The organism is Escherichia sp. 94.0001 (genome assembly GCF_013369155.2).
GTDB lineage: Bacteria > Pseudomonadota > Gammaproteobacteria > Enterobacterales > Enterobacteriaceae > Escherichia > Escherichia coli_F.
Map to the genome: position 1 here is coordinate 1 of NZ_JABWMS020000025.1, position 57,671 is coordinate 57,671.

At 51.3% G+C, this 57,671-nt stretch carries 45 protein-coding genes and 1 riboswitch; of the genes, 22 read left to right on the forward strand and 23 right to left on the reverse strand.

Features of this window, described 5'->3' with window-relative positions; genetic code table 11:
* Positions 1-171: 171 nt before the first annotated feature.
* The 7 genes from rraA to priA form a co-directional block, all read right to left on the reverse strand.
* Positions 172-657 (reverse strand): ribonuclease E activity regulator RraA, encoded by a 486-nt coding sequence (gene rraA, locus HEN33_RS13385; RefSeq protein ID WP_000872908.1) that lies wholly within the window; start codon positions 655-657, stop codon positions 172-174.
* A gap of 92 nt (positions 658-749) precedes the next feature.
* The gene (gene menA / locus HEN33_RS13390) at positions 750-1,676 is read right to left on the reverse strand and encodes a 1,4-dihydroxy-2-naphthoate polyprenyltransferase (protein WP_000139496.1); all 927 of its coding nucleotides are present in this window, start codon (positions 1,674-1,676) and stop codon (positions 750-752) included.
* A gap of 66 nt (positions 1,677-1,742) precedes the next feature.
* The gene (hslU, locus tag HEN33_RS13395) at positions 1,743-3,074 is read right to left on the reverse strand and encodes an HslU--HslV peptidase ATPase subunit (protein WP_001293344.1); all 1,332 of its coding nucleotides are present in this window, start codon (positions 3,072-3,074) and stop codon (positions 1,743-1,745) included.
* A 9-nt stretch (positions 3,075-3,083) separates the two neighbouring features.
* A complete protein-coding gene (gene hslV, locus HEN33_RS13400; protein ID WP_000208242.1) occupies positions 3,084-3,614 on the reverse strand; it encodes an ATP-dependent protease subunit HslV in 531 nt (176 codons plus the stop codon).
* Between the two features lie 92 nt (positions 3,615-3,706).
* Positions 3,707-4,654: a cell division protein FtsN gene (gene ftsN, locus HEN33_RS13405; protein WP_001353717.1), complete on the reverse strand. Its 948-nt coding sequence runs from the start codon at positions 4,652-4,654 to the stop codon at positions 3,707-3,709.
* 91 nt (positions 4,655-4,745) lie between these two features.
* A complete protein-coding gene (cytR, locus tag HEN33_RS13410) occupies positions 4,746-5,771 on the reverse strand; it encodes a DNA-binding transcriptional regulator CytR (RefSeq protein WP_000644899.1) in 1,026 nt (341 codons plus the stop codon).
* 155 nt (positions 5,772-5,926) lie between these two features.
* Positions 5,927-8,125, reverse strand: coding sequence for a primosomal protein N' (gene priA, locus HEN33_RS13415; RefSeq protein ID WP_024212003.1), 2,199 nt, complete (start codon positions 8,123-8,125; stop codon positions 5,927-5,929).
* A 202-nt stretch (positions 8,126-8,327) separates the two neighbouring features.
* Between priA and rpmE the strand changes: the two genes are divergently transcribed.
* Positions 8,328-8,540, forward strand: coding sequence for a 50S ribosomal protein L31 (rpmE, locus tag HEN33_RS13420; protein WP_000710769.1), 213 nt, complete (start codon positions 8,328-8,330; stop codon positions 8,538-8,540).
* A gap of 60 nt (positions 8,541-8,600) precedes the next feature.
* Here the strand turns inward: rpmE and HEN33_RS13425 are convergent, their stop codons facing one another.
* Together HEN33_RS13425 and metJ are read right to left on the reverse strand one after the other, a co-directional pair.
* Positions 8,601-9,209, reverse strand: coding sequence for a YiiX family permuted papain-like enzyme (locus HEN33_RS13425; protein ID WP_039021496.1), 609 nt, complete (start codon positions 9,207-9,209; stop codon positions 8,601-8,603).
* A 59-nt stretch (positions 9,210-9,268) separates the two neighbouring features.
* Complete coding sequence (metJ, locus tag HEN33_RS13430) at positions 9,269-9,586, reverse strand: met regulon transcriptional regulator MetJ (RefSeq protein WP_000852812.1); 318 nt, start codon at positions 9,584-9,586, stop codon at positions 9,269-9,271.
* Positions 9,587-9,862: 276 nt separating this feature from the next.
* Here metJ and metB point away from each other — a divergent pair, with 276 nt between their 5' ends.
* Both metB and metL read left to right on the forward strand, forming a co-directional pair.
* Positions 9,863-11,023, forward strand: a complete 1,161-nt coding sequence (gene metB, locus HEN33_RS13435; protein WP_001353720.1) for a cystathionine gamma-synthase — start codon at positions 9,863-9,865, stop codon at positions 11,021-11,023.
* 2 nt (positions 11,024-11,025) lie between these two features.
* Complete coding sequence (metL, locus tag HEN33_RS13440) at positions 11,026-13,458, forward strand: bifunctional aspartate kinase/homoserine dehydrogenase II (RefSeq protein ID WP_000110761.1); 2,433 nt, start codon at positions 11,026-11,028, stop codon at positions 13,456-13,458.
* A 216-nt stretch (positions 13,459-13,674) separates the two neighbouring features.
* On the opposite strand, the gene HEN33_RS13445 is transcribed toward metL, so the two are convergent.
* From HEN33_RS13445 to HEN33_RS13460, 4 genes are all read right to left on the reverse strand, one after another.
* Positions 13,675-14,535, reverse strand: coding sequence for a nucleoside-specific channel-forming protein Tsx (locus tag HEN33_RS13445; protein ID WP_176263054.1), 861 nt, complete (start codon positions 14,533-14,535; stop codon positions 13,675-13,677).
* Positions 14,536-14,612: 77 nt separating this feature from the next.
* Positions 14,613-16,232 carry a bifunctional metallophosphatase/5'-nucleotidase gene (locus tag HEN33_RS13450; protein ID WP_105279105.1) on the reverse strand — a complete coding sequence of 540 codons (1,620 nt, stop codon included), beginning with the start codon at positions 16,230-16,232 and terminating at the stop codon, positions 14,613-14,615.
* Positions 16,233-16,272: 40 nt separating this feature from the next.
* The gene (locus tag HEN33_RS13455) at positions 16,273-17,823 is read right to left on the reverse strand and encodes a bifunctional metallophosphatase/5'-nucleotidase (RefSeq protein WP_001261171.1); all 1,551 of its coding nucleotides are present in this window, start codon (positions 17,821-17,823) and stop codon (positions 16,273-16,275) included.
* Between the two features lie 233 nt (positions 17,824-18,056).
* Entirely contained in the window at positions 18,057-19,184 is a 1,128-nt protein-coding gene (locus HEN33_RS13460) for a hypothetical protein (protein ID WP_032304240.1), read from the reverse strand.
* Positions 19,185-19,316: 132 nt separating this feature from the next.
* Here HEN33_RS13460 and HEN33_RS13465 point away from each other — a divergent pair, with 132 nt between their 5' ends.
* The 4 genes from HEN33_RS13465 to yijE all read left to right on the forward strand — a co-directional run bounded on the left by HEN33_RS13465 (position 19,317) and on the right by yijE (position 25,650).
* Positions 19,317-20,870, forward strand: coding sequence for a bifunctional metallophosphatase/5'-nucleotidase (locus HEN33_RS13465; RefSeq protein WP_176263053.1), 1,554 nt, complete (start codon positions 19,317-19,319; stop codon positions 20,868-20,870).
* 382 nt (positions 20,871-21,252) lie between these two features.
* Positions 21,253-22,143 carry a methylenetetrahydrofolate reductase gene (metF, locus tag HEN33_RS13470; protein ID WP_000007523.1) on the forward strand — a complete coding sequence of 297 codons (891 nt, stop codon included), beginning with the start codon at positions 21,253-21,255 and terminating at the stop codon, positions 22,141-22,143.
* A gap of 327 nt (positions 22,144-22,470) precedes the next feature.
* Positions 22,471-24,651 carry a catalase/peroxidase HPI gene (gene katG, locus HEN33_RS13475; RefSeq protein ID WP_001297636.1) on the forward strand — a complete coding sequence of 727 codons (2,181 nt, stop codon included), beginning with the start codon at positions 22,471-22,473 and terminating at the stop codon, positions 24,649-24,651.
* Between the two features lie 93 nt (positions 24,652-24,744).
* On the forward strand, positions 24,745-25,650 hold the full coding sequence (yijE, locus tag HEN33_RS13480) for a cystine transporter YijE (RefSeq protein WP_176263052.1): 906 nt from the start codon (positions 24,745-24,747) through the stop codon (positions 25,648-25,650).
* 24 nt (positions 25,651-25,674) lie between these two features.
* On the opposite strand, the gene HEN33_RS13485 is transcribed toward yijE, so the two are convergent.
* The 4 genes from HEN33_RS13485 to ptsP form a co-directional block, all read right to left on the reverse strand.
* Entirely contained in the window at positions 25,675-26,292 is a 618-nt protein-coding gene (locus HEN33_RS13485) for a DUF1287 domain-containing protein (protein WP_032185645.1), read from the reverse strand.
* A 272-nt stretch (positions 26,293-26,564) separates the two neighbouring features.
* Positions 26,565-27,668, reverse strand: coding sequence for a bifunctional L-1,2-propanediol dehydrogenase/glycerol dehydrogenase (gene gldA / locus HEN33_RS13490; RefSeq protein WP_176263051.1), 1,104 nt, complete (start codon positions 27,666-27,668; stop codon positions 26,565-26,567).
* Between the two features lie 10 nt (positions 27,669-27,678).
* Entirely contained in the window at positions 27,679-28,341 is a 663-nt protein-coding gene (fsa, locus tag HEN33_RS13495) for a fructose-6-phosphate aldolase (protein WP_000424845.1), read from the reverse strand.
* An 11-nt stretch (positions 28,342-28,352) separates the two neighbouring features.
* Positions 28,353-30,854 (reverse strand): phosphoenolpyruvate--protein phosphotransferase, encoded by a 2,502-nt coding sequence (ptsP, locus tag HEN33_RS13500; protein ID WP_176263050.1) that lies wholly within the window; start codon positions 30,852-30,854, stop codon positions 28,353-28,355.
* A 308-nt stretch (positions 30,855-31,162) separates the two neighbouring features.
* Between ptsP and HEN33_RS13505 the strand changes: the two genes are divergently transcribed.
* The 5 genes from HEN33_RS13505 to HEN33_RS13525 are packed head-to-tail and all read left to right on the forward strand — an operon-like array spanning position 31,163 to position 36,112.
* Positions 31,163-32,242, forward strand: coding sequence for a PTS fructose transporter subunit EIIC (locus tag HEN33_RS13505; RefSeq protein WP_001004468.1), 1,080 nt, complete (start codon positions 31,163-31,165; stop codon positions 32,240-32,242).
* 14 nt (positions 32,243-32,256) lie between these two features.
* The gene (locus HEN33_RS13510; protein WP_000161265.1) at positions 32,257-32,577 is read left to right on the forward strand and encodes a PTS fructose-like transporter subunit IIB; all 321 of its coding nucleotides are present in this window, start codon (positions 32,257-32,259) and stop codon (positions 32,575-32,577) included.
* A 50-nt stretch (positions 32,578-32,627) separates the two neighbouring features.
* Positions 32,628-34,925 (forward strand): formate C-acetyltransferase, encoded by a 2,298-nt coding sequence (locus HEN33_RS13515; RefSeq protein WP_176263049.1) that lies wholly within the window; start codon positions 32,628-32,630, stop codon positions 34,923-34,925.
* A complete protein-coding gene (locus HEN33_RS13520) occupies positions 34,891-35,769 on the forward strand; it encodes a [formate-C-acetyltransferase]-activating enzyme (protein WP_176263048.1) in 879 nt (292 codons plus the stop codon). The genes HEN33_RS13515 and HEN33_RS13520 overlap by 35 nt, the downstream gene beginning before the upstream one ends.
* Position 35,770: 1 nt before the next feature.
* A complete protein-coding gene (locus HEN33_RS13525) occupies positions 35,771-36,112 on the forward strand; it encodes a PTS fructose-like transporter subunit IIB (protein ID WP_000323849.1) in 342 nt (113 codons plus the stop codon).
* Here HEN33_RS13525 and HEN33_RS13530 read toward each other — a convergent pair.
* The 4 genes from HEN33_RS13530 to argE form a co-directional block, all read right to left on the reverse strand.
* Positions 36,099-36,950 (reverse strand): AraC family transcriptional regulator, encoded by an 852-nt coding sequence (locus HEN33_RS13530; protein WP_105284533.1) that lies wholly within the window; start codon positions 36,948-36,950, stop codon positions 36,099-36,101. The two genes, HEN33_RS13525 and HEN33_RS13530, sit on opposite strands and share 14 nt — an antisense overlap.
* 148 nt (positions 36,951-37,098) lie before the next feature.
* Positions 37,099-38,832, reverse strand: coding sequence for a phosphoethanolamine transferase CptA (locus HEN33_RS13535; protein ID WP_000556307.1), 1,734 nt, complete (start codon positions 38,830-38,832; stop codon positions 37,099-37,101).
* Positions 38,833-39,015: 183 nt separating this feature from the next.
* Positions 39,016-41,667: a phosphoenolpyruvate carboxylase gene (gene ppc / locus HEN33_RS13540; protein WP_001005598.1), complete on the reverse strand. Its 2,652-nt coding sequence runs from the start codon at positions 41,665-41,667 to the stop codon at positions 39,016-39,018.
* 351 nt (positions 41,668-42,018) lie between these two features.
* Entirely contained in the window at positions 42,019-43,170 is a 1,152-nt protein-coding gene (gene argE / locus HEN33_RS13545) for an acetylornithine deacetylase (protein WP_001295506.1), read from the reverse strand.
* 153 nt (positions 43,171-43,323) lie between these two features.
* Here argE and argC point away from each other — a divergent pair, with 153 nt between their 5' ends.
* From argC to oxyR, 6 genes are all read left to right on the forward strand, one after another.
* Positions 43,324-44,328, forward strand: coding sequence for an N-acetyl-gamma-glutamyl-phosphate reductase (argC, locus tag HEN33_RS13550; protein ID WP_176263047.1), 1,005 nt, complete (start codon positions 43,324-43,326; stop codon positions 44,326-44,328).
* A 7-nt stretch (positions 44,329-44,335) separates the two neighbouring features.
* On the forward strand, positions 44,336-45,112 hold the full coding sequence (argB, locus tag HEN33_RS13555) for an acetylglutamate kinase (RefSeq protein ID WP_001362445.1): 777 nt from the start codon (positions 44,336-44,338) through the stop codon (positions 45,110-45,112).
* Positions 45,113-45,172: 60 nt separating this feature from the next.
* Positions 45,173-46,546 (forward strand): argininosuccinate lyase, encoded by a 1,374-nt coding sequence (gene argH / locus HEN33_RS13560; protein ID WP_176263046.1) that lies wholly within the window; start codon positions 45,173-45,175, stop codon positions 46,544-46,546.
* Between the two features lie 485 nt (positions 46,547-47,031).
* The gene (gene manD, locus HEN33_RS13565) at positions 47,032-48,246 is read left to right on the forward strand and encodes a D-mannonate dehydratase ManD (RefSeq protein ID WP_000690928.1); all 1,215 of its coding nucleotides are present in this window, start codon (positions 47,032-47,034) and stop codon (positions 48,244-48,246) included.
* A 66-nt stretch (positions 48,247-48,312) separates the two neighbouring features.
* Complete coding sequence (locus tag HEN33_RS13570) at positions 48,313-49,596, forward strand: MFS transporter (protein ID WP_000382176.1); 1,284 nt, start codon at positions 48,313-48,315, stop codon at positions 49,594-49,596.
* Positions 49,597-49,847: 251 nt separating this feature from the next.
* On the forward strand, positions 49,848-50,765 hold the full coding sequence (oxyR, locus tag HEN33_RS13575; protein ID WP_001025939.1) for a DNA-binding transcriptional regulator OxyR: 918 nt from the start codon (positions 49,848-49,850) through the stop codon (positions 50,763-50,765).
* Here oxyR and sthA read toward each other — a convergent pair.
* The gene (sthA, locus tag HEN33_RS13580; protein ID WP_001120810.1) at positions 50,748-52,148 is read right to left on the reverse strand and encodes a Si-specific NAD(P)(+) transhydrogenase; all 1,401 of its coding nucleotides are present in this window, start codon (positions 52,146-52,148) and stop codon (positions 50,748-50,750) included. The genes oxyR and sthA overlap by 18 nt on opposite strands.
* 331 nt (positions 52,149-52,479) lie before the next feature.
* Between sthA and fabR the strand changes: the two genes are divergently transcribed.
* Both fabR and HEN33_RS13590 read left to right on the forward strand, forming a co-directional pair.
* Positions 52,480-53,130, forward strand: a complete 651-nt coding sequence (gene fabR, locus HEN33_RS13585; protein ID WP_001309117.1) for an HTH-type transcriptional repressor FabR — start codon at positions 52,480-52,482, stop codon at positions 53,128-53,130.
* Positions 53,130-53,489, forward strand: coding sequence for a YijD family membrane protein (locus HEN33_RS13590; protein WP_000806411.1), 360 nt, complete (start codon positions 53,130-53,132; stop codon positions 53,487-53,489). Before fabR ends, HEN33_RS13590 begins: the two co-directional genes overlap by 1 nt.
* A gap of 39 nt (positions 53,490-53,528) precedes the next feature.
* On the opposite strand, the gene trmA is transcribed toward HEN33_RS13590, so the two are convergent.
* Positions 53,529-54,629: a tRNA (uridine(54)-C5)-methyltransferase TrmA gene (gene trmA, locus HEN33_RS13595; RefSeq protein WP_000187026.1), complete on the reverse strand. Its 1,101-nt coding sequence runs from the start codon at positions 54,627-54,629 to the stop codon at positions 53,529-53,531.
* Positions 54,630-54,742: 113 nt separating this feature from the next.
* A riboswitch (cobalamin riboswitch) is annotated at positions 54,743-54,932 on the forward strand.
* 65 nt (positions 54,933-54,997) lie between these two features.
* On the opposite strand from trmA, the gene btuB reads away from it, so the two are divergent.
* Positions 54,998-56,842 carry a TonB-dependent vitamin B12 receptor BtuB gene (gene btuB / locus HEN33_RS13600; RefSeq protein WP_176263045.1) on the forward strand — a complete coding sequence of 615 codons (1,845 nt, stop codon included), beginning with the start codon at positions 54,998-55,000 and terminating at the stop codon, positions 56,840-56,842.
* Entirely contained in the window at positions 56,787-57,644 is an 858-nt protein-coding gene (murI, locus tag HEN33_RS13605; protein ID WP_176263044.1) for a glutamate racemase, read from the forward strand. The genes btuB and murI overlap by 56 nt, the downstream gene beginning before the upstream one ends.
* Positions 57,645-57,671 lie beyond the last annotated feature (27 nt).

Consider the following 57,671-nt stretch of genomic DNA (forward strand, 5'->3'; position numbering starts at 1 on the left):
TTTTTAATGCTGCATATTTTTATGAAATGATTTATCGATAATTAATTTATATTGTCAGATGTGAACTATTGATATTTAAAATGAATTAAATAAAAACAAACGATAGTCTTTATGAATATTTTGCATATAAAAAAGGGGAATTTAATTCCCCTTTTAACGCATGGCAGGTACTTATTCAATATCCAGCGGATCTTCTGAAAGAATAATTCCGGTATTGTCGGCATAAAGATGGTCACCGGAGAAGAAGGTGACGCCGCCAAAATTAACGCGGACATCGCTTTCGCCAATGCCTTCGCCAGCGGCACCGACTGGAATTGCTGCCATCGCCTGGATGCCGATATCCAGCTCTTCCAGGTCATCTACCTGACGCACCGCGCCGTAAATGACCAGGCCTTCCCATTCATTTTGTACTGCCAGACGCGCCAGCTCAGCATCGACCAGTGCGCGACGAACAGAACCACCGCCATCAACGACGAGAACACGACCACGGCCATTCTGTTCGAGCAGATCGTACAGCAACCCGTTGTCCTCGAAACATTTTACCGTGATTATTTGTCCGCCAAACGACGCCCGTCCGCCAAAGTTGGAGAACAGCGGTTCCACGACGTTAACATCTTCTTGATAGATGTCACAAAGCTCGGAAGTATCGTATTTCATAGGCTTAACATTCAGTTGCTGCGAGAATTTTCAGTATATCGCGCTATGTGGGCTGTTGGCAAAATCATCAATTGTTAATTGATATTTGTCAGTTATGCTGCCCACTGGCTTAGGAATATCCCTAAAACAAACAGCAGGTTAGTCAGTAACGCTCCCTTGACAGTGCGTTCCAGCATCGGTCGCATCGCCACCGGGTCCATTTCCCGCATCACATAACGGGCTTGCTTCACCAGTAATGGTGCCGCCAGCAGGAACAGCCAGCCCCACAGGCTATGCAGTGAAAAGAGATTAAACAGCGCCAGACACACCAGAGAGCCCATCAGCAGGCAGGCATGATAACGACGCGCGTTCACTTCACCTAAGCGCACCACCAGCGTGTTTTTGCCATTTTCGCGGTCGCTATTGATATCACGCAGGTTATTAATGTTCAGTACTGCCGTTGCCAGCAGGCCGCATGCGGTCGCCGGAAGGATCAACGCCGGAATCAACGTATGAGCCTGTAAATACCAGCTGCCCATGACGCTTAACCAGCCAAAGAAAACCAGTACGGAAATATCACCCAGACCGATATAACCATAAGGACGATTGCCCACGGTGTAGGTGATAGCGGCAATGATCGACAACCCGCCAAGAATCAGGAAGCCGACAAAATCGGCCAGCGTATGGCACGCCACTGCAACCAGTGCCAGCCCGGAGAGACAGATGAGCACGACGGTAATAATGAGCGCCCGTTTCATCTCTTGCTGGGTAATGACCCCTTTTTGCATGCCACGTAGCGGGCCAATGCGGTCAGGTTTATCGCTGCCTTTTACTGCATCGCCGTAATCATTAGCGAGGTTAGAGAGAATTTGAAGCAGTCCGGCGGTAATCAGTGCCAGCAGGGCGACCAGCGGATCGAAGTGACCTTGCCACCATGCCAGCGCCGTCCCGACGATAATTGCAGCAAAGGCGAGGGGGAGGGTTTTAGGTCGTAAACTTTCCAGCCACGCCTGAGTTCGGCTAATTTGTTGTTCAGTCATAATACGCGCCAATAAAAATGGGGCCTTTCAGCCCCATCAAACAATGATGAAAATGATTGAACGCGATTATAGGATAAAACGGCTCAGATCTTCATCTGCCACCAACGCATCCAGATGTTTGCTCACATAATCTGCGTCAATAGTGATGGTTTGACCGCTTAAATCGCTGGCGTCGTAGGAAATCTCTTCCATTAAACGCTCCAGAACAGTATGTAAACGACGAGCACCGATGTTTTCGGTAGATTCGTTCACCTGCCATGCTGCTTCCGCGATGCGCTTAATACCGGAGTCGGTAAACTCAATATTTACGCCCTCAGTTGCCATCAGTGCTTTGTACTGCACGGTGATAGAGGCATTCGGCTCGGTCAGAATACGCTCGAAGTCGCTGGTGGTCAGTGCCTGCAGTTCAACGCGGATTGGCAGACGACCTTGCAGTTCCGGGATCAGGTCAGACGGTTTCGCAATCTGGAACGCGCCAGAAGCGATAAACAGAATGTGGTCAGTTTTGACCATCCCGTGTTTGGTGGAAACGGTGCAACCTTCTACCAGCGGCAGCAGGTCACGCTGAACACCTTCACGAGAAACATCCGGACCGGAAGACTCGCCGCGCTTACAGATTTTGTCGATTTCGTCGATAAACACGATCCCGTGCTGTTCAACGGCGTCGATAGCGTCTTGCTTCAGCTCTTCCGGATTCACCAGTTTCGCCGCTTCTTCTTCAATCAGCAGCTTCATGGCGTCTTTGATTTTCAGCTTACGCGCTTTTTGTTTCTGACCACCCAGGTTCTGGAACATGGACTGCAGCTGGCTGGTCATCTCTTCCATTCCCGGAGGCGCCATAATTTCAACGCCCATCGGTGCTGCGGCAAGATCGATCTCGATTTCTTTGTCATCGAGCTGGCCTTCACGCAGTTTTTTGCGGAATGCCTGACGAGCAGCGGACGGTTCCTGCTGTTGTTCGGTCTGTCCCCAGTTGTTTTTAGCCGGTGGGATCAGCACGTCGAGAATACGTTCTTCTGCCAGTTCTTCAGCGCGATAACGGTTTTTCTCAATAGCCTGGACGCGTACCATTTTCACGGCGGCATCGGTCAGATCGCGGATAATAGAATCCACTTCCTTACCTACATAGCCCACTTCGGTGAATTTGGTCGCTTCAACTTTAATGAACGGCGCATTCGCCAGCTTAGCCAGACGACGAGCGATTTCAGTTTTACCGACACCGGTCGGGCCGATCATCAGGATATTTTTCGGGGTCACTTCATGGCGCAGCTCTTCGTTAAGCTGCATGCGACGCCAGCGGTTACGCAGTGCAATCGCCACGGAACGCTTGGCGTTATCCTGGCCGATGATGTGTTTGTCCAGTTCGCTGACGATTTCGCGTGGGGTCATTTCAGACATGGGAGATCCTTACGCTTTGTAGCTTAATTCTTCGATGGTGTGGAAATGGTTGGTATAGATGCAAATGTCGCCTGCAATATCCAACGCCTTTTCAGCAATTTCACGGGCGCTTAGTTCAGTGTTTTCTAACAGCGCGCGTGCCGCAGCCTGGGCGTAAGGGCCGCCGGAGCCGATAGCAATAAGATCGTTTTCTGGCTGCACCACGTCACCGTTACCGGTGATGATCAGTGAAGCGGTTTCATCCGCGACTGCCAGCAGTGCTTCAAGTTTGCGTAACATGCGATCGGTACGCCAGTCTTTTGCCAGCTCAACGGCGGCTTTGACCAGATGGCCCTGATGCATTTCCAGTTTACGTTCAAACAGTTCGAACAGCGTAAAAGCATCCGCAGTACCGCCCGCAAAGCCCGCGATGACTTTGTCGTTGTACAGACGGCGGACTTTTTTCACGTTACCTTTCATTACGGTATTGCCCAACGTGGCCTGACCATCACCAGCGATGACCACATGGCCGTTACGGCGTACGCTTACTATAGTTGTCACGAGCTGACCCCTTGGTTACGAATACAGAGTACAAACCCCGTACAAAAGTACGGGGCATAATGCAATTATAGATGGGGGGGATTTTGAGGGTTTCAACCCCCGGTAGCGAGTCGAATACAGTTTGTATGACCCGCCATCTTCAGGCGATTCAGGGTGCCGTCGGCATTTTCTTTCCCTTTAATCGGGCCAATCACCACACGATTCCAGCCATTGTTGGTGGTAATTTTCGAGTCAAAGCCTTCGAACGCCAGCTGAGCACGTACCGTCTCTGCCTGTTCCGCGCCTCGGAACGAACCGCACTGTACCATCCAGCGCCGCTCGTCTTTTTTCTCCGCCGTCTGTTTTGGCGCGTCAGCGGCCCGGCTAACAGGCGCGACTTGCTGTGACTTCGGCTGCGCCGCGGCAGTGTGTGCTGGCGTTTGCAGGAGATCCTGGTACGGCTGCTGAGCCGCCTGGCGAGTCTGCTGCGTCTGGCGCGGTGGTTGCTGCGCTTGCGCGGTACGCGGTTGTTGATATGCCTGCTCAGCCTGACGCTGCTGCTGTTGAGCCGCCTGAATCTGACGCTGTTGTGCCTGACGTTGAAGCGTTTGCTGACGCTGTTCCGGCGTCTGTTCATTCCATGGGACTTCAACCAGTTGCGTTGGTTGCTGGCGCATATCAGCCTGCATTTGTTCAAGAAGCTGACGTTGTTCTGGTGTCAGTTGCTCCGGCGTTTTCACTTCACCACCGGCAGAAGGTTCTGTTGGTGCACGCACACCCGGCTGGCGACTTTCCAGCTCTTTAATGTAGCGCCAGCGTTCTTCTGGTTTCGGTGGTAATCCGTTTCCGGTCACTTTCTGGCTTTGCAGCGTCTCGGACTCTTCTTTCTTGTGATGCGTAATGAAGTACAGACCACCGATAAAGGTCACAAGAACGGCGGCAGCAATAGCGACCATTGCGGGAGAAACCGCAGGCAGATTTCGTTGCTTTTTCCGTGAGGTGCTTTTTTTTCGCCGCGAAGGTGCCGGTTGGCTGCGGCGTACATAATCTCGTTGTGCCACTATCGTTTCGCTGTATTTATTCGTTCGTCAGCCCGCCATGTTACTTAAGCGGCGGGCCTTTGACCAGTCACGGCAGTCTTAAAGGTTTACTTTAAGGTAACGCGCGTGTTGATCCCCGGATGATAAGTTCGCAGTCCATTAAACGAGAGCCACTGCCAACGTGTTGCCCCTGCATTTGATCAAGCAATAACAGCATAGCTTCCCGACCGATTTCGTAACGCGGCTGCGCGATGGTTGTCAGCGGCGGATCACAAAATTGCGTCAGGTCGATGTTATCAAAACCGATTATGGACAGATCATCCGGGACTTTCAGCCCCTGGCGTTTTGCCTGAGAAAGTGCGCCGAGCGCCATCACATCACTATGGCAGAAGACAGCAGTAGGCGGTTGCGGAAGAGCAAGCAGCTGTTGCATCGCTTTGCTTCCGGCTTCAAAGGAGAAGTCGCCCCGGGCGATGTATTGCGGATCAACCATAATGCCGCAGCGACGCAGCGCCTGAACGTAGCCTTGCAGGCGGTAGTGACACAGCGGCATCTCTTCGGGACCGGCTATACAGCCAATCCGTTTATGCCCTTGCTCATATAAATAATTTACTGCATCAAATGCGGCGGTCAGATTGTCGATATGAACTGTTGGTAGCTCCAGTTCCGGTGCAAATTCGTTCGCCATCACCATCGGCGGCAGATTACGCTGTTCCTCAATGCTGGCATCAAACGGCAGCCTTGAACCCAGCAGCAACATGCCATCAATTTGCTTGGTGATGATCAAATCGATAAAGGTTTTTTCCTGCTGATTTTGATGCGCACAGTCGCCAATCAGCACCAGATATCCGTGATTTGCCGCCGTAACTTCGATACCGCGAATAATTTCGCTAAAGAAGGGATCGCAGATATCCGGGACAATCACCAGAATGGTACGGGATTCATTACGCTTGACGTTGCGCCCCATAGGCTGCGGCAAATAACCTACTTCCCGGGCCGCTTTTTCAACCCGATTACGGGTGGCCTGGGAGACTTTATCGGGATTCATTAATGCTCGGGAGACGGTCGCTGTAGAGACTTTTGCCTTCAGGGCAACGTCTTTCATGGTCGCGGCAGTTTCCTGCTTCTTCGCTTTCACACTCACTCCTCGCCCGGCACGGCAGGCGTACTACTTCCATGTTTACTTCACATCGGCAACATTTTTAGCAGATAGCGCGTGAAAACGGTTACAGAATTTTCATGAAAAGTGTGATGAATATTGAATTTTTCGATCCGCCTCGCATCGTTTGCGCATTAGCCCTCGATGGGATCGACATCCAGCACCCATTTCACCTTACGGGAATCCGGTATTGTATTGATGAGCGCCAGCGTACCACTAATGATGTGTTGCAAGCGCACGCGGGAAGGGTGCTGCAACAATATCTGCCAGCGCCAGCGGCCACCACGCTTAGGGGCCAGTGCCGGAACCGGACCGAGAACCCACAGTTTGTCGTCTGCAAGCGGGCTGGCGAGGATCAGATTACGCAACTGTTGCAGGAACAGCGGCGCGTGCTGATTGTTATGATCTTCCGCACGCACAATCACATGGCTGGTCCACGGCGGCAGTTGCATCATGCGTCGTTCAGCCAGCGCCTGTTCGGCAAAGGCGTCGTAGCCTTTATAGAGCAATGTTTGCAACAGAGGATGTTCCGGATGGTGCGTTTGCAGCACCACTTCACCCTGTTTACCCGCACGCCCGGCACGACCGGCGACCTGGGTGTAAAGCTGGGCGAAACGCTCCGCTGAACGAAAATCCGCAGAAAACAGCGCGCCGTCTACGTCCAGTAATGCCACCAGCGTCACATCCGGAAAGTGGTGACCTTTCGCCAGCATTTGCGTGCCGATCAAAATCCTCGCACCGCCGCGATGTACTTCCGCCAGTTGTTGTTCAAGCGCCCCTTTGCGGCTGGTGGTATCGCGGTCGATACGAGAAATGGGCACACCAGGGAACATTGGCGCGAGCGTCTGTTCAAGCTGTTCGGTGCCCAGCCCCACGGGTACCAGGTGCGTGGAGCCGCAGGAAGGGCACTGGCGCGGCACCGGGCGTTGGCTGTCACAGTGGTGACAGCGCAAATGCTGTTGCGCCTGATGCAGCGTGTAGTAGTGATCGCAACGTGGGCATTCGGCAATCCAGCCGCAGTCGTGGCACAGCAAGGCAGGCGCAAAGCCACGGCGGTTAAGAAAGAGGATAACCTGGTTGTCGGCCTGTAAATGCTGGCGCATACGGGTGATTAACGCCGGAGCCAGACCAGCCTGCACCTTCTGACCTTTTAAATCCAGCACGTGTTGAATTGCCGGACGCGCATTCCCTGCCCGACGGGTCAGGCGTAGCAGGCGGTATTTTTTCTGCTGGACGTTGCATAACGTTTCCAGCGCGGGCGTTGCGGAGCCTAGAATAATCGGGATTTGCTCGCTGTGCGCACGATACACCGCCAGGTCGCGGGCATGATAGCGCCAGCCTTCCTGCTGCTTGTAGGAACTGTCGTGCTCTTCATCAATGACAATCACACCGAGATTTTTAAACGGCGTAAACAGCGCGGAGCGGGTGCCGATCACAATCGCCGCCTCACCATTTTTCGCTTTCAACCACGCCGAAAGACGCTCGCTGTCGTTCAGGCCGGAATGCAGAACTTCCACTGGCGCATTAAACCGCTCACGAAAACGGGCAATAGTTTGCGGTGTCAGGCCGATTTCCGGCACCATCACCAGCGCCTGTTTGCCCTGAGCGAGCACGTTTTCCAGCACGCTTAAATAGACTTCCGTTTTACCGGAACCGGTAACACCCGCCAGCAGCCAGGCAGAAAAAGTATCTGCCGCGCTATGAATTGCGCCAACGGCGGTGGCCTGTTCGGTATTCAATCGCAACCGTTCACCAGAAACGGCATAGTTCGTGCGCCAGTCGCTAAACTCTGGTGTTTCACTTGCTAAATCACACAGACCTTTTTTGCGCAGCGCCTGCAACGCGGCATCATTAAATTCGAGCGTGGCAACCTGATCACGCCAGATTTTGCCTTGCCGTAACGCTGCCAGCGCCTGTTGTTGCTTGGGTGAGCGTTTCAGGCTGTTCAGATCCACCGCCTGACCTTGTTCAGTGGCAAACCAGTACCACATAGGCGCGTTCGCCGCAGGCCGCCCCTGGCGTAGTAAAATCGGCAAGGCATGAAACAGCACATCGCCAATCGGATGATGATAGTAATCCGCGGCCCATAGCAGTAATCGCCAGACGGAGTGAGTAAATACCGGCTCAACGTCCAGCACTTCTACTACCGCTTTCAGCTCGTTAAGCGGCAGCTCGCTGACGTCGCTAACTGACACCACAACCCCGATACGCTCCTGCTGTTTGCCAAACGGCACGCGCACGCGACACCCGGCTTTAACCGTCATGCCTTCTGGCAGCAGATAGTCAAAGGTACGAGGAAGCGGAACGGGCAAGGCAACGTGGGCAACGGGCATAGCATCATCCTGACTTGAAATTCGGTGGGTTAGTATACACATTGCCGTAGAAGAGTGCGGATCAGTTTGCATACGCTGGTTAATTTCTGTATGATTTCGCGCCTTCGTACGAAATGATCGTATTGAAGCTATACTTTTAACATCGCGTGGTGTCTGGCGTTAGGGCTGGAAGAGCGACGCGGCCTTAAACCGAGGTTTTCCCATGAAAAAAGATATTCACCCGAAATACGAAGAAATTACTGCTAGCTGCTCTTGCGGTAACGTAATGAAAATCCGCTCCACCGTTGGTCATGACCTGAACCTCGACGTGTGCAGCAAGTGCCACCCGTTCTTCACTGGCAAACAGCGTGATGTTGCTACCGGTGGCCGTGTTGACCGCTTCAACAAGCGTTTCAACATCCCGGGCAGCAAATAAGACCGGATTTCCGAAAAAAGCGCCGCACGGCGCTTTTTTTGTGCCTGAATTTTGGTCGTATTACCACGAAAACAGCGGCCATTCTTTGGCGACTGTGGTGAGTTGTGGCGCATCGAAAACGGCTTGTGGCGAGACCACCGTTTCCTCAAGCGGAATATTTTTCCCGTAACGTTCTTTGAGCTTCGCCTGAACCAGCGGGTTGCTGAGATCGAACTCTTTCAGTTTTTGCTGTTCACCCACGCGCATTCCCAGTGCGTTCTGGTAAACCTTCCACACTACTTCCGAACAGTACTGGCGATCATCACTCCACGAGAAGCTGAAATCGTACGGTTTGCCGAGATAACGTTTTGCCGTTTGCGCCAGTTTTTGCTGTTGTTCAACACTCAGTCCGCCTTCAACGCGGCGAACAACGTATTTGCCCTTTTCACCATGGGCGATCCACTGCTTGAGCGGGGTGTATTTCACCGGGCCGACCGCTTCAAAAACGTAGGGCTTTTTGTTACGCATCACCAGCATACCGGTGTGGCTGTAATCGGAATGGGTCGCCAGTTGGATTGCTTTACTTTGCGATGAGCGAGAGATCTGAAAGATGATGTCGCCAGTTTCCGGCTGCCAGGCAAGGGCAGGCACAGAAACCAGCATGCTGAGGATCAGTAGCCTGTATTTCATAGTTAAACGTCCATGTATGAAAAAAGCGGCTGGTTAACTCCGCGCCGCTCTTTTCCGCTTTAGTATTCCCACGTTTCCGGGTTAATCCCCATCTCACGCATGATCTCTTTTGCCGCTTCCGGGATTTCGTCGCTGCGCTCTTTACGCAGGTCGGCATCATCCGGCAGAGGTTGCCCGGTAAAGGCATGCAGAAACGCTTCGCACAGCAGCTCGCTGTTGGTAGCGTGACGCAGGTTGTTCACCTGACGACGCGTGCGTTCATCGGTGAGGATTTTTAACACCTTAAGAGGAATGGAAACCGTAATCTTTTTGACTTGTTCACTCTTCTTGCCGTGCTCAGCGTATGGGCTGATATATTCGCCGCTCCATTCAGCCATGAGATACTTAATCCTCTTCGTCAATAAATTGAGACCAGACCACACAATTTATGTGGGTACTGACCGTAAACCCGCATAGTTTACCGTACAGGCGTTACCGTGACATCGTGTAATGCACCTGTCGGCGTGATAATGCATATAATTTTAACGGCTATTTGGGATTTGCTCAATCTATACGCAAAGAAGTTTAGATGTCCAGATGTATTGACGTCCATTAACACAATGTTTACTCTGGTGCCTGACATTTCACCGACCAAGCCCAGGGAACTTCATCACATGACGCGTAAACAGGCCACCATCGCAGTGCGTAGCGGGTTAAATGACGACGAACAGTATGGTTGCGTTGTCCCTCCCATCCATCTTTCCAGCACCTATAACTTTACCGGATTTAATGAACCGCGCGCGCATGATTACTCGCGTCGCGGCAACCCAACGCGCGATGTGGTTCAGCGTGCGCTGGCTGAACTGGAAGGCGGTGCTGGTGCAGTGCTGACTAATACCGGCATGTCTGCCATCCACCTGGTAACGACCGTCTTTTTGAAACCTGGCGATTTGCTGGTTGCACCGCACGACTGCTACGGCGGCAGCTATCGCCTGTTCGACAGCCTGGCGAAACGCGGCTGTTATCGCGTGCTGTTTGTTGATCAAGGAGATGAGCAGGCATTGCAGGCGGCACTGGCGGAAAAACCTAAACTGGTGCTGGTAGAAAGCCCAAGTAATCCATTGTTACGCGTCGTGGATATTGCGAAAATCTGCCATCTGGCAAGGGAAGTCGGGGCGGTGAGCGTGGTGGATAACACCTTCTTAAGCCCGGCATTACAAAATCCACTGGCATTAGGTGCCGATCTGGTGTTGCATTCATGCACGAAATATCTGAACGGTCACTCAGATGTAGTGGCTGGCGTGGTGATTGCTAAAGACCCGGACGTTGTCACCGAACTGGCCTGGTGGGCAAACAATATTGGTGTGACGGGCGGCGCGTTTGACAGCTATCTGCTGCTACGCGGGTTGCGAACGCTGGTGCCGCGTATGGAGCTGGCGCAGCGCAACGCGCAGGCGATTGTGAAATATCTGCAAACCCAGCCGTTGGTGAAAAAACTGTATCACCCGTCGCTGCCGGAAAATCAGGGGCATGAAATTGCCGCGCGCCAGCAAAAAGGCTTTGGCGCAATGTTGAGTTTTGAACTGGATGGCGATGAGCAGACGCTGCGTCGTTTCCTGGGCGGGTTGTCGTTGTTTACGCTGGCGGAATCATTAGGGGGAGTGGAAAGTTTAATCTCTCACGCCGCAACCATGACACATGCAGGCATGGCACCAGAAGCGCGTGCTGCCGCCGGGATCTCCGAGACGCTGCTGCGTATCTCCACCGGTATTGAAGATGGCGAAGATTTAATTGCCGACCTGGAAAATGGCTTCCGGGCTGCAAACAAGGGGTAAAAATGAGTGTGATTGCGCAGGCAGGGGCGAAAGGTCGTCAACTGCATAAATTTGGTGGCAGTAGTCTGGCTGATGTGAAGTGTTATTTGCGTGTCGCGGGCATTATGGCGGAGTACTCTCAGCCTGACGATATGATGGTGGTTTCCGCCGCCGGTAGCACCACTAACCAGTTGATTAACTGGTTGAAACTAAGCCAGACCGATCGTCTCTCTGCGCATCAGGTTCAACAAACGCTACGTCGTTATCAGTGCGATCTGATTAGCGGCCTGCTACCCGCCGAAGAAGCCGATAGCCTCATTAGTGCCTTTATCAGCGATCTTGAGCGCCTGGCGGCGTTGCTCGACAGCGGTATTAACGATGCGGTGTATGCGGAAGTGGTGGGCCACGGTGAAGTGTGGTCGGCGCGCCTGATGTCTGCGGTACTTAATCAACAAGGGCTGCCAGCGGCCTGGCTTGATGCCCGCGAGTTTTTACGCGCTGAACGCGCCGCGCAGCCGCAGGTTGATGAAGGGCTTTCTTACCCGTTGCTGCAACAGCTACTGGTACAACATCCGGGCAAACGTCTGGTGGTGACCGGGTTTATCAGCCGTAACAACGCCGGTGAAACGGTGCTGCTGGGGCGTAACGGTTCCGACTATTCCGCGACACAAATCGGTGCGCTGGCGGGGGTTTCCCGCGTAACCATCTGGAGCGATGTCGCCGGGGTATATAGTGCCGACCCGCGTAAAGTGAAAGATGCCTGTCTGCTGCCATTGCTGCGTCTTGATGAAGCCAGCGAACTGGCGCGTCTTGCCGCGCCAGTGTTGCACGCGCGTACTTTACAGCCAGTTTCTGGCAGTGAAATCGACCTGCAGCTGCGCTGTAGCTATACACCGGATCAAGGTTCCACGCGCATTGAACGCGTGCTGGCTTCCGGTACTGGCGCGCGTATTGTCACCAGCCACGATGATGTCTGTTTGATTGAGTTTCAGGTGCCCGCCAGTCAGGATTTCAAACTGGCGCATAAAGAGATTGACCAAATCCTGAAACGCGCGCAGGTGCGTCCACTGGCGGTTGGCGTGCATAACGATCGCCAGTTGCTGCAATTTTGCTACACCTCGGAAGTGGCCGACAGTGCGCTGAAAATCCTCGACGAAGCAGGATTACCCGGCGAACTGCGTCTGCGCCAGGGGCTGGCGCTGGTGGCGATGGTTGGGGCGGGCGTCACCCGTAACCCGCTGCATTGCCACCGCTTCTGGCAGCAGCTGAAAGGCCAGCCGGTCGAGTTTACCTGGCAGTCCGATGACGGCATCAGCCTGGTGGCAGTACTGCGTACCGGACCTACCGAAAGCCTGATTCAGGGCCTGCATCAGTCCGTCTTCCGCGCAGAAAAACGCATTGGCCTGGTGCTGTTCGGTAAGGGCAATATCGGTTCCCGCTGGCTGGAACTGTTCGCCCGTGAGCAGAGCACGCTCTCGGCGCGCACCGGCTTTGAATTTGTGCTGGCAGGCGTGGTAGATAGCCGCCGCAGCCTGTTGAGCTATGACGGGCTGGACGCCAGCCGCGCGCTAGCCTTCTTTAATGATGAAGCCGTCGAGCAGGATGAAGAGTCGCTATTCCTGTGGATGCGTGCCCATCCGTATGATGATTTAGTGGTGCTGGACGTTACCGCCAGTCAGCAACTGGCCGATCAATACCTCGATTTCGCCAGCCACGGTTTCCACGTCATCAGTGCCAACAAACTGGCGGGAGCGAGCGACAGCAATAAATATCGCCAGATCCACGACGCGTTCGAAAAAACCGGGCGTCACTGGCTATACAACGCCACCGTCGGCGCAGGTTTGCCGATCAACCATACCGTGCGCGATCTGATCGACAGCGGCGACACTATTTTGTCGATCAGCGGGATCTTCTCCGGCACACTCTCCTGGCTGTTCCTGCAATTCGACGGTAGCGTGCCGTTTACCGAGCTGGTGGATCAGGCGTGGCAGCAGGGCTTAACTGAACCTGACCCGCGTGATGACCTCTCCGGCAAAGACGTGATGCGCAAGCTGGTGATTCTGGCGCGTGAAGCGGGTTACAACATTGAACCGGACCAGGTGCGTGTTGAATCACTGGTGCCAACCCATTGCGAAGGTGGAAGCATCGACCATTTCTTTGAAAATGGCGATGAACTTAATGAGCAGATGGTACAACGGTTGGAAGCGGCCCGTGAAATGGGGCTGGTGTTGCGCTACGTGGCGCGTTTCGATGCCAACGGCAAAGCGCGAGTAGGCGTGGAAGCGGTGCGAGAAGACCATCCGCTGGCATCACTACTACCGTGCGATAACGTCTTTGCCATCGAAAGCCGCTGGTATCGCGACAACCCGCTGGTGATCCGTGGGCCAGGCGCAGGGCGCGACGTCACCGCCGGGGCGATTCAGTCGGATATTAACCGTCTGGCGCAGTTGTTGTAGTGATTATTGAACAAAAGCTGGCAGTTGCCAGCTTTTGTTGTCACCTCTAAACCACCTCCTGCGGAGGTGGTGATTGATTGTCATTTTGCCTTTGGTCAGTGCCCCGGTAATAAGGGGGCTTTTGTGTTGAGCGATGAATTCACAGTGTGAATGGTGAAGTTATTTATGACAATTACAAAATGGCATTAAGTAAAAATATCTAAAACATCACCTGATTTAAAATTGATAACCAATAGTAGTATAGGTTCCCCATCCTGTGTTTTTTAATTCAAATGGACCATCTCCGAAGTTAACTTTCTCCCCAGCATTCCATTGTCCACCGTTGTGAAAATAACGTAGTGTAAATGCAAATTTCCAGTGTTCATATAGCAGGGAAAGGATATGGCTTGAAGCAATAGCATTACTGGTTCGTTTATTATTGTGTGATTTGTCCGCAAGATCGGAGCCAAAATCAAAGTTAGTAAAACTATTGTATACCAATCGCCCTCCGAATAAATGGGTAAGAGGAATGCTATATTTTATTTTGAATCGATATCCGTCCCATTCATTTTCATTAGCGGCACCATAGTTTTGCCACTGATACTTGGCGTATATATTGGCAGAAAGCTTAATTGGTAGACCCGTGTCGATATCTGTACCAAGCCCCATATACCATGTACTTTGCCGGGATGACTGGTTGTCACCCATATCATAGACATAGTTGTTTGCAATGAACCATTCTTTAAAAGGGCCGAACGCAAGATTTAATCCGGTCAATTTGTCAATGGAAAACCGAGGTTCTATTTCCGTAAATAGTGGTGAGCCCTCATCCCAGATCCCAACATCATAGTGACTGCCGACGCCAAAGAATTTTGGTAGATCAACATAACCATAAAAATCAAACCAGTCTTTTCTTCCTGCTACAGTATATTCAGGGTAGAGGTCGTTAGTCAGCCTTGGGCCAAAGCGAGAGTCTGTGCGACCAATGACATTCAAGCTTTGATGTAACCAGCCTTCCTCACTTTTAATTTCCTGAACGTTTCCAATGCAAGGTATTAATAGAATCGATAAAGCTATCCCGTGCTTTTTTATACACATAAATATATCTCATTATCTATTGTTGATTTAGAGAAAATAATGCCATTCAGTGAATGAATGGCATTATAATTTTTTTATTATTTGCTAACGTCCACCCGCATTTCATTTACCTGTGCAGGCGTAATCTTGTGGCCTTTCTTCAAATAATCGATCACGACATCGGACATGTTATTTCCGGCGCGGACCTGAACATTTTTCCCTTCTTTGAATGCCAGAAAACCATCGCCCCCCAGTGCAAGGAAAGTCGTTGTTGCAACATGGTAAATATTCGTATCAACGATCTCTTCACCATTAATTTTAAAAGATACTATGCGCTGACCTACTGGTTTCTGCGGGGTATAGCGCATTTCTGCGCCTTTTGACATTTGCAGGATGCCATTGGTAAGCGATGCCCCGTGTTCCAGTAGGTTACGCAGATCCTTACCGCTGAGATCCATTTCAGTAAGTTCATTCTTGAAGGGGAATGTACTGGTAATGTCGCCAAAGGTAATCGTGCCTGCATTTATATCCGCACGTAAGCTGCCGGAGTTTATCAATGCAATCTGTGCAGTCGGAGCAGCGACAAGCATTGCATCGGTAAACAGGTTGCCTAGTTGCGATGACTCACCATAGGCGCGAGTTAATGCAATCGATGATTCACCTACTGGTTGGCGTACAATATCCGCCAGTTTTTTATTCCAGCCATTGATAACTTTTTGTGTCGTTGGATCGGGTATCCATTCATCGGCATAAACTGTTTTCAGCTCAAAGCTCTTCATTTTATGGGTACGAGCTGTAGGGTTGACATCAAGGACTAATTTACCAATATCGATACCGCCACTATCAGTTGAAAGGATTAAGGTGTTGCCGACTTTGATTGGTTCTGGCGTCCCGACGTGGGCATGCCCGGTAATCAGAATATCCAATCCTTTCACCTTGCTAGCGGTTTGAATATCTTTATCAAGAGCGCGTCTAACATCTGTATTGCCAATGCTGGACTGACGCGCCGGAACGCCTTCATGAACCAGCGCCACAGTGAGGTCAACCTTATCACGTAACTCGTCGATATAATGCTGCAAATACTTCACTTCATCACGTGCTTCAATCCCCTGATTCTTAAGGGTCTCGGAAGATTTATCAAAGCGGTTATTATTGTCATTATCGAGTCCCTGGAGAGAGAGCTCCGAGACCGTATCATTAAATGCAAATACGCCGTGTAGCCCAATAATACCAATCTTGATGCCATCTTTTTCCAGGATGGTGTAGGGCTTGTTCCAGAAGGGTTTCTCACTCTCTTTATGATAAACATTGCCCAATAAAACAGGAAAATTCGCTTTGCTTAATTGTCGCAGGGCATTATCCCAGCCATGGTCAAACTCATGATTACCGATTGATACTGCGTCAAAAGGCATGGTATTCATAATGTCAATTATTGCTTCGCCCTTTGTCAGACTGCTGATATAAGGGCCGGTGAAATAGTCTCCAGCATCAAAATAAAAGGTGGCTTTATTTTTCGCTTTCTCTTGTTTTACTAAAGTAGATATATTGGCAAAGCCGCCAATGTCGCGTTTTCCGTCTGCGATATACGGCACTTTATAAGAATCCACATGAGCGTGAAGATCATTTGTATAAATAATCGTGACATCCTGCGCCATGACTGAGACCGAAAAAATAGTCAGCAATGTTGCGGAAAGTAAAGTACGCTGCACTGTTTTCATTCGCATTCCTTGTTAAATAAATAGACTGATAAATGATATTTTATTTGGCGACGTCCATGACTCGTTTAGTTAAGTCTGGGGTGACAGGTTTATGATTTTTGAAATAATCGATGATTGATTCCGCCGAGGTTGTTCCCGGTATCGTCTTCACATTTTTTCCATTCAAAAATGCTTCAAAACCGTCACCACCACTGGCACAAAAGGAGTGCGTGGCAATACGATATGTTTGATTATCTTCCACGGGTTTGCCGTTAATGGTGAAAGAGATTAACCGTTGGTTGAGTGGTTTTTTGCTGTCATAGACAACCGCAACGCTTTTTGAAACCTGTAACACACCGTTAGTTAGATTGGTTGCATGCGTCATCAACGATTTGAGATCGCGGCCCGTCAAATCCATCTCGATGAGGTCATTATTAAAGGGGAATGTGCTAATAACATCTCCCAGTGTGATATCACCTTTAGGAAAATCAGCTCGCATCCCACCGCTATTTTGAAATCCGGCAATGGCATCAGGTGTTTTTTCCATCATTGCATCTAGAATAAGGTTACCGGTAGAAGAAGAACTGCCATACTCACGTGTTAAAACTACGGGAGAATGGCCGACAACTTCCTGTGTTATTTTGTTAAGTTTTACGCTCCATTTATCGATAGTATTTTGAACGATGGTGTCAGGTTTAAATTGATCTGCAAAGATGGTGATTAACTCACCATTATAACTATCAATTTTCTTTGTTTTCGGATTGTAATCAAGCACAAGTTTTCCGATGTCGGTGCCGTATGCATCGGTAGATACAATTAATGTGTTATTAACTTTTATTGGTTGCGGTGTTCCGACATGTGCGTGACCGGTAATTAAGACATCAACACCATTCACTTTTTTAGCTGTCTCAATATCTGCCTGTAGTAGCCGCTCCACATCTTTACTACCAAAGCTTGATTGACGCGCCGGAACACCTTCGTGAATTAGCAAAACGGTAATGTCGACTTTACCTTTTAATTCTGCAAGTGCTTTATTTAAATATTTAATTTCGTCTCTGGCTTCTACGCCTTCACGTGCTTTTGCCGCGACTGTATCATAGAAAGCGAATGCACCATGCAATCCAATCACACCAATCTTTAAACCATCTTTTTCGATAATGGTCCACGGATGATCCCAAACTGGTTTATTTGTATCGGTGTAGTAAATATTTCCCAGCAGAATGGGGAATTTTGCTTTTGATAACTGAGATACCATATTGGGCACGCCGTGATCGAACTCGTGATTACCAACGGACACCGCATCAAAGGGCATGGTGTTCATGATATCAATAATAGCTTCACCTTTGGTCAGGGTACTGATATACGGACCGGTAAAATAGTCGCCTGCATCAAAGAAAAAGACATCTTTGTTTTTTTTCTTCGCTTCATTAACGATGCCTGCAATATTAGCCATACCACCTACAAGTCTGTTCTTATCAACAGCGGGAATTTTTGCCGGATTGACATGTGCGTGAATATCATTCGTATAATAAATAGTAACGTCCTGAGCTAGTATACTGTGAGAAAACATCACGCTGAATATGACTGATAAAGTCGTAAATACAGTTCTCATCATCCCTCCTTGATAGGGGTTGTTACATTGATTGAATTATTTAAATAAAAGGAACACCGTGTCTTATTTTTATGTAAGCATAGGTCAGGAAAGTATTATGTGATCTTAGTAACAAATAATGTTATTAATTAAACATTGACTGTGATTATATTTTTTCAGTCATACATTCATATATTTAATTAAATGAGAAATAGTGATCCCATTAATTTATGGTCGTTTGTCGAGTGTATTGACTAACAAGATGGAGTGAGCGATTCATTGTATTTTAACGCCAGTGAGGTCAGCATTTTCGTTACGCGACCTGCGGATAATAACGCGCTTTGGGTAAAGTCGTGTTGGTCTGTCAGCCATGTGATAAAGCAACGACTGGTTGCCAGAGAAACATTTGCGCCCCTTTCTAAGGAGACTCCTGTGAGCAGGCAGACCATCTTGCTGTTATTCCCCTGCCCCCAGCGTTGCCACTGATTTTGCCACCAACCATGGTATGTCGTTCCCTGAAAATGCCAGGGAATATCAGCGTTACGGTCGCTGATTTCTTCTTCTACGAACCAAAGTTCGCCTTGTTGTTGGCGGAACTGATCTGCCCAGGCTGTAATAATTGCGCCTCTCAGAAAACATTCGTGTGAAATGATATGCGTTTTGACATGTGGAAAGCGGATTTTCAGTATTCTGAAATGCCCGTGTGCCGTGATAACCGGGCGTAGTATGGCTCCCTTGCCATTGCGCTTGAGCACAGCACTGCCATACTGAATTTCATCGAACTGGCTCCGGCGCAAGAATTGCGCTTCACGCATATCTACCCTCTGCACAATATCGCTATGGTGCTCAGTTGGTTCTGTATTGCCTCTGTAACTGTACCGCAGACTGTCTCCTGTCTGATGTTGCGTATAATTCGTGGAGAGATGAAGGATGTTGCCACGAGTGGCGTCAAGACTGACTAAAACATAGAGCTTTTGTAGTGCGCTGGCTCCTTGAAAGGGCATGAACAGTTGAACGGTTTCAATGGACTGGGGATACGTAATTTCTCTTGCTGGCTGCTGTTTCGGAGTCCAGACTTTTTTGCATGAACGGCATTGAACGCGTTGTGTTCCATGCGGGTTGTGGCCATAAAAAATCTTTTCTTTACAATAGCATGATGGACAAAAATGCCCTGTTTCTATGGCACACGCAGTCATGTGAACTGACAACCAGTCACGAAATTGTTGTTCATCAAACAAAGGGGGGTAACTTCCGCATGCCTGGCAGTGCAGTGCCGGAAAACCCAGTTTATAGTCTGGCCAACTGTAATCTTCCGATGAGGCCAATCCCAAATTTCGACAACCGAACGTTTTACAGACATTAATCGCAAACAGATTTGACATATATCACCAACGATTTCATAAGGTCGTTGATTTTGTCCTACAGTTATTGCCTCTGGATGTGAGTATTCTCACATAAAAAAGCCTTTCAGAACGTAATGTAGCAATCCTTTATCTCACTGGAAGGGATTGTTTATGAAAATTAAAATGCTTGCTGCGGGTATCGCATTAACACTGCCGTTCTGGGCCTGCGCCAAAGATGTCACCATTATTTATACTAACGACCTCCATGCACATGTAGAGCCCTATAAAGTACCGTGGATCGCTGACGGTAAACGGGATATTGGCGGCTGGGCAAATATCACTACGCTGGTTAAACAAGAGAAAGCTAAAAACAAAGCGACCTGGTTTTTTGATGCGGGTGACTATTTTACCGGGCCGTATATCAGCAGCCTGACTAAAGGCAAGGCGATTATCGATATTATGAATACCATGCCGTTCGATGCGGCCACTATAGGTAATCATGAATTTGATCACGGCTGGGACAATACGTTATTACAGTTGAGTCAGGCAAAATTCCCGATTGTGCAGGGTAATGTTTTTTATCAGAACAGCAGTAAATCATTCTGGGATAAGCCATATACCATTATTGAAAAAGACGGCGTGAAAATTGGTGTTATAGGTTTGCACGGTGTATTTGCCTTTAATGATACGGTATCTGCGGCAACGCGAGTGGGTATTGAGGCGCGTGATGAAATTAAATGGCTACAACGTTATATCGATGAACTCAAAGGCAAGGTTGATTTGACCGTTGCGCTGATTCACGAAGGTGTTCCGGCCCGCCAGTCCAGTATGGGAGGCACAGATGTGCGTCGCGCACTGGATAAAGATATTCAGACGGCAAGTCAGGTGAAAGGGCTGGATATTTTGATCACCGGGCATGCACATGTGGGTACGCCGGAACCGATTAAAGTCGGCAATACGCTCATCCTCTCCACTGACAGCGGTGGGATTGATGTCGGTAAACTGGTACTGGACTACAAAGAGAAGCCGCATGATTTTACGGTGAAAAACTTCGAGCTTAAAACCATTTACGCCGATGAGTGGAAGCCCGATGCGCAAACAAAACAGGTGATTGATAGTTGGAATAAAAAGCTGGATGAAGTGGTGCAACAAACGGTGGCGCAATCGGCAGTTGAATTAAAACGTGCCTATGGTGAATCGGCTTCCCTCGGGAACCTGGCGGCGGACGCTTTGCTGGCAGCGGCGGGTAAAAATACCCAGTTGGCGTTAACCAACTCTGGCGGGATTCGCAATGAGATCCCGGCGGGTGCAATTACGATGGGTGGCGTCATCAGTACCTTCCCGTTCCCCAACGAACTGGTGACGATGGAACTCACGGGTAAACAATTACGCAGTTTGATGGAACACGGCGCAAGTTTAAGTAATGGCGTTTTACAGGTATCGAAAGGCCTGGAAATGAAGTACGACAGCAGCAAGCCGGTTGGTCAGCGGGTTATCTCACTGACTTTGAATGGCAAACCGATTGAAGATGCGACGGTTTACCACATTGCCACTCAGAGTTTCCTTGCTGATGGTGGAGATGGTTTTACCGCGTTTACCGAGGGTAAAGCGCGCAATACGACGGGCGGTTATTACGTTTATCACGCGGTGGTTGATTACTTTAAAGCGGGTAACACCATCACGGATGAACAGATCAACGGTATGCGCGTGAAAGATATTAAATAAAAGTACGCACTGAGTTGACTCTACTGTTTGTTACCCGTTGATTTCGCAGATTCTGTATTCGGCCTACACGAGAGCGCAGGCCGAATCAGATGCTTTAGCATCACCATCTGGTGGCAGGGCGTTGTTTTTCGAATGAGAACAGGTGCCGTTGTGTTGCCTGTATATCAGTCAAAACGAGTGAGGTTGATTGCGCTATAAAGAAATCTCTTTATTACCTCTCATTAAGATGAGTTTTTTTCATCTTCCCTGATTTTTCCTCACCATCATTGGTCATTTTTCGGTTGACGCCCTTCAGCTTTTCCTTCATCTTTACATCTGGACGTCTAAACGGATAGATGTGCACAACACAACATATAACGACAAGCGATTGATGAGGTAAGGTATGAGCTTTTTTCACGCCAGCCAGCGGGATGCCCTGAATCAGAGTCTGGCAGAAGTCCAGGGGCAGATTAACGTTTCGTTCGAGTTTTTCCCGCCGCGTACCAGTGAAATGGAGCAGACCCTGTGGAACTCCATCGATCGCCTTAGCAGCCTGAAACCGAAGTTTGTATCGGTGACCTATGGCGCGAACTCCGGCGAGCGCGACCGTACGCACAGCATTATCAAAGGCATCAAAGATCGCACTGGTCTGGAAGCAGCACCACATCTGACCTGTATTGATGCGACACCCGACGAGTTGCGCACCATTGCACGCGACTACTGGAACAACGGTATTCGCCATATCGTGGCGCTGCGTGGCGACCTGCCGCCGGGAAGTGGTAAGCCAGAAATGTATGCCTCTGACCTGGTGACGCTGTTAAAAGAAGTGGCAGATTTCGATATCTCCGTGGCAGCGTATCCGGAAGTACATCCGGAAGCGAAAAGCGCTCAGGCGGATTTGCTCAACCTGAAACGCAAAGTCGATGCCGGAGCCAACCGCGCCATTACTCAGTTCTTCTTTGATGTCGAAAGCTACCTGCGTTTTCGTGACCGCTGCGTCTCGGCAGGCATTGATGTGGAAATCATTCCGGGCATTTTGCCGGTATCTAACTTTAAACAGGCGAAGAAATTTGCCGATATGACCAACGTACGTATTCCGGCGTGGATGGCGCAAATGTTTGACGGGCTGGATGACGATGCCGAAACCCGCAAACTGGTGGGCGCAAATATCGCGATGGATATGGTGAAGATTTTAAGCCGTGAAGGAGTGAAAGATTTCCACTTCTATACGCTTAACCGCGCTGAAATGAGTTATGCAATTTGCCATACGCTGGGTGTTCGTCCTGGTTTATAAATAGTGCACCTTTTGTGAAAATCACACTGTGATCACAAATTTTAAACAGAGCACAAAATGCTGCCTCGAAATGCGAGTGAGAAAATAAGGTAGTCAGCCTTGTTTTCTCCCTCATTTCTTGAAGAATACGAAGCTAAAACCTTTTTTATAAAGCATTTGTCCGATATCGGACATAATCAAAAAAGCTTAATTACGATCAATTTGATCTACATCTCTTTAACCAACAATATGTAAGATCTCAACTATCGCATCCGTGGATTAATTCAATTATAACTTCTCTCTAACGCTGTGTATCGTAACGGTAACACTGTAGAGGGGAGCACATTGATGAGCACGTCAGACGATATCCATAACACGACAGCCACTGGCAAATGCCCGTTTCATCAGGGCGGTCACGACCAGAGCGCGGGGGCGGGCACAACCACTCGCGACTGGTGGCCAAATCAACTCCGTGTTGACCTGTTAAACCAACATTCTAATCGTTCTAACCCGCTGGGTGAGGACTTTGACTACCGCAAAGAATTCAGCAAATTAGATTACTACGGCCTGAAAAAAGATCTGAAAGCCCTGCTGACAGAATCTCAACCGTGGTGGCCCGCCGACTGGGGCAGCTACGCCGGTCTGTTTATTCGTATGGCCTGGCACGGCGCGGGTACTTACCGTTCAATCGACGGTCGCGGCGGCGCGGGTCGTGGTCAGCAACGTTTTGCACCGCTGAACTCCTGGCCGGATAACGTAAGCCTCGATAAAGCGCGTCGCCTGTTGTGGCCAATCAAACAGAAATATGGTCAGAAAATCTCCTGGGCCGACCTGTTTATCCTCGCGGGTAACGTGGCGCTGGAAAACTCAGGCTTCCGTACCTTCGGTTTTGGTGCCGGTCGTGAAGACGTCTGGGAACCGGATCTGGACGTTAACTGGGGTGATGAAAAAGCCTGGCTGACTCACCGTCATCCGGAAGCGCTGGCGAAAGCACCGCTGGGCGCAACCGAGATGGGCCTGATTTACGTTAACCCGGAAGGCCCGGATCACAGCGGCGAACCGCTTTCTGCGGCAGCAGCCATCCGCGCGACCTTCGGCAACATGGGCATGAACGACGAAGAAACCGTGGCGCTGATTGCGGGTGGTCATACGTTGGGTAAAACCCACGGTGCCGGTCCGACTTCTAACGTAGGTCCTGATCCAGAAGCTGCACCGATTGAAGAACAAGGTTTAGGCTGGGCGAGCACTTACGGCAGCGGCGTTGGCGCAGATGCCATCACCTCTGGTCTGGAAGTGGTCTGGACTCAGACACCGACCCAGTGGAGCAACTATTTCTTCGAGAACCTGTTCAAATATGAGTGGGTACAGACCCGCAGCCCGGCTGGCGCAATCCAGTTCGAAGCGGTAGACGCACCGGAAATTATCCCGGATCCGTTTGATCCGTCGAAGAAACGTAAACCGACAATGCTGGTCACCGACCTGACGCTACGTTTTGATCCTGAGTTCGAGAAGATCTCTCGTCGCTTCCTCAACGATCCGCAGGCGTTCAACGAAGCCTTTGCCCGTGCCTGGTTCAAACTGACGCACAGGGATATGGGGCCGAAATCTCGTTACATCGGACCGGAAGTACCGAAAGAAGATCTGATCTGGCAAGATCCGCTGCCGCAGCCGATCTACAACCCGACCGAGCAGGATATTATCGATCTGAAATTCGCGATTGCGGATTCTGGTCTGTCTGTCAGCGAACTGGTGTCGGTGGCCTGGGCGTCTGCTTCAACCTTCCGTGGTGGCGACAAACGCGGTGGTGCCAACGGTGCACGTCTGGCATTAATGCCGCAGCGCGACTGGGATGTGAACGCCGCAGCCGTTCGTGCTCTGCCAGTTCTGGAGAAAATTCAGAAAGAGTCTGGCAAAGCTTCGCTGGCGGATATCATCGTGCTGGCTGGTGTGGTTGGCGTCGAGAAAGCCGCAAGCGCCGCAGGTTTGAGCATTCATGTCCCGTTTGCGCCGGGTCGCGTTGATGCGCGTCAGGATCAAACTGACATTGAAATGTTTGAGCTGTTGGAGCCGATTGCTGACGGTTTCCGTAACTACCGCGCTCGTCTGGATGTTTCCACTACTGAGTCACTGCTGATTGATAAAGCACAGCAACTGACGCTGACCGCGCCGGAAATGACCGCGCTGGTGGGCGGGATGCGCGTACTGGGTGCCAACTTCGATGGCAGCAAAAATGGCGTCTTCACTGACCGCGTTGGTGTATTGAGCAATGACTTCTTCGTGAACTTGCTGGATATGCGTTACGAGTGGAAAGCGACCGACGAATCGAAAGAGCTGTTCGAAGGCCGTGACCGTGAAACCGGCGAAGTGAAATACACGGCCAGCCGTGCGGATCTGGTCTTTGGTTCTAACTCAGTCCTGCGTGCGGTGGCGGAAGTTTACGCCAGCAGCGATGCCCACGAGAAATTTGTTAAAGACTTCGTGGCGGCATGGGTGAAAGTGATGAACCTCGACCGTTTCGACCTGCTGTAATCTGACCTTCTTCAGCGACTGTCTGTCTGGCAGTCGCTGAAGTTTCTTTACCAGCGTATAGTGTCCACAGGAAAACTACACACTGGATCTCTCATGTCTGCCGCAGGAAAGAGCAACCCACTGGCAATCAGTGGCCTGGTTGTGCTCACACTTATCTGGAGTTATAGCTGGATTTTCATGAAGCAAGTCACCAGCTACATCGGTGCCTTCGACTTTACCGCTTTACGCTGCATTTTCGGCGCTCTCGTTTTATTCATCGTCCTTTTATTACGCGGTCGCGGCATGCGCCCGACGCCCTTTAAATACACCTTAGCCATTGCCCTGTTACAAACCTGCGGGATGGTTGGCCTGGCGCAGTGGGCGCTGGTGAGCGGCGGAGCGGGGAAGGTGGCGATCCTGAGCTATACCATGCCGTTCTGGGTGGTGATTTTCGCCGCGTTGTTTCTCGGTGAACGCCTGCGACGCGGGCAATATTTCGCGATTCTGATTGCCGCTTTCGGCTTATTTTTGGTGTTGCAGCCGTGGCAACTCGATTTCTCTTCGATGAAAAGCGCCATGCTGGCGATCCTCTCTGGTGTCAGTTGGGGGGCGAGTGCCATTGTCGCTAAACGCCTTTACGCCCGTCATCCGCGCGTAGATTTATTGTCGTTAACATCCTGGCAGATGTTGTATGCGGCGCTGATGATGAGTGCGGTCGCTTTACTGGTGCCGCAACGTGAAATTGACTGGCAGCCCACCGTATTCTGGGCGCTGGCCTACAGTGCGATTCTGGCGACGGCGCTGGCCTGGAGCTTATGGCTGTTTGTGCTGAAAAACTTGCCCGCCAGTATTGCCAGCTTAAGTACACTGGCGGTTCCCGTTTGCGGCGTACTCTTTTCCTGGTGGTTGCTCGGTGAGAATCCCGGCGCGGTTGAAGGCAGCGGTATTGTGCTGATTGTGCTGGCACTGGCGCTGGTGAGCCGTAAGAAAAAAGAAGCCGTCAGCGTAAAAAGGATCTGAATTTTTTACAGGTGGGGCGAGCGCTTATTTAGCAAAATACCGATAATGCCCCACCATCCGCCAGCTAAACAGCACGTCTTCTTCCTGCGCGCCTGCGCCAATGTTATGTATCACCAGCGGCGTACCGTCGCGGGCAAAGCCATCTGACACCACTCCGATATGCGCCAGCCCATTATCTAATCGCCAGGAGACAATATCGCCCGCTTGGTAGTCACTGGCGTTTTTGCTGGTGGGGCGTGTTTTATCGTGGCGGGTAAACCAGGTTTCCAGATTAGGCACCCGACGGTGATCGATGTTGCTGTCCGGGCGCTTTAACTTCCACTTTTGCGGATAATCGGCAAAATTCTTCGCCATATCTTCGTGAACCAGTTTTTGCAAATCGACCTTCTGGCTGCGCAGGGCGCGGATCACCACATCGGAACATACGCCGCGTTCTTGCGGGACATCACCGCCAGGATAAGTAAGCTGCACATACGCCGGATCGTAAAATAGCGTGCTGCCAATTTGCTGTCTGGCACCGTCTGCGATGGCAAGATTGGTGTTGGCCTGGATTTGTACCACGGTTGGTGGAACAGCGGGAGATTTTAAGGAGTAACTGGTAAATACCGTCAGAAGACTGAACAACGCCAGTGAAGCTTTCATCTGTTTCGTCCGTGAAAAAATATTCACAGATTCGACCTTCCGGGCTAACGATTGTTCTGTGGAGAAAATGTCCAGAAGCGGATATAAAACTCCCGAACAACGTGGGAGTATCAGATTAATGGCACAGAGTGCCGGATGCGGCGTGAACGCCTTATCAGACATAAAAAGCACGTAAATTCAATGCATTGCATATATTTCGTAGGCCTGATAAGCGTAGCGCATCAGGCAATTTTGCGTTCAAACTCCCGGACAAGCCGGGAGTTTGGCATAGATTATTCCCACTCTTCCAGGAAACGCTGACCGTACTGGTCGGCTACCAGCAGTGCGGCGTAAACCTGATCTGGCGTCGCGCCGCCAGGCATGTTGTGGATGGTTTCACCTTCTGCACATGCCGCTTCTGCCACAATCCGCATTTTCGCCGGGACATCTTCTTTAATATCCAGTTGAGCGAGGGTTATTGGCAAACCTACCGCATGGCTAAGTGCAGCTACGGTTTCGATTTCTTCCACCGGCGCATTTTCCAGAACCAGCTGCGTCAGCGTACCAAATGCCACTTTTTCACCATGATAATAGTGATGGGCATCAGGGATTGCAGTCAGGCCGTTATGCACCGCGTGCGCCGCAGCCAGCCCACCGCTTTCAAAGCCAACGCCGCTCAAATAGGTGTTCGCTTCAATCACGCGTTCCAGTGCTGGAGTTACTACATGCTGTTCGGCGGCAAGCATCGCTTTTTCGCCTTCTTCCAGCAGCGTGTTGTAGCACAGTTCAGCCAGCGCCAGCGCTGCCTGAGTACACTTACCGCCCGCCATTGTGGTCGCACCGCTACGAGAGCAAGCACGCGCTTCAAACCAGGTCGCCAGCGCATCGCCGATACCCGCCGCTAACAGACGTGCAGGTGCGCCCGCGACGATTTTGGTGTCGACAATGACCATATTCGGGTTATTTGGCAACAGCAGATAGCGGTCAAACTCACCATCATCGGTGTAGATAACAGACAGCGCGCTGCATGGTGCGTCGGTAGAGGCAATAGTCGGTGCGATCGCTACCGGAACATCCATGAAATGTGCCAGCGCTTTGGCAGTATCGAGGGTTTTTCCGCCACCGATACCGAGAATTGCGCCACACTGCGCAGTCTCCGCGATGCCACGCAGACGGTCGATCTCATTTTGCGAACATTCACCGCCAAACGGCGCAATTTCTACTACCAGTCCAGCATCTTTAAAGCTTTTCTCGACAGTGGATTGAGCAAAACCTAAAACAAATTTGTCACCCACCACTAACCAGCGTTCTGCCAGCGGCTTCAGGTACTCGCCCAGACGATTAATGACATCTGCGCCCTGGATGTATTTACCCGGTGATTGAATAATGCGGTCCATAATTGCTCCTTTAGAGATGAGTAGTGCCAAATGCGGCATTCCAGTCGTGCTCAAACTTCTCTATAGCCGACTCTACCGCAGGAGTGTTGAGCATTTGTTGCGCTACATCTAAGGGTAGGGTGATGGACTCACATCCTGCCAGCAAACAATCCAGCGCCTGACGCGGTGTTTTAAAGCTGGCAGCCAGCACCATGCTTTCTGGCGCGTGCATTTCCAACAGCGCTTGCAGCTCCTGAACCGTACGAATGCCGTCACCGCCCTGGGCGTCGACGCGGTTAACATACGGAGCAACATATTTTGCCCCTGCCAGCGCGGCTAATAACCCTTGTGCGGCGCTATATACAGCGGTGCCAAGTGTAGTAATACCCTCTTTTTTCAGCATTTTAATGGCGGCAAGACCTTCGGAAGTTACCGGGATTTTCACCACAATGCCCGGAATGGCGTCGCGCAGGCGCTTCGCTTCTTCCACCATACCCTGTGCGTCACGACTCATGGTCTGAGCAAACAGAATACCCTCATCACCAATCGCTTTTTGCAAACGCGGCAGCACTTCCCAGATGGACTCCTTGCTGGCAGCGATAATGCTCGGGTTAGTTGTTACCCCGGCAATCGGGAATATGCGTGCCAGACGTTCGACTTCTGCGACGTTAGCGGTGTCCAGATACAGTTCCATGATGTTTCCTTTTACAGTTCCAGTTCATGTTGCAGCAGGCTGGCGATAGCGTCGGCAGAGGCGGCGTTAACCAGCGCGTTACGGAATTCTTCGTGCATGATGCGGCGAGCGAGGCGCGAGAAAATGCGCATATGCTGATCGCCGGCAGCGTGTTTGTTAAGGGTTAACATAATGATGAATTGTGCTTCATCATCGCCCCAGCGCACTGGCGCTTGCAGACGCGCCACGCTGATGGTGGACTGCTCAATGTGTTCTGATTTGCTGTGTGGAATGGCAAAACTAAAGCCCAGACCGGTAGAGAAAACGGCCTCGCGCGCCCACAAGTCGGCTTCCAGTTTACGCGGATAGCGGCAGCGGCCCGCCAGCAGCAGGTTATCGGTCATGCCTTTGAGCACTTCTTCTTTGCTGCGCCAGTCGCTTTCCAGCGTGATGCACTCGGCGGTGACCAGCGGTGCGTCCTGTTGCGTCATGCGGAATTGTGCCAGCAGGTGTTCCACTTCCAGCGAAGTACGGCAGGCCATTGCCTGGTTGAGTAACTGGCGGCATTCGCGGCTATCAAGTTGCGCCATCCGCGCTTTCGCCGCCGGAATTGACGGTGCACTCATGCTCAACTCATCCAGCCCTAAACCGACCAGCAACGGCAGCACGGAACCTTTCGCCCCCAGTTCACCGCACAGACCAATCCATTTGCCCTGGCGATGCACTGCCTGCACGGCGTAATCAAGCGCTCGTAAGAATGCCGGATTCAGGCTGTTGTAGTGACGAGTTACCTTAGCGTTATCGCGATCCACTGCCAGCAGATATTGCGTCAGGTCATTACTACCAATACTAAAGAAATCAATCTCCTCACAGCATTGATCGATGATGAACATTACTGACGGCACTTCAAGCATGATACCGAGCTGGATCTTCTCATCAAACGGAATGTGTTCGTTACGCAGCTGCTGTTTAGCTTCCGCCAGTTTTTCTTTCACCCATAAGATCTCTTCCATTGAAGAGATCATCGGGATCATGATTTTCAGGCTGCCATGAGCGGAGGCGCGCAGGATCGATCGTAGCTGCGTGGTAAACAACGAGGCGTACTCTTCATAAATACGTACGGCGCGATAACCGAGGAACGGGTTTGCCTCTGCGGGAATATTCAGATAATCAACGGGTTTGTCACCGCCAATATCCATAGTGCGCACAATAATGCTGCGTCCGTTGGCGGACTCCAGCGCCTGACAAAAAATGTTGTACAGCTCGCTTTCGCCCGGTGCACTGGTGCGATCCATATAGAGCATTTCAGTGCGGAACAAACCAACGCCTTCCGCACCATTGCCGAATGCGGCCTGCGCTTCGACGGAGTGAGCGATGTTAGCGGCAATTTCAATGCGGATACCGTCAGCGGTACGGGCTTGTTGGGTCAGCCAGACACGCTGTTGCTCACGAAGGGCGTTCTGTACGCGGGCTTCTTGCTGATAATAACGGGCTACGGCTTCTCCAGGCTCAACCACAATCGCCCCAGCGTTGCCGTCGATATAAATCGTTTGATGCTGCCACGGAGTAAGGGCATCAATATCCACACCAACCAGCGTCGGAATGTTGAACGAACGGGCAAGGATCACCGTGTGTGAGGTGGTGCCGCCGCTTTTGAGCAACAATCCTTTGAGGTGATTTTTATCCAGTTCGAGGAACTGGCTAGGGGTCAGTTCATCCGCCATACAAATGGCGGGCTGCGTTAGCTTGCCCGGTGCCGGAAAGCGTTTCTCGCCGTAGATTTGCTGGAGTAACTGGAAGCAGACATCGCGCACATCCAGCGCGCGTTCTTGCAGGTAGCTGCTGCTGGAACGGGAAAACTCTTCGCAAAAGTGATTCGCACTGGCGACAATCGCTTCGGCGCAGCTTAATCCAGCGCTGACGCCTGCCAGTAAATGTTCGCGCAGGGAAGTATCGCCAGCCAGGGAGCGGTGCGCTTCCAGAATCGCGCTGGTAGCACCGTCGCTATCCAGCAGACGAAACTCAATATTTTTCAGTACCAGTGTCAGGCCGTTTTCCAGCGCGGATTGCTCGGCGTCAACGCCGTTGGTTGCGGGAAGATTACCCAGCGCATTGAGATCTAAAGAAGAGATCGGCGTCAGAATGCCGCCTGCGCTACCGCTGCACACGGTGCGGGCGCGGATAATTCGCGGATTCAGGTTGGTCAGTGAAACCGGCAGCGGCTCCAGTTCGTCAGATTTTACTTCCGCCAGCGGTGCGTCGCAGTGGGGGAATTCATCGCGCAGCCATTGGCTTAAACGCTGGTGCGCTTCCTGCTCGTCGGCCCCGGAAATCAGTAACTGGCAGTTATCACCCACCAGCGTATCGGTGCCAATCAGTGCAAGGGCGCTTTTGGCGTTGCCCTTGCGGTCAGTGCGCAGGTTATGCCACTCAATTTGTGATGAAAAAGTATTACACAGCGTTTCAACGTGGCTTGCCGGACGCGCATGTACGCCGTTAGGTAGCTCACAAATAAATTCCACAATCAGGGCCATTGCCTCTCTCCCGGTACGGTTTTCTGTTTACAGGATAAGAGCGCACGGCAACGGCCTGCCATGTGACAAATCTGCCAAAAGCTGGACAAATGTAATGTAACCGTCAATTTGCGACGCGTCTCACAAGACGCCGTTCTGCGGCATGCTTCCGGGTTATCGCAAGTTATGAGGCGGATCGCATTTTTGTACTGATATTACAAAAGTCCAGTAAATGGCCTTTTTATCCACTGTTTGCTCCGCCTGCGATTGCCTATTGTTTCCTCCATCAAAAATATGGACATGGGCTTTCACAAGCCCGGGAGCAGCTTATGAATGAGTTGGTGCAGATCCTGAAAAATACCCGCCAGCATTTAATGACGGGCGTTTCACACATGATTCCCTTTGTGGTATCGGGCGGTATTTTGCTGGCGGTTTCCGTCATGTTGTATGGCAAAGGCGCAGTGCCGGACGCCGTAGCCGATCCGAATCTGAAAAAACTGTTTGATATCGGCGTTGCAGGTTTGACGCTGATGGTGCCTTTCCTCGCCGCTTACATCGGTTATTCCATTGCAGAACGCTCTGCGCTGGCTCCGTGCGCTATCGGTGCCTGGGTTGGTAACAGCTTTGGTGCGGGCTTCTTTGGCGCGCTGATCGCCGGGATTATCGGCGGCATCGTGGTGCATTACCTGAAGAAAATTCCGGTGCATAAAGTTCTGCGCTCGGTGATGCCAATCTTCATCATTCCGATCGTCGGCACACTGATTACCGCTGGTGTCATGATGTGGGGACTGGGCGAGCCGGTGGGTGCGTTGACCAACAGCCTGACTCAGTGGCTACAGGGGATGCAGCAGGGCAGCATTGTTATGCTGGCGGTGATCATGGGTCTGATGCTGGCGTTCGATATGGGTGGTCCGGTTAACAAAGTGGCCTATGCCTTCATGCTGATTTGCGTTGCTCAGGGGGTTTATACCGTGGTGGCTATTGCCGCTGTTGGGATTTGTGTTCCACCGTTGGGCATGGGGCTGGCGACGCTGATTGGTCGTAAAAATTTCTCTGCAGAAGAGCGCGAAACCGGCAAAGCGGCGCTGGTGATGGGGTGCGTTGGGGTTACCGAAGGGGCGATTCCTTTCGCCGCTGCCGATCCGCTGCGTGTCATTCCGTCCATCATGGTCGGTTCAGTTTGTGGTGCAGTAACTGCGGCGCTGGTCGGTGCGCAGTGCTATGCAGGCTGGGGTGGTCTGATTGTGCTGCCGGTGGTTGAAGGCAAGCTGGGTTATATCGCCGCAGTGGCTGTCGGAGCAGTGGTGACGGCAGTCTGCGTGAACGTGCTGAAAAGTCTGGCGCGTAAAAATGGGCCTTCGACTGATGAGAAGGAAGACGACCTGGATCTGGATTTTGAAATTAATTAATTGAGGAACGAGCCATGACGAAAATTATTGCAGTAACCGCATGTCCATCTGGTGTTGCCCATACTTATATGGCGGCAGAGGCGCTTGAAAGCGCTGCGAAAGCGAAAGGTTGGGAAGTGAAAGTAGAAACTCAGGGCTCGATTGGTCTGGAAAATGAACTGACTGCGGAAGACGTGGCGAGCGCCGATATGGTGATTCTGACCAAAGATATCGGCATCAAGTTTGAAGAGCGTTTTGCTGGCAAGACCATTGTGCGCGTCAACATCAGCGACGCGGTAAAACGCGCTGACGCCATTATGAGCAAAATTGAAGCTCACCTGGCACAAACCGCTTAAGTCCTTATCCCGCTCGCAAGGGCGGGTTCGCTTCCCCACAGGAGTTCCTCATGACGAATCGTATCTCTCGCCTTAAAACTGCACTGTTTGCTAATACCCGTGAAATCTCGCTGGAGCGGGCGCTGCTTTATACCGCCAGCCATCGGCAAACCGAAGGCGAACCAGTGATATTGCGCCGGGCGAAAGCAACAGCGTATATCCTTGAACATGTTGAAATTTCGATTCGTGATGAAGAACTGATTGCTGGTAACCGTACCGTAAAACCGCGCGCCGGGATTATGTCGCCGGAAATGGACCCTTACTGGCTGCTGAAAGAGCTGGATCAATTTCCGACGCGACCGCAGGACCGCTTCGCCATTAGTGAAGAAGATAAACGTATCTACCGCGAAGAGCTGTTCCCATACTGGGAAAAACGTTCGATGAAAGATTTCATCAACGGGCAGATGACGGATGAAGTAAAAGTCGCGACCAGCACGCAGATTTTCAGTATCAACCAGACAGATAAAGGCCAGGGGCACATCATTATTGATTACCCGCGCCTGCTGAATCACGGGCTGGGTGAGCTGGTGGCGCAGATGCAGCAACATTGCCAGCAACAGCCGGAGAATCACTTTTATCAGGCTGCGCTGTTATTGCTCGAAGCCTCGCAGAAACACATTTTGCGTTACGCCGAACTGGCGGAAACGATGGCGGCAAACTGCACTGATGCCCAGCGTCGCGAAGAACTGCTGACTATCGCGGAGATCTCCCGCCATAACGCCGAACATAAGCCGCAGACGTTCTGGCAAGCGTGCCAGTTGTTCTGGTACATGAACATCATTCTGCAATACGAATCCAACGCCAGCTCGCTGTCTTTAGGGCGCTTCGACCAGTATATGTTGCCTTTCTATCAGGCATCATTAACCCAGGGCGAAGATCCGGCGTTCCTGAAAGAACTGCTCGAATCTTTATGGGTGAAATGCAATGACATCGTGCTGTTGCGCTCCACCAGCAGCGCGCGTTATTTCGCAGGTTTCCCAACCGGCTATACCGCCCTGCTCGGTGGGTTAACCGAGAACGGACGTAGCGCAGTGAACGTGCTTTCGTTCCTCTGTCTCGATGCTTATCAAAGCGTGCAATTGCCGCAACCGAACCTCGGCGTGCGCACTAACGCCTTGATCGACACGCCTTTCCTGATGAAAACCGCAGAAACCATCCGCCTCGGCACGGGGATTCCGCAAATCTTTAACGATGAAGTGGTGGTGCCAGCGTTCCTCAACCGTGGCGTTTCGCTGGAAGATGCGCGCGACTATTCCGTAGTGGGCTGCGTGGAATTATCTATTCCTGGCAGAACCTACGGCTTGCATGACATCGCGATGTTTAACCTGCTGAAAGTGATGGAAATCTGCTTGCATGAAAATGAAGGCAATGCTGCGCTGAGTTATGAAGGTTTGCTGGAACAGATCCGCGTCAAGATCAGCCACTACATCACCCTGATGGTTGAAGGCAGCAATATTTGTGATATCGGCCATCGTGACTGGGCTCCTGTACCGCTGCTCTCATCGTTTATCAGCGATTGTCTGGAAAAAGGCCGCGATATTACCGATGGCGGCGCGCGTTATAACTTCTCCGGCGTACAGGGGATCGGTATCGCCAACCTGAGCGATTCTCTCCATGCGTTGAAAGGGATGGTTTTTGAGCAACAGCGTTTAAGTTTTGACGAATTGCTGTCGGTATTAAAAGCTAACTTCGCAACGCCAGAAGGCGAAAAAATCCGCGCTCGCTTAATTAACCGCTTTGAGAAATACGGTAACGATATCGACGAGGTGGATAACATTAGCGCCGAACTCCTGCGTCATTACTGCAAAGAAGTGGAAAAATACCAGAACCCGCGCGGCGGCTACTTCACGCCGGGATCGTATACCGTTTCTGCTCACGTCCCGTTGGGATCGGTGGTTGGTGCGACGCCAGACGGCCGTTTTGCCGGGGAACAACTGGCAGACGGTGGTTTGTCTCCCATGCTGGGCCAGGATGCACAAGGACCAACGGCGGTACTGAAATCAGTCAGCAAGCTCGATAACACGCTGCTTTCTAACGGTACGTTGCTGAACGTGAAATTCACTCCGGCGACCCTGGAAGGTGAAGCGGGATTACGCAAACTGGCCGACTTCTTACGGGCATTTACCCAGCTTAAGTTGCAGCATATTCAGTTTAACGTGGTGAACGCTGACACGTTGCGGGAAGCCCAACAGCGCCCACAGGACTATGCCGGGCTGGTGGTGCGCGTAGCCGGATACAGCGCCTTCTTTGTCGAATTGTCGAAGGAGATCCAGGATGACATCATCCGCCGGACAGCGCATCAGCTGTAACGTTGTGGAAACGCGCCGCGATGATGTGGCGCGCATTTTCAACATTCAGCGTTATTCACTGAATGACGGCGAGGGCATTCGTACGGTGGTCTTTTTTAAAGGCTGCCCGCATCTTTGCCCGTGGTGTGCTAATCCGGAGTCGATCTCCGGCAAAATCCAGACGGTACGCAGAGAGGCGAAATGTCTGCACTGTGCGAAATGTTTGCGTGATGCGGATGAATGCCCTTCCGGTGCGTTTGAACGGATTGGTCGCGATATCAGCCTTGACGCGCTGGAGCGGGAAGTGATGAAAGATGACATTTTCTTTCGCGCGTCCGGCGGTGGCGTCACGCTTTCTGGCGGCGAAGTGCTAATGCAGGCGGAGTTTGCTACCCGTTTTTTACAGCGACTTCGTCTGTGGGGCGTGTCATGCGCCATCGAAACTGCCGGAGACGCGCCAGCCAGCAAGCTGTTACCGCTGGCGAAATTGTGCGATGAAGTGTTGTTCGATTTAAAAATAATGGATGCAACTCAGGCGCGGGATGTGGTGAAGATGAACCTGCCGCGTGTGCTGGAGAACCTGCGTTTGCTGGTGAGCGAAGGTGTTAATGTGATCCCGCGCTTGCCACTGATCCCAGGTTTCACGCTCAGTCGGGAGAATATGCAGCAGGCGCTGGACGTACTGATCCCGCTGAATATCAGGCAGATCCATCTGTTACCGTTTCATCAGTACGGCGAACCAAAATACCGTCTGCTGGGGAAAACATGGTCGATGAAAGAGGTGCCAGCGCCGTCGTCAGCCGATGTGGCAACGATGCGCGAAATGGCAGAACGGGCCGGATTTCAGGTTACCGTGGGAGGTTAAAATGGCATACCTGGTGGCAGTAACCGCCTGCGTCAGTGGCGTGGCGCATACTTATATGGCGGCGGAACGGCTGGAAAAGTTGTGCCAGTTAGAGAAGTGGGGCGTCAGCATTGAAACTCAGGGTGCTTTGGGAACGGAGAATCGTTTAGCGGACGAGGATATCCGCCGGGCGGATGTTGCGCTGTTGATTACGGATATTGAACTTGCCGGTGCTGAGCGATTTGAACATTGCCGCTACGTGCAATGCAGCATCTACGCGTTCCTGCGTGAGCCACAGCGGGTGATGAGCGCAGTGCGCAAAGTGCTTTCTGCGCCGCAGCAAACCCATCTTATTCTGGAGTAGTCGATTTTTCTGTCAGTTGGCTATGGTATTGCCGACGATATTCCGACGGCGAGCGTTCGGTGTTTTTACGAAACAGACGGCAGAAGTAGTTGCTGTCAACAAAGCCGCAGGCATGCGCCACTTCTTTTACCTTCAGGTCATAGCCTTTCAATAACGTCTTAGCGTGTTCCAGTCGCGTGTGATTCAGGTATTCGTTAAATCCAATGGCCCCCGTTTTTTGAAACAGGTGCGAGAGGTAATTTGGCGAAATATAGAACGCCTGTGCGACAGATTCGCGGGTAAGCGCGGTGGCATAGTGTTCGTCGATATAATCGCGAATAGCTTCAAATAGTGCCTGGCTACGTGAGGCGGTCTGGATTTGGCTGCCGAGCAAATCGCGGCAGTGGCTAAGCAGGCTAGCGACGATAAGTCTGGCCGTTTGCTGCTCCTGCGACTGCATTTGCATTTCATTGAGCGTTTGTAGCAGAAAAGAACCAATGCGCGGGCCGCGTCGGGCGACGTGTTGCTTCGCCAGATTTTGATACTGTTTGCCATCCCATTGCACGACGCTGAAACCGAGTTGCTGTTTGCCAAACAGCACGCTAAAGGTAGTGGCGGGGGCTTGCCATTGTGGAAAATTCCAGCCACCAGCGGGAACGTACAGCACATCGCCGGGAACTAACGTTGCTCCAGCGCCGGTATCAACAAATTCACCTTCCAGCACAATTTCCAGCCGTGGAAAATCGACCTGATACGCAAGATCGGGCACCGGGCCGTTGCTGCTGGCAAAGTAAATCTGGCGCAGGGACAGCGGGCCGTTGATCAGGCGGGAGAGCAGATAGCTGACGTCGTGATACATGTTATTCCCTTAGGTACATAGACGGGAAAACAGTAACTGGCATTATGAAAAAAGGCCACCTGAAAAGTGTGGCCTGATGGGAGTGCGATGTAAACATTGTGCCAGTATCGCATCCGGCAAATAGCGCCAGACGCGATACAAAGGTCATTTACTGATTACCCACCTGATCGCCATACGGCAGAGTGTCGTAATCGATCAGCGCGTTTTTCTTGTACGGGTTACCAATCCAGCGGGTAGTTTCTTTGAACTGTGGATTCACCACTGAACGGGTTGGATCGTAACCGTCGTAAGATAAGCCCGCCAAATCTGACCAGGTGTGGATCAGTTCCGCCAGGCTGTATTTACGATCAACATCCTGCGAGAAATCACGCGGATGAGTCGCTTGCCATTTTTCTGACGTCCACAGCAGGAACGGAATGGTGTACATATGACGCGTCGGGTTGTCCTCATTACGCCCCTGAGTTTTGTGCGGCGGCGTGTCGTAAACCTCTTCACCGTGGTCAGAGAAGTAAACCAGGAAACCGTTCGGGTCTGCTGCTTTAAAGTCTTTAATCAGGCTGGCAACCACATGATCGTTATACAGGTTAGCGTTATCATAATCGTTATATGACTCCAGCTCTTCTGCGCTTAGTCCCGGCGGAACATGATCGGTATTGCCATCAAACTTGCCCTGATTTTCCGGGTAGCGGTATTTGTATTTGATATGCGTACCCAGCAGATGAACGATGATCAGTTTCTTCGGCGCAGGGTCATTCAGTACTTCCTGGAACGGCTTCAGCACGTTGGTGTCGTATTCACGCGCACTCTGCGTACGTTGCTGGTTCATGTAGTACTGCTTGTCGGTCTGGCGCGAAAATACCGTCAGCATGGTATTGCGGGCGGTCATCGTCTGCTGGTTGGTGATCCAGAAGGTTTTATAACCCGCCTGTTTCATCATGTTCATCAGCGACGGCTGCGTCAGATACAGATCCGGGTTCTTTTCATTGGCAAAAGTCAGCGCCTGTTGCAGGATTTCAATGGTGTACGGACGAGACGTCACCACGTTATTAAACACGGTCAGATTCGGATCGGTTTTATGCAGTGCATCCAGCTCCGGCGTGGTTTCACGCGGATAACCGTACAGACTCATGCGTCCACGCTGGGTCGACTCGCCAATCACCAGCACTAAGGTGCGCGGTTCGTTACCCGATTCATCTTTGAAATTAGCCAGCGGCGGCAAGGCATTATTTTCATTCAGTAGCTTTGTTAGCGAGTTTAGTTGCTGACGATACTGATAATAGCCGGTCAGGAATTGCCACGGTGCGGCAGGCTCCATACGCGATGCCAGGTTATCCAACGTTTTCTCAAACGGCTTGTTTTTGATAAACGTATTCATGGCGATCGGATGCAGAATCAAGCCATAAAGCAGGGCAAAAGAGACAACATAACGCCACGGCTTTGGAATATAGACCGGGCGCAGGCGTGTCCACAGCAGAACTGCCACCGCCGTATAGGCCAGCGCGATAAGCACAATTTTCAGGCTGAAATACTGGCTTAAATACTCGCTGGCTTCGTTGGTGTTGGTTTCGAACATCACAAACAGAACGCTCTGCGAGAACTCCTGACCGTAGATGACGTAGTAGCACAGCGCCGCCAGAGAGGCCGCCCATAGCACCACGCCGATTACTGCGGCAATAATTTTAATCCGCTTCGGAAAGAGGAATACCGGGATCAACCACAGCGAACTGAATAACAGCGAGTCGCGAATGCCGTTAGTGCCACTATAACCACTGATGTAAATAATGGCCTGTAGCAGAGTAGAGAAAAACCAAAAGTAGAGCAGTGCCCAACCCAGGGCTTTCCAGCTAAAAAGAGGTTTAGCCTGGACTTCTGTGGAATGCATAGTAAGAACCTGTCTTGAAAAAATATCGCCGAATGTAACGACAATTCCTTAAGGATATCTGAAGGGATATCCAGAATTTGAATAAAATGCAGACAGAAATATATTGAAAACGAGGGTGTTAGAACAGAAGTATTTCAGAAAACCCTCGCGCAAAAGCACGAGGGTTTGCAGGAGGGGGGAAGATTAGCCGGTATTACGCATACCTGCCGCAATCCCGGCAATAGTAACCATTAACGCTTGCTCGACGCGAGGATCCGGTTCCTGGCCTTCTTTTTCTGCCTGGCGGGAGCGGTGCAGCAACTCGGCCTGCAATACGTTCAGTGGGTCGGTGTAAATATTTCGCAGCTGAATAGACTCCGCAATCCACGGCAGATCGGCCATCAGGTGAGAATCGTTGGCAATCGCCAGCACCACTTTGATGTCTTCTTCTTGCAGATTACGTAACTCTTTACCTAACGGCCACAATGCTTTGTCTACCAGACGTTGATCATAGTATTCCGCCAGCCACAGGTCTGCTTTGGCGAAGACCATCTCCAGCATGCCGAGACGCGTCGAGAAGAATGGCCAGTCGCGGCACATGGCTTCCAGTTCGCTCTGCTTACCATCTTCGACCACTTTTTGCAGCGCCGTACCTGCACCCAGCCAGGCGGGGAGCATCAGGCGGTTTTGTGTCCAGGCAAAAATCCACGGAATGGCGCGCAGTGACTCGACGCCGCCGGTCGGGCGACGTTTCGCCGGACGTGAACCCAACGGCAGTTTGCCCAGCTCTTGTTCCGGCGTAGCGGAGCGGAAGTACGGCACAAAATCTTTGTTTTCACGTACGTAGCCACGGTAGAGATCGCAGGAGATGACTGACAGTTCATCCATAATGCGACGCCAGCTCTCTTTCGGCTCCGGCGGTGGCAGCAGGTTGGCTTCCAGAATTGCCCCGGTGTACAGCGACAGGCTGCTAACGGTGATTTCTGGCAGACCATATTTAAAGCGGATCATCTCGCCCTGTTCGGTCACGCGAAGGCCGCCTTTCAGGCTTCCTGGCGGTTGTGACAGCAGCGCCGCATGGGCAGGTGCGCCGCCGCGACCAATGGAACCGCCGCGGCCGTGGAACAGCGTCAGTTCAATACCCGCTTTTTCGCAGGTTTTGATTAATGCATCCTGTGCCTGATATTGCGCCCAGGAAGCCGCCATCACCCCCGCATCTTTTGCTGAGTCGGAATAGCCAATCATCACCATCTGTTTGCCCTGAATCAGGCCGCGATACCAGTCGATATTGAGCAACTGGGTCATGACATCGTTGGCGTTGTTCAGGTCATCAAGGGTTTCAAACAGCGGTGCAACCGGCATCGCAAATCCAATACCCGCTTCTTTCAGCAGCAGGTGTACAGCCAGTACGTCGGACGGCGTTTTTGCCATCGAGATCACGTAGGCGGCAATGGAACCTTGCGGTGCTTCAGCAATTACCTGACAGGTATCAAGTACTTCGCGCGTTTCGGCGCTCGGTTGCCAGTTACGCGGCAGAAGAGGGCGTTTGGAGTTCAGTTCGCGGATCAGGAACGCCTGTTTGTCGGCCTCTGACCAGCTTTCATAGTCGCCGATGCCGAGGTAGCGGGTCAGTTCGCCCAGCGCTTCGGTATGACGGGTGCTCTCCTGACGGATATCAATACGGACCAGCGGTACACCGAAACATTTCACGCGGCGCAGGGTGTCGAGCAGATCGCCGTTGGCAATAATACCCATGCCACACGCCTGAAGGGACTGGTAGCAAGCGTAGAGCGGCTCCCACAGTTCTTCGTTCTGCGTCAGCAGACCCTCTGGTTTTGGTACTTCTTCACCTTTCAGGCGCGCTTCCAGCCATGCCTGTGTCGCCATCAAGCGGGAACGCAGGTTTTTCATCAGATAGCGATACGGTTCTGCGGCACCTTCTTCGCCGACCAGCGCCAGCAGTTCCGGAGTTGCTTCAACCATCGACAGTTCAGAAACCAGAACTTGAATATCTTTCAGGAACAGATCGGTGGCTTTCCAGCGGCTGAGCAGCAGGACGTGGCGGGTGATATCGGCAGTGACGTTCGGGTTTCCGTCGCGGTCGCCGCCCATCCACGAGGTAAAACGCACCGGAACAAATTCGACGGGTAGTTTGTAGCCGAGGTTCTCTTCCAGTTGTTCGTTCAGTTCGCGCAGGTAATTCGGTACGCCTTGCCACAGGCTGTTTTCTACTACGGCAAAGCCCCATTTGGCCTCATCTACCGGGCTTGGGCGCAGCTTACGGATTTCATCGGTATGCCATGACTGGGCGATCAACTGGCGCAGGCGGCGCATCAGCTGGTTATGTTCGTAGTCGGCGATATCTTTGTTGTCGAGCTGTTTTAAGCAGGCGTTCACTTCCACCATTTTGTGGATCAGCGTACGACGGGTAATTTCGGTTGGGTGAGCCGTGAGGACCAGTTCCAGCGACAGCGATTCCACTGCTTTTTTTATGGTGTCTTCGCTCAGTTCCGGCTGGTTTTTCAGTTTACGCAGGGTGCGGGCGATCACTTCCGGGTTGCTGGCAGCTTCGCCTTTCGGCGAAATGCTGTGGTATTGCTCAGCGGTGTTGGCCAGGTTCAGGAACTGACTAAACGCACGCGCAACGGGCAGCAGCTCGTCGTTCGACAAATTTTGTAAAGTGGTGAGCAACTCCTGGCGGTTAGCATCATTGCCAGCGCGTGAAGATTTGGACAACTTACGGATAGTTTCTACGCGTTCAAGAATGTGTTCTCCCAACGCATCCTTGATGGTTTCCCCCAGCACTTTGCCGAGCATACTGACATTACTACGCAATGCGGAATATTGTTCGTTCATATTACCCCAGACACCCCATCTTATCGTTTGATAGCCCTGTATCCTTCACGTCGCATTGGCGCGAATATGCTCGGGCTTTGCTTTTCGTCGTCTTTTATAAAGCCACGTAAAAGCGATGACGTCAAATGCTGCGAAATCGCTTCAGCAAACGAATAAATAGCAGGAATTTACGCCATTAAATTCACGACGCTTTAAATAAGCGTAACTTATGGAAATGTTAAAAAATCGCCTCGAGTAACACCAAAGGTGTAGGTCGGATAAGATGCGCAAGCATCGCATCCGACATTATTGCGGCGCTGGAGTTTGGCAACAGTGCCGGATGCGGCGCGAGCGCCTTATCCGGACTACGTTTTAATGCCAGCAGAAATGGTGAATCACCTGGGTGATCAGTTCGCGGGTGGGCTTGATAAACCGCGTCTCCAGATATTCATCAGGCTGATGAGCCTGATTAATTGAGCCAGGTCCCAGCACCAGCGTCGGGCATAACGTCTGAATAAACGGCGCTTCGGTACAGTAGTTCACTACTTCGGTCTTTGCTCCGAGCAATTTCTCAACCACTTCAACCAGTTGATGATTCGGTGGGCATTCATAGCCAGGGATCGGTGGATGCAGCTCGTCGACCGTCAGACGACCCGGCCAGCGTTCGCTCACCGGAGCCAATGCATCGTTGAGCAAACCATTAAGTTCATTGAGTGTCATGCCTGGCAGCGGACGAATATCCATATGCAACTCACAGCAAGCGCAAATACGGTTAGATGCATCGCCACCGTGAATATGCCCGAGGTTGAGCGTAGGGTATGGCACGGTAAATGCTTCGTAGTGATAACGTTCTTTCAGGTTATCGCGCAATTGCAAAATATGCCCGATGGCGTCGTGCATCAATTCGATCGCGTTAACTCCGCGTGCTGGATCGCTGGAGTGCCCCGACTGGCCCTGAATACGGATGGCGTTCGAGATATGGCCTTTATGCGCGCGTACCGGTTGCAGCGACGTCGGTTCGCCAATGATGGCGCAATCCGGGCGCAGGGCGGTAGTTTCGGCAAAATAACGCGCTCCTGCCATACTGGTCTCTTCATCGGCAGTTGCGAGAATGTAGAGTGGTTTTTTCAGTTTCGTGACGTCGACATCGCGTAGTGCATCGAGGATAAACGCAAAAAAGCCTTTCATGTCGGCGGTGCCTAAGCCGTAAAGCTTGCCGTCATGCTCTGTCAGCGTAAACGGATCGCGCGTCCAGCGGCCGTCATCAAATGGCACCGTATCGGTATGCCCCGCCAGCAGCAAACCGCCAGCTCCCTGTCCGCAACTGGCTAGCATATTAAATTTGTTGCGAGTTCCCGGCACGGGCTGCACTTCCACATTGAAGCCCAAATCTTTAAACCAGTCCGCCAGCAGAGTGATTAAATCTGCATTGCTTTGATCGAGTGCCTCTTCCGTGGCGCTTATTGAAGGTGTGGCAATCAGAGCACGGTAAATCTCGATAAATGGCGGTAATTTGTTTTTCATTGTTGACACACCTCTGGTCATGATAGTATCAATATTCATGCAGTATTTGTGAATAAAAATACACTAACGTTGAGCGTAATAAAACCCACCCGCCGTAAGGTGAATGTTTTACGTTTAACCAGGCAACCAGACATAAGAAGGTGAATAGCCCCGATGTTGAATACGCTGATTGTGGGTGCCAGCGGTTACGCTGGCGCAGAGCTAGTGACCTATGTAAATCGCCATCCGCATATGAACATAACCGCTTTGACTGTTTCAGCGCAAAGCAATGATGCGGGAAAGTTAATCTCCGATTTGCATCCGCAGCTAAAAGGCATCGTTGATCTGCCGTTGCAGCCGATGTCGGATATCAGTGAGTTTAGCCCAGGGGTGGACGTGGTGTTTCTTGCTACTGCCCATGAAGTTAGTCACGATTTAGCGCCACAATTTCTTGAAGCGGGCTGTGTGGTGTTCGACCTTTCCGGCGCGTTTCGTGTTAACGACGCCACCTTCTATGAAAAATATTACGGCTTTAGCCATCAATACCCGGAACTGTTGGAACAGGCAGCTTACGGTCTGGCGGAGTGGTGCGGTCATAAATTAAAAGAAGCGAACTTAATTGCGGTGCCTGGCTGTTATCCGACGGCGGCGCAATTGGCGCTGAAACCGTTGATTGATGCCGATCTTCTTGACCTCAATCAGTGGCCGGTTATCAACGCCACCAGTGGTGTGAGCGGAGCAGGACGTAAGGCCGCGATTTCAAATAGTTTTTGTGAAGTTAGCCTGCAACCGTATGGTGTCTTTACTCATCGCCATCAACCAGAGATCGCCACACACCTCGGTGCTGACGTTATTTTTACCCCGCATCTGGGCAATTTCCCGCGCGGCATTCTCGAAACCATTACCTGCCGCCTGAAACCGGGTGTGACCCAGGCGCAAGTCGCGCAAGCGTTACAGCAGGCGTATGCCCATAAACCGCTGGTGCGGCTGTATGACAAAGGCGTTCCGGCGCTGAAAAATGTCGTCGGGCTGCCGTTCTGCGATATCGGTTTTGCCGTTCAGGGGGAACATCTGATTATTGTGGCGACCGAAGACAACTTATTGAAAGGCGCGGCAGCACAAGCGGTACAGTGCGCCAATATTCGTTTCGGCTATGCGGAAACGCAGTCTCTTATTTAGGGGTGCAATGATGAATCCATTAATTATCAAACTGGGCGGCGTACTGCTGGATAGTGAAGAGGCGCTGGAACGTCTGTTTAGCGCCCTGGTGAATTATCGCGAGTCACATCAGCGTCCGCTGGTGATTGTCCACGGCGGCGGCTGCGTGGTGGATGAGCTGATGAAAGGACTGAATCTGCCGGTGAAAAAGAAAAACGGCCTGCGGGTGACGCCTGCGGATCAGATAGACATTATCACCGGAGCGCTGGCGGGAACGGCAAATAAAACCCTGCTGGCATGGGCGAAGAAACATCAGATTGCAGCCGTAGGTTTGTTTCTCGGTGACGGCGACAGCGTAAAAGTGACCCAGCTCGATGAAGAGTTAGGCCATGTTGGACTGGCGCAGCCAGGTTCGCCTAAGCTTATCAACACGTTGCTGGAAAACGGTTATCTACCAGTGGTCAGCTCCATTGGCGTAACGGACGAAGGGCAACTGATGAACGTCAATGCTGACCAGGCGGCGACGGCGCTGGCGGCAACGCTGGGCGCGGATCTGATTTTGCTCTCTGATGTCAGCGGTATTCTCGACGGCAAAGGGCAACGTATTGCCGAAATGACCGCAGCGAAAGCAGAACAACTGATTGAGCAGGGCATTATTACTGACGGCATGATAGTGAAAGTGAACGCGGCGCTGGACGCTGCGCGCACGCTGGGTCGCCCGGTAGATATTGCCTCCTGGCGTCATGCGGAACAGCTTCCGGCACTGTTTAACGGTATGCCGATGGGTACGCGGATTTTAGCTTAAGTTTTGTTGGCCGGAGACGTAGCTTTCTGGCATTGAATTTCAAAATAAGGAAACAGAGTTATGGCACTTTGGGGCGGGCGTTTTACCCAGGCAGCAGATCAACGGTTTAAACAATTCAACGACTCACTGCGCTTTGATTACCGTCTGGCGGAGCAGGATATTGTTGGCTCTGTGGCCTGGTCCAAAGCGCTGGTAACGGTAGGCGTGTTAACCGCAGAAGAACAGGTGCAACTGGAAGAGGCGCTCAATGTGCTGCTGGAAGATGTTCGCGCCAGGCCACAACAAATTCTTGAAAGCGACGCCGAAGATATCCATAGCTGGGTGGAAGGCAAACTGATCGACAAAGTGGGCCAGTTAGGCAAAAAATTGCATACCGGGCGTAGCCGTAATGATCAGGTAGCGACTGACCTGAAACTGTGGTGCAAAGATACCGTTAGCGAGTTGCTGACGGCTAACCGGCAGCTGCAATCGGCGCTGGTGGAAACCGCACAAAACAATCAGGACGCGGTAATGCCAGGTTACACTCACCTGCAACGCGCCCAGCCGGTGACGTTCGCGCACTGGTGCCTGGCGTATGTTGAGATGTTGGCGCGTGATGAAAGCCGTTTGCAGGATGCGCTTAAGCGTCTGGATGTCAGCCCGTTAGGCTGTGGCGCACTGGCGGGAACGGCCTATGAAATCGACCGTGAACAGTTAGCAGGCTGGCTGGGCTTTGCCTCGGCGACCCGTAACAGTCTCGACAGCGTTTCTGACCGCGACCACGTGCTGGAACTGCTTTCTGCCGCCGCTATCGGTATGGTGCATTTGTCGCGTTTTGCCGAAGATCTGATTTTCTTTAACACCGGCGAAGCGGGTTTTGTGGAGCTTTCTGATCGTGTTACTTCCGGTTCATCATTAATGCCGCAGAAGAAAAACCCGGATGCGCTGGAGTTGATTCGCGGTAAATGCGGTCGTGTTCAGGGCGCGTTGACCGGCATGATGATGACGCTGAAAGGTCTGCCGTTGGCCTATAACAAAGATATGCAGGAAGACAAAGAAGGTCTGTTCGACGCGCTCGATACCTGGCTGGACTGCCTGCATATGGCGGCGCTGGTGCTGGACGGGATTCAGGTGAAACGCCCACGTTGCCAGGAAGCGGCGCAGCAGGGGTATGCGAACGCCACTGAACTGGCGGATTACCTGGTGGCGAAAGGTGTGCCGTTCCGCGAGGCGCACCATATTGTTGGTGAAGCGGTGGTGGAAGCCATTCGTCAGGGCAAACCGCTGGAAGATCTGCCGCTCGTCGAGTTGCAGCAATTCAGCGAGGTGATTGGCGAAGATGTCTATCCGATTCTGTCGCTGCAATCGTGCCTCGACAAGCGTGCAGCAAAAGGCGGCGTCTCCCCGCAGCAGGTGGCGCAGGCGATTGCTTTTGCGCAGGCGCGATTGGAGTAATTGGTTTATATTGCTCCCCTGAAAATGGGGAGCTTACCACGCCTATAAAGTAGCGACACTACGTAGGCGGACTGCCTCAGGCAGAAATTTGTCAGCATTCTGGTGACCTTAAATTTAACGCCCAACCAGAACTATTATTTGTCATATTCCTTTTTATTCTTGCGTCTTCTTTACCTTCACTCTCCCCATGAAAATCATATTTTCAATACATCAATCAATACATATTTTAATTAATTGAATATAATTCATTTCTATTGCTGCGCTCATTTTTAATGATTAATGGAGTTTGTTATGTGATTATTTAACGTGTTGTTTTAACGATGATGGTTAATTATTCAGGTGGTTGTTGAGGGTGTTTTTTCTCCTCGGCGGAAATTTTTATTTTTAATGTGATCACGGTTGAATAATCGCTCTTTCTCTCTTGTATGGTAGTAGGCGTAAAATTAAGTTTGAAGCGTCTATTTACAACACAGGAGATTGCAATAATGAAAATTATTGCTGCAGATGTTTTTGTTACTTGCCCAGGACGTAATTTCGTTACGCTTAAAATAACCACTGCAAGCGGACTTTGTGGATTGGGAGATGCCACATTAAATGGTCGCGAATTGTCGGTCGCTTCTTATCTGAAAGATCATCTTTGTCCACAATTAATTGGCCGCGATGCCAGCCGTATCGAAGATATTTGGCAATTCTTTTATAAAGGTGCTTACTGGCGACGTGGCCCCGTCACGATGTCGGCCATTTCTGCCATTGATATGGCGTTGTGGGATATCAAAGCCAAAGCGGCAAATATGCCATTGTATCAACTGCTTGGTGGGGCTTCTCGTGAAGGCGTGATGGTTTATTGCCACACCACCGGGCGCACGATTGATGAAGTCCTTGAAGACTATGCAAAGCACCAGCAGATGGGCTTTAAGGCGATTCGTGTGCAGTGCGGTGTACCGGGTATGCAAACCACTTATGGCCTGGCGAAGGGCAAAGGACTGGCGTATGAACCGGCAACCAAAGGCCTGTGGCCGGAAGAGCAGTTGTGGTCTTCAGAAAAGTATCTCGATTTTACACCGAAGTTATTTGAAGCGGTGCGTAATAAGTTCGGTTTTAACGAACATCTGTTGCATGACATGCACCATCGCCTGACTCCTATCGAAGCGGCGCGCTTTGGGAAGAGCATTGAGGATTACCGCCTGTTCTGGATGGAAGATCCGACGCCTGCCGAGAACCAGGAATGTTTTCGTCTGATTCGCCAGCATACCGTGACGCCGATTGCGGTCGGTGAAGTGTTTAACAGTATCTGGGACTGCAAGCAGTTAATCGAAGAGCAGCTGATTGACTATATTCGCACGACGATTACCCATGCAGGCGGCATTACCGGGATGCGACGGATTGCCGATTTTGCATCGCTTTATCAGGTACGTACCGGTTCGCATGGCCCTTCAGATTTATCGCCTGTTTGTCATGCGGCGGCGCTGCATTTTGACCTCTGGGTGCCAAACTTTGGCGTTCAGGAGTACATGGGCTATTCCGAACAAATGCTTGAAGTCTTCCCGCACAGCTGGCGCTTCGATGAAGGTTATATGCACCCAGGCGATGAACCGGGGCTGGGTATTTCTTTCGATGAGAAACTGGCGGCGAAATATCCGTATGACCCGGCGTATCTCCCCGTCGCACGACTGGAAGATGGCACATTGTGGAACTGGTAATAACGGTTCGCTTAATTATTTTCTGAATAGTCATCAAATCGATTAATTCCGCTCAAGGAGCTAAAAATGGACGTTGATGTGTCAACCAGTGTTGCGGGTAATAAACCGCAACGGATTCGTCGTATTCAGACAGTAACGCTGGTTTTATTATTTATGGCGGGGATCGTTAATTTCCTCGACCGTTCGTCATTGAGCGTGGCAGGCGAAGCGATTCGTGGCGAGTTAGGATTATCGGCGACAGAATTTGGCGTTTTGCTTTCTGCATTTTCTCTGTCTTATGGTTTTTCACAACTCCCTTCCGGTATTTTGCTAGACCGCTTTGGCCCACGAATAGTTTTAGGCGCAGGCTTAATATTCTGGTCATTAATGCAGGCATTAACAGGAATGGTTAATTCTTTTAGCCACTTTATTTTAATGCGTATCGGTCTGGGTATTGGCGAAGCGCCATTTATGCCTGCGGGAGTAAAGTCGATCACCGACTGGTATGCGCAAAAAGAACGCGGCACGGCGCTGGGGATTTTTAACTCATCTACCGTTATCGGTCAGGCTATTGCGCCTCCTGCTCTTGTATTGATGCAGCTGGCATGGGGCTGGCGGGCAATGTTCGTCATCATCGGCGTGGCGGGGATTCTGGTTGGGATCTGTTGGTACGCGTGGTATCGCAACCGGGCGCAGTTTGTCCTGACCGACGAAGAACGGACCTATCTCTCCGCGCCGGTTAAACCGCGTCCACAATTACAATTTAGCGAGTGGCTGGCGCTGTTTAAGCATCGGACAACCTGGGGGATGATTTTAGGTTTCTCTGGCGTCAATTATACCGGTTGGCTCTACATCGCGTGGTTACCCGGTTATTTACAAGCCGAGCAAGGCTTCAGTCTGGCGAAAACCGGTTGGGTGGCGGCGATTCCTTTCCTCGCGGCGGCGGTCGGGATGTGGGTTAACGGTATTGTTGTCGATCGGCTGGCGAAAAAAGGCTACGACCTGGCGAAGACGCGTAAAACGGCTATTGTCTGCGGTTTGATGATGTCGGCATTAGGCACGTTGCTGGTCGTGCAATCCTCCTCGCCAGCCCAGGCTGTAGCGTTTATCTCAATGGCGCTGTTCTGCGTGCATTTCGCGGGAACATCTGCATGGGGACTGGTGCAGGTGATGGTGTCAGAAACAAAAGTGGCTTCCATCGCCGGGATTCAAAACTTTGGCAGTTTTGTTTTTGCTTCCTTTGCTCCGATCGTAACCGGTTGGGTAGTGGATACCACGCACTCGTTTAATCTGGCGCTGGTTATCGCGGCCTGTGTGACGTTCACCGGGGCGCTGTGTTACTTCTTTATTGTCAAAGATCGGATTGAGTAACTGTTACTATCAGGCTCTCTTGCTGTGGGCCTGTAGAATAAAAAAAAGCGGATCCTGGGGATCCGCAAAAGTTCACGTTGGCTTTAGTTATTCGAGTTGAGAAACTCTCGAAACGGGCATTGACTTCAAGGGTTAAAAGAGGTGCCGCTCCGTTTCTGTGAGCAATTATCAGTCAGAATGCTTGATAGGGATAATCGTTCGTTGCTATGCTACCTATCGCCATGAACTATCGTGGCGATGGAGGATGGATAATGAATATTCGTGATCTTGAGTACCTGGTGGCATTGGCTGAACACCGCCATTTTCGGCGTGCGGCAGACTCCTGCCACGTTAGCCAGCCGACGCTTAGCGGGCAAATTCGTAAGCTGGAAGATGAGCTGGGCGTGATGTTGCTGGAGCGGACCAGCCGTAAAGTGTTATTCACCCAGGCGGGAATGCTGCTGGTGGATCAGGCGCGTACCGTGCTGCGTGAGGTGAAAGTCCTTAAAGAGATGGCAAGCCAGCAGGGTGAGACAATGTCCGGGCCGCTGCATATTGGTTTGATTCCCACGGTTGGGCCTTACCTGTTACCGCATATTATCCCGATGCTGCACCAGACCTTTCCAAAGCTGGAAATGTATCTGCATGAAGCACAGACCCACCAGTTACTGGCGCAACTGGACAGCGGCAAACTCGATTGCGTGATCCTCGCGCTGGTGAAAGAGAGCGAAGCATTCATTGAAGTGCCGTTGTTTGATGAACCAATGCTGCTGGCTATCTATGAAGATCACCCGTGGGCGAACCGCGAATGCGTACCGATGGCCGATCTGGCAGGGGAAAAACTGCTGATGCTGGAAGATGGTCACTGTTTGCGCGATCAGGCAATGGGTTTCTGCTTTGAAGCCGGGGCGGATGAAGATACACACTTCCGCGCGACCAGCCTGGAAACTCTGCGCAACATGGTGGCGGCAGGTAGCGGGATCACTTTACTGCCTGCGCTGGCTGTGCCGCCGGAGCGCAAACGCGATGGGGTTGTTTATTTGCCGTGTATTAAGCCGGAACCACGCCGCACTATTGGCCTGGTTTATCGTCCGGGCTCACCGCTGCGCAGCCGCTATGAGCAGCTGGCAGAGGCCATCCGCGCAAGAATGGATGGCCATTTCGATAAAGTGTTAAAACAGGCGGTTTAAGCCGTTTAACGCAGCTACCCGATAGGCTTCCGCCATCGTCGGGTAGTTAAAGGTGGTGTTGACGAAGTACTCAATAGTGTTGCCGCCACCTTTCTGTTCCATTATCGCCTGCCCGATATGGATAATCTCGGCAGCGCGTTCGCCAAAGCAGTGAATGCCCAGAATCTCTTTTGTTTCCCGATGGAATAAAATTTTCAGCGTACCCACGTTCATGCCAACGATTTGTGCACGTGCCAGATGTTTAAACTGGGCGCGGCCCACTTCATATGGCACTTTCATCGCGGTCAGCTGCTGTTCGGTTTTGCCCACAGAGCTGATTTCCGGGATGGTGTAAATACCGGTAGGGATATCTTCAATCAGATGTGCGGTGGCTTCGCCTTTCACCAGCGCCTGCGCGGCAATGCGCCCCTGGTCATAGGCTGCCGACGCCAGGCTCGGATAACCAATCACGTCGCCCACCGCGTAAACGTGTGGCTGTGCGGTCTGATACATGCTGTTGACCTTCAGCTGTCCACGACTGTCAGTTTCCAGCCCAATGTTCTGTAACGCCAGCGAATCGGTATTACCGGTACGACCGTTGGCATAGAGAAGACAGTCGGCTTTCAGCTTTTTGCCCGACTTCAGATGCATAATCACACCGTCGTCACAGCCTTCGATCTTTTCGTACTCTTCGTTGTGACGAATCACTACGCCACTGTTCCAGAAGTGATAGGAGAGAGAATCTGACATCTCTTGATCGAGAAATGCCAGCAGGCGATCGCGGGTATTGATCAGATCTACTTTTACATCCATACCGCGGAAGATCGACGCATATTCACAGCCGATCACTCCAGCACCATAGATAAGTACATGGCGCGGTTCGTGGTGCATGCTAAGAATTGAGTCGCTGTCGTAAATGCGTGGATGGGTGAAATCAACATCTGTTGGATGATAAGGGCGAGAACCACAGGCAATAACAAATTTTTCAGCGGTTAGTGTTTCGACGCTGCCGTCCGGGCAATCCAGCGCCAACGTATGCTCGTCAACAAAGCGAGCGTTCCCCTGCAATATTTCACAGTGATTACGTTCGTAAAATCCCTGACGCATACGTGTTTGTTGATTAATCACGTTATCGGCATGGTTAAGGATATCGGCAAAAGAAGAGCGGAGCAGTCGGGAATGGTCGCTGTAAAGTGGGTTTTGATTAAATTCTATAATGCGGCTGACGGCGTGACGGAGAGCTTTCGACGGGATGGTGCCCCAGTGGGTGCAACCGCCGCCAACATTTTGATAACGCTCGATAACTGCGACGCGCGCACCTTGCTTAACCAGGCCCATTGCAGCGCCTTCGCCGCCGGGGCCGGAACCTATTACTATGGCATCGTAATCGTAGGAATGTGGCATGGTAGGGCTTACCTGTTCTTATACATAAAAGCAACAGAATGGTAACATTTTATCGCGGGTAAGCCAATTGATCCCCGTCATTTATCTGGCTATATCGTGAGCGGCCTTTGCTTTGTCTGTTTCTTACTTTTGCCTTGAACGTTTTATTGGATTTTTATCGCCAGTACTCACCGTTTAAGTGGCAGGTTTCCGTTGTTCGTAAAAGAACCAGCCAAAGAATTGCAGTAAATATGTTTTATTGCGTTACGGTTCATTCACAACACTGGAGCAATCCAGTATGTTCATTCTCTGGTATAGTGCCAGCAGTACTTTTGGCAAGGATTCAGACATCGTGATGGGCGTAAGAGCGCAACAAAAAGAAAAAACCCGCCGTTCGTTGGTGGAAGCCGCATTTAGCCAATTAAGTGCTGAACGCAGCTTCGCCAGCCTGAGTTTGCGTGAAGTGGCGCGTGAAGCGGGCATTGCTCCCACCTCTTTTTACCGGCATTTTCGCGACGTAGACGAACTCGGTCTGACCATGGTTGATGAGAGCGGTTTAATGCTACGCCAACTCATGCGCCAGGCGCGTCAGCGTATCGCCAAAGGCGGGAGTGTGATCCGCACCTCGGTCTCCACATTTATGGAGTTCATCGGTAATAATCCTAACGCCTTCCGGTTATTATTGCGGGAACGCTCCGGCACCTCCGCTGCGTTTCGTGCCGCCGTTGCGCGTGAAATTCAGCACTTCATTGCGGAACTTGCGGACTATCTGGAACTCGAAAACCATATGCCGCGTGCGTTTACTGAAGCGCAAGCCGAAGCCATGGTGACGATTGTCTTCAGTGCGGGTGCCGAGGCGTTGGACGTCGGCGTCGAACAACGTCGGCAATTAGAAGAGCGACTGGTACTGCAACTGCGAATGATTTCGAAAGGGGCTTATTACTGGTATCGCCGTGAACAAGAGAAAACCGCAATTATTCCGGGAAATGTGAAGGACGAGTAATGAAACAAGCAAATCAAGATAGAGGTACGCTGCTGCTGGCGCTGGTGGCTGGCTTATCGATTAATGGTACTTTCGCAGCGCTGTTTAGCTCCATTGTGCCATTTTCTGTATTCCCCATTATTTCCCTGGTGCTGACAGTTTACTGCCTGCATCAACGTTATCTTAATCGCACTATGCCGGTAGGCTTGCCGGGTCTGGCTGCTGCTTGTTTTATTCTCGGCGTACTGCTGTACAGCACGGTAGTTCGTGCGGAATATCCGGATATCGGCTCTAACTTCTTCCCGGCAGTACTGTCCGTCATTATGGTGTTCTGGATTGGCGCGAAGATGCGTAACCGTAAGCAGGAAGTTGCTGAGTAATCGGTATCATGCCGGATGCTGGCGCATCCGGCATAGATTTTACTTCGCGGTCAGTAGTACGCCGCACTCCATATGGTGCGTGTAGGGGAACTGATCAAACAGAGCCAGACGTTCAACCTTGTGCGTCTGGCTTAATGTTTCCAGATTCTTGCATAACGTTTCCGGATTGCAGGAGATATACAGAATACGTGGATACGCCTGCACCATTTTCTCGGTTTCACTGTCCAGACCGCTGCGCGGTGGGTCGACAAAAATGGTTTCGCACTGATAACTCTTTAAATCGATCCCTTGCAGGCGATTAAACTCGCGCACACCATTCATCGCCTGAGTAAATTCTTCTGCCGCCATACGAATAATTTGGACGTTATCAATATGGTTAGCGGCAATGTTGTATTGCGCGGCAGCGACCGAAGGCTTGGCGATTTCGGTGGCTAATACCCGATCAAAATTGCGCGCCAGGGCTAATGAGAAGTTACCGTTGCCGCAGTACAGCTCCAGTAAATCGCCTTTTGAGCCTTTGGTGACGTCCAGCGCCCATTCCAGCATCTGAATATTCATCGCCGCGTTCGGCTGGGTAAAGCTGTTTTCTACCTGACGGTAGATCATCTCTTTCCCTGCGACCGGCAGACGTTCGTCGATGTAATCTTGATCCAGCGCGATTTTGGTTTTCGTTGCCCGACCAATCAGATGCACATTCAGATTCTGCGCGCGCAGTGCATCACGCAGGGCTTCCGCCTGCTGACGCCATTCGTCATCCAGCTTTTTATGGTACAGCAGGGAAACGACCGCCTGATTGCTCAGCGTGGTGAGGTAATCAATCTGGAATAGCTTGTGGCGCAGAACGGGATTATTACGCACACCCGCAATCATCGCCGTCATCAACTGGTTGATAAGTTCACTGGCGGCGGGGAAGCTATCCACGCGGATACGGCTTTTGGTTTGTTGATCGAAAATGATGTGGTACAGGTCATCGCCATCGTGCCAGATGCGGAACTCCGCACGCATCCGGTAATGACTGACCGGCGAGCGAAACACTTCCGGAACCAGGTCAGAAAACGGCGCCATCATACTTTGCAAACGTACCACTTTTTCGGCTAACTGCGCTTCATACTGTTCTGTTGGAAGGTGTTCGGGGGTCATGATGTATCCTGAAAATGAAATGTACGCGGCGATTGTAGGGATTGCTCATCAGATGTCCAGATCTTGATGTATTCCTATTTGTGAGCTACGTCTGGACAGCAACTTGTTACAACCTGTAGCATCCACTCGCCGGTCCTGTGAGTTAATAGGGAATCCAGTGCAAATCTGGAGCTGACGCGCAGCGGTAAGGAAAGGTGCGATGATTGCGTTATGCGGACACTGCCATCCGGTGGGAAGTCATCATCTCTTAGTATTTTATATACCCCTCCAAGCCCGAAGACCTGCCGGCTAACGTCGCATCTGGTTCTCATCATCGCGTAATATTGATGAAGCCTGCGGCATCCTTCTTCTATTGTGGATGCTTTATAATGATTAAAAAAGCTTCGCTGCTGACGGCGTGTTCCGTCACGGCATTTTCCGCTTGGGCACAGGATACCAGCCCGGATACTCTCGTCGTTACTGCTAACCGTTTTGAACAGCCGCGCAGCACTGTGCTTGCACCAACCACCGTTGTGACGCGTCAGGATATCGACCGCTGGCAGTCGACCTCGGTCAATGATGTGCTGCGCCGTCTTCCGGGTGTCGATATCACCCAAAACGGCGGTTCAGGTCAACTCTCTTCTATTTTTATTCGCGGTACAAATGCCAGTCATGTGTTGGTGTTAATTGATGGCGTACGCCTGAATCTGGCGGGGGTGAGTGGTTCTGCCGACCTTAGCCAGTTCCCTATTGCGCTTGTCCAGCGTGTTGAATATATCCGTGGGCCGCGCTCCGCTGTTTATGGTTCCGATGCAATAGGTGGGGTCGTGAATATCATCACGACGCGCGATCAACCCGGAACGGAAATTTCAGCAGGGTGGGGAAGCAATAGCTATCAGAACTATGATGTTTCTACACAGCAACTACTGGGAGATAAGACACGGGTAACGCTGTTGGGCGATTATGCCCATACTCATGGTTATGATGTTGTTGCCTATGGTAATACCGGAACGCAAGCGCAGACAGATAACGATGGTTTTTTAAGTAAAACGCTTTATGGTGCGCTGGAGCATAACTTTACTGATGTCTGGAGCGGCTTTGTGCGCGGCTATGGCTATGATAATCGTACCAATTATGACGCATATTATTCTCCCGGCTCGCCACTGGTCGATACCCGTAAACTCTATAGCCAAAGTTGGGACGCCGGGCTGCGCTATAACGGCGAACTGATTAAATCACAACTCATTACCAGCTATAGCCATAGCAAAGATTACAACTACGATCCCCATTATGGTCGTTATGATTCGTCGGCGACGCTCGATGAGATGAAGCAATACACCGTCCAGTGGGCAAACAATGTCATCGTTGGTCACGGTAGTATTGGTGCGGGTGTTGACTGGCAGAAACAGACTACAACGCCGGGTACAGGTTATGTAGAGGATGGATATGATCAACGTAATACAGGCATCTATCTGACTGGGCTGCAACAAGTCGGTGATTTTACCTTTGAAGGCGCAGCACGCAGCGACGATAACTCACAGTTTGGTCGTCATGGAACCTGGCAAACCAGCGCCGGTTGGGAATTTATCGAAGGTTATCGCTTCATTGCTTCCTACGGGACATCTTATAAGGCACCAAATCTTGGACAACTGTATGGCTTCTACGGAAATCCGAATCTGGACCCGGAGAAAAGCAAACAGTGGGAAGGCGCGTTTGAAGGCTTAACCGCTGGGGTGAACTGGCGTATTTCTGGATATCGTAACGATGTCAGTGACTTGATCGATTACGATGATCACACCCTGAAATACTATAACGAAGGGAAAGCGCGAATTAAGGGCGTCGAGGCGACCGCCAATTTTGATACCGGACCACTGACGCATACTGTGAGTTATGATTATGTCGATGCGCGCAATGCAATTACCGACACGCCGTTGTTACGCCGTGCTAAACAGCAGGTGAAATACCAGCTCGACTGGCAGTTGTATGACTTCGACTGGGGTATTACTTATCAGTATTTAGGCACTCGCTATGATAAGGATTACTCCTCCTGGCCGTATCAAACCGTGAAAATGGGCGGTGTGAGCTTGTGGGATCTTGCGGTTGCGTATCCGGTCACCTCTCACCTGACAGTTCGTGGTAAAATAGCCAACCTGTTCGACAAAGATTATGAGACAGTCTATGGCTACCAAACTGCAGGACGGGAATACACCTTGTCTGGCAGCTACACCTTCTGAACCACGTCCCACCGTGCTGGTGTTTGACTCCGGCGTCGGTGGGTTGTCGGTCTATGACGAGATCCGGCATCTCTTACCGGATCTCCATTACATTTATGCTTTCGATAACGTCGCTTTCCCGTATGGCGAAAAAAGCGAAGAGTTTATTGTTGAGCGAGTGGTGGCAATTGTCACCGCAGTGCAAGAACGCTATCCCCTTGCGCTGGCAGTGGTCGCTTGCAACACCGCCAGTACCGTTTCACTTCCTGCATTACGCGAAAAGTTCGACTTCCCGGTTGTTGGTGTCGTGCCGGCGATTAAGCCAGCGGCACGTCTGACAGCTAATGGCATTGTCGGATTACTGGCAACCCGCGGAACAGTTAAACGTTCTTATACTCATGAGCTGATCGCGCGTTTCGCTAATGAATGCCAGATAGAAATGCTGGGCTCGGCAGAGATGGTTGAGTTGGCTGAAGCGAAGCTGCATGGCGAAGAGATTTCTCTGGATGCACTAAAACGTATCCTACGCCCGTGGTTAAGAATGAAAGAGCCGCCAGATACCGTTGTACTGGGGTGTACCCATTTCCCTCTACTACAAGAAGAACTGTTACAGGTACTGCCAGAGGGAACACGGCTGGTGGATTCAGGCGCTGCGATTGCTCGCCGAACGGCCTGGTTGTTAGAACATGAAGCCCCGGATGCAAAATCCGCCGATGCGAATATTGCCTTTTGCATGGACATGACGCCAGAAGCTGAACAGTTATTACCCGTTTTACAGCGTTACGGCTTCAAAACGCTCGAAAAACTGGCAGTTTCAGACTGATTTGGTTGAATGTTGCGCATTCGGAAA

What these genes read in the sequence shown, in the direction of transcription:
- rraA (WP_000872908.1), bottom strand. Translation starts at nt 657, where the DNA reads ATGAAATACGATACTTCCGAGCTTTGTGACATCTATCAAGAAGATGTT.
- menA (WP_000139496.1), bottom strand. Translation starts at nt 1,676, where the DNA reads ATGACTGAACAACAAATTAGCCGAACTCAGGCGTGGCTGGAAAGTTTA.
- hslU (WP_001293344.1), bottom strand. Translation starts at nt 3,074, where the DNA reads ATGTCTGAAATGACCCCACGCGAAATCGTCAGCGAACTGGACAAACAC.
- priA (WP_024212003.1), bottom strand. Translation starts at nt 8,125, where the DNA reads ATGCCCGTTGCCCACGTTGCCTTGCCCGTTCCGCTTCCTCGTACCTTT.
- rpmE (WP_000710769.1), top strand. Translation starts at nt 8,328, where the DNA reads ATGAAAAAAGATATTCACCCGAAATACGAAGAAATTACTGCTAGCTGC.
- HEN33_RS13425 (WP_039021496.1), bottom strand. Translation starts at nt 9,209, where the DNA reads ATGAAATACAGGCTACTGATCCTCAGCATGCTGGTTTCTGTGCCTGCC.
- metJ (WP_000852812.1), bottom strand. Translation starts at nt 9,586, where the DNA reads ATGGCTGAATGGAGCGGCGAATATATCAGCCCATACGCTGAGCACGGC.
- metB (WP_001353720.1), top strand. Translation starts at nt 9,863, where the DNA reads ATGACGCGTAAACAGGCCACCATCGCAGTGCGTAGCGGGTTAAATGAC.
- metL (WP_000110761.1), top strand. Translation starts at nt 11,026, where the DNA reads ATGAGTGTGATTGCGCAGGCAGGGGCGAAAGGTCGTCAACTGCATAAA.
- HEN33_RS13445 (WP_176263054.1), bottom strand. Translation starts at nt 14,535, where the DNA reads ATGTGTATAAAAAAGCACGGGATAGCTTTATCGATTCTATTAATACCT.
- HEN33_RS13450 (WP_105279105.1), bottom strand. Translation starts at nt 16,232, where the DNA reads ATGAAAACAGTGCAGCGTACTTTACTTTCCGCAACATTGCTGACTATT.
- HEN33_RS13455 (WP_001261171.1), bottom strand. Translation starts at nt 17,823, where the DNA reads ATGAGAACTGTATTTACGACTTTATCAGTCATATTCAGCGTGATGTTT.
- HEN33_RS13460 (WP_032304240.1), bottom strand. Translation starts at nt 19,184, where the DNA reads ATGTCAAATCTGTTTGCGATTAATGTCTGTAAAACGTTCGGTTGTCGA.
- HEN33_RS13465 (WP_176263053.1), top strand. Translation starts at nt 19,317, where the DNA reads ATGAAAATTAAAATGCTTGCTGCGGGTATCGCATTAACACTGCCGTTC.
- metF (WP_000007523.1), top strand. Translation starts at nt 21,253, where the DNA reads ATGAGCTTTTTTCACGCCAGCCAGCGGGATGCCCTGAATCAGAGTCTG.
- katG (WP_001297636.1), top strand. Translation starts at nt 22,471, where the DNA reads ATGAGCACGTCAGACGATATCCATAACACGACAGCCACTGGCAAATGC.
- yijE (WP_176263052.1), top strand. Translation starts at nt 24,745, where the DNA reads ATGTCTGCCGCAGGAAAGAGCAACCCACTGGCAATCAGTGGCCTGGTT.
- HEN33_RS13485 (WP_032185645.1), bottom strand. Translation starts at nt 26,292, where the DNA reads ATGAAAGCTTCACTGGCGTTGTTCAGTCTTCTGACGGTATTTACCAGT.
- gldA (WP_176263051.1), bottom strand. Translation starts at nt 27,668, where the DNA reads ATGGACCGCATTATTCAATCACCGGGTAAATACATCCAGGGCGCAGAT.
- fsa (WP_000424845.1), bottom strand. Translation starts at nt 28,341, where the DNA reads ATGGAACTGTATCTGGACACCGCTAACGTCGCAGAAGTCGAACGTCTG.
- ptsP (WP_176263050.1), bottom strand. Translation starts at nt 30,854, where the DNA reads ATGGCCCTGATTGTGGAATTTATTTGTGAGCTACCTAACGGCGTACAT.
- HEN33_RS13505 (WP_001004468.1), top strand. Translation starts at nt 31,163, where the DNA reads ATGAATGAGTTGGTGCAGATCCTGAAAAATACCCGCCAGCATTTAATG.
- HEN33_RS13510 (WP_000161265.1), top strand. Translation starts at nt 32,257, where the DNA reads ATGACGAAAATTATTGCAGTAACCGCATGTCCATCTGGTGTTGCCCAT.
- HEN33_RS13515 (WP_176263049.1), top strand. Translation starts at nt 32,628, where the DNA reads ATGACGAATCGTATCTCTCGCCTTAAAACTGCACTGTTTGCTAATACC.
- HEN33_RS13520 (WP_176263048.1), top strand. Translation starts at nt 34,891, where the DNA reads ATGACATCATCCGCCGGACAGCGCATCAGCTGTAACGTTGTGGAAACG.
- HEN33_RS13525 (WP_000323849.1), top strand. Translation starts at nt 35,771, where the DNA reads ATGGCATACCTGGTGGCAGTAACCGCCTGCGTCAGTGGCGTGGCGCAT.
- HEN33_RS13530 (WP_105284533.1), bottom strand. Translation starts at nt 36,950, where the DNA reads ATGTATCACGACGTCAGCTATCTGCTCTCCCGCCTGATCAACGGCCCG.
- HEN33_RS13535 (WP_000556307.1), bottom strand. Translation starts at nt 38,832, where the DNA reads ATGCATTCCACAGAAGTCCAGGCTAAACCTCTTTTTAGCTGGAAAGCC.
- ppc (WP_001005598.1), bottom strand. Translation starts at nt 41,667, where the DNA reads ATGAACGAACAATATTCCGCATTGCGTAGTAATGTCAGTATGCTCGGC.
- argE (WP_001295506.1), bottom strand. Translation starts at nt 43,170, where the DNA reads ATGAAAAACAAATTACCGCCATTTATCGAGATTTACCGTGCTCTGATT.
- argC (WP_176263047.1), top strand. Translation starts at nt 43,324, where the DNA reads ATGTTGAATACGCTGATTGTGGGTGCCAGCGGTTACGCTGGCGCAGAG.
- argB (WP_001362445.1), top strand. Translation starts at nt 44,336, where the DNA reads ATGATGAATCCATTAATTATCAAACTGGGCGGCGTACTGCTGGATAGT.
- argH (WP_176263046.1), top strand. Translation starts at nt 45,173, where the DNA reads ATGGCACTTTGGGGCGGGCGTTTTACCCAGGCAGCAGATCAACGGTTT.
- manD (WP_000690928.1), top strand. Translation starts at nt 47,032, where the DNA reads ATGAAAATTATTGCTGCAGATGTTTTTGTTACTTGCCCAGGACGTAAT.
- HEN33_RS13570 (WP_000382176.1), top strand. Translation starts at nt 48,313, where the DNA reads ATGGACGTTGATGTGTCAACCAGTGTTGCGGGTAATAAACCGCAACGG.
- oxyR (WP_001025939.1), top strand. Translation starts at nt 49,848, where the DNA reads ATGAATATTCGTGATCTTGAGTACCTGGTGGCATTGGCTGAACACCGC.
- sthA (WP_001120810.1), bottom strand. Translation starts at nt 52,148, where the DNA reads ATGCCACATTCCTACGATTACGATGCCATAGTAATAGGTTCCGGCCCC.
- HEN33_RS13590 (WP_000806411.1), top strand. Translation starts at nt 53,130, where the DNA reads ATGAAACAAGCAAATCAAGATAGAGGTACGCTGCTGCTGGCGCTGGTG.
- trmA (WP_000187026.1), bottom strand. Translation starts at nt 54,629, where the DNA reads ATGACCCCCGAACACCTTCCAACAGAACAGTATGAAGCGCAGTTAGCC.
- btuB (WP_176263045.1), top strand. Translation starts at nt 54,998, where the DNA reads ATGATTAAAAAAGCTTCGCTGCTGACGGCGTGTTCCGTCACGGCATTT.
- murI (WP_176263044.1), top strand. Translation starts at nt 56,787, where the DNA reads ATGGCTACCAAACTGCAGGACGGGAATACACCTTGTCTGGCAGCTACA.